The 57,671-nt window shown below is 59.5% G+C and carries 45 protein-coding genes and 1 pseudogene (1 of these 46 running past the window's edge); 22 read left to right on the forward strand and 24 right to left on the reverse strand.

Annotated elements, in window-relative coordinates:
* The 5 genes in view from NKI85_RS15405 to NKI85_RS15425 are tightly spaced (at most 56 nt apart) and all read left to right on the forward strand, a layout consistent with a single transcriptional unit that may run on beyond the window.
* Positions 1-354 carry the 3' end of an AMP-binding protein gene (locus NKI85_RS15405; protein ID WP_352524818.1) on the forward strand. It extends 2,385 nt beyond the left edge of the window, so the window shows 354 of its 2,739 coding nt (coding positions 2,386-2,739); its start codon lies beyond the left edge, outside the window; its stop codon occupies positions 352-354.
* The gene (gene nadE, locus NKI85_RS15410) at positions 351-1,334 is read left to right on the forward strand and encodes an NAD(+) synthase (protein WP_352524816.1); all 984 of its coding nucleotides are present in this window, start codon (positions 351-353) and stop codon (positions 1,332-1,334) included. The genes NKI85_RS15405 and nadE overlap by 4 nt, the downstream gene beginning before the upstream one ends.
* Positions 1,335-1,337: 3 nt before the next feature.
* Positions 1,338-3,359, forward strand: coding sequence for an asparagine synthase (glutamine-hydrolyzing) (asnB, locus tag NKI85_RS15415; protein WP_352524814.1), 2,022 nt, complete (start codon positions 1,338-1,340; stop codon positions 3,357-3,359).
* Positions 3,356-4,912 carry a class I adenylate-forming enzyme family protein gene (locus NKI85_RS15420; RefSeq protein ID WP_352524812.1) on the forward strand — a complete coding sequence of 519 codons (1,557 nt, stop codon included), beginning with the start codon at positions 3,356-3,358 and terminating at the stop codon, positions 4,910-4,912. Before asnB (NKI85_RS15415) ends, NKI85_RS15420 begins: the two co-directional genes overlap by 4 nt.
* A 56-nt stretch (positions 4,913-4,968) precedes the next feature.
* Positions 4,969-5,235 (forward strand): acyl carrier protein, encoded by a 267-nt coding sequence (locus NKI85_RS15425; protein ID WP_352524810.1) that lies wholly within the window; start codon positions 4,969-4,971, stop codon positions 5,233-5,235.
* 86 nt (positions 5,236-5,321) lie between these two features.
* Here the strand turns inward: NKI85_RS15425 and NKI85_RS15430 are convergent, their stop codons facing one another.
* Positions 5,322-6,014 (reverse strand): N5-glutamine methyltransferase family protein, encoded by a 693-nt coding sequence (locus tag NKI85_RS15430; RefSeq protein ID WP_352524808.1) that lies wholly within the window; start codon positions 6,012-6,014, stop codon positions 5,322-5,324.
* Positions 6,015-6,424: 410 nt separating this feature from the next.
* Here NKI85_RS15430 and NKI85_RS15435 point away from each other — a divergent pair, with 410 nt between their 5' ends.
* Complete coding sequence (locus NKI85_RS15435) at positions 6,425-8,176, forward strand: type I secretion system permease/ATPase (protein ID WP_352776923.1); 1,752 nt, start codon at positions 6,425-6,427, stop codon at positions 8,174-8,176.
* Between the two features lie 242 nt (positions 8,177-8,418).
* Positions 8,419-9,717: an HlyD family type I secretion periplasmic adaptor subunit gene (locus NKI85_RS15440; RefSeq protein WP_352524804.1), complete on the forward strand. Its 1,299-nt coding sequence runs from the start codon at positions 8,419-8,421 to the stop codon at positions 9,715-9,717.
* A gap of 33 nt (positions 9,718-9,750) precedes the next feature.
* Here the strand turns inward: NKI85_RS15440 and NKI85_RS15445 are convergent, their stop codons facing one another.
* From NKI85_RS15445 to NKI85_RS15470, 6 genes are all read right to left on the reverse strand, one after another.
* On the reverse strand, positions 9,751-11,013 hold the full coding sequence (locus NKI85_RS15445) for a polysaccharide biosynthesis/export family protein (RefSeq protein WP_352524802.1): 1,263 nt from the start codon (positions 11,011-11,013) through the stop codon (positions 9,751-9,753).
* Positions 11,000-12,274 carry a WD40 repeat domain-containing protein gene (locus tag NKI85_RS15450; RefSeq protein ID WP_352776924.1) on the reverse strand — a complete coding sequence of 425 codons (1,275 nt, stop codon included), beginning with the start codon at positions 12,272-12,274 and terminating at the stop codon, positions 11,000-11,002. The genes NKI85_RS15445 and NKI85_RS15450 overlap by 14 nt, the downstream gene beginning before the upstream one ends.
* Positions 12,271-13,275, reverse strand: coding sequence for an SDR family NAD(P)-dependent oxidoreductase (locus NKI85_RS15455; protein WP_352524798.1), 1,005 nt, complete (start codon positions 13,273-13,275; stop codon positions 12,271-12,273). The genes NKI85_RS15450 and NKI85_RS15455 overlap by 4 nt, the downstream gene beginning before the upstream one ends.
* Before the next feature lie 73 nt (positions 13,276-13,348).
* Positions 13,349-14,023: a sugar transferase gene (locus NKI85_RS15460; RefSeq protein WP_352524796.1), complete on the reverse strand. Its 675-nt coding sequence runs from the start codon at positions 14,021-14,023 to the stop codon at positions 13,349-13,351.
* Positions 14,020-15,156: a DegT/DnrJ/EryC1/StrS family aminotransferase gene (locus NKI85_RS15465; RefSeq protein WP_352524794.1), complete on the reverse strand. Its 1,137-nt coding sequence runs from the start codon at positions 15,154-15,156 to the stop codon at positions 14,020-14,022. Before NKI85_RS15465 ends, NKI85_RS15460 begins: the two co-directional genes overlap by 4 nt.
* Positions 15,157-15,202: 46 nt before the next feature.
* The gene (locus NKI85_RS15470; RefSeq protein WP_352524792.1) at positions 15,203-15,925 is read right to left on the reverse strand and encodes a nucleotidyltransferase family protein; all 723 of its coding nucleotides are present in this window, start codon (positions 15,923-15,925) and stop codon (positions 15,203-15,205) included.
* Between the two features lie 505 nt (positions 15,926-16,430).
* Here NKI85_RS15470 and NKI85_RS15475 point away from each other — a divergent pair.
* On the forward strand, positions 16,431-17,105 hold the full coding sequence (locus NKI85_RS15475; protein WP_352524790.1) for a LuxR C-terminal-related transcriptional regulator: 675 nt from the start codon (positions 16,431-16,433) through the stop codon (positions 17,103-17,105).
* Between the two features lie 187 nt (positions 17,106-17,292).
* Here NKI85_RS15475 and NKI85_RS15480 read toward each other — a convergent pair whose 3' ends face one another.
* Positions 17,293-19,032: a sensor histidine kinase gene (locus NKI85_RS15480; protein WP_352524788.1), complete on the reverse strand. Its 1,740-nt coding sequence runs from the start codon at positions 19,030-19,032 to the stop codon at positions 17,293-17,295.
* Between the two features lie 286 nt (positions 19,033-19,318).
* On the opposite strand from NKI85_RS15480, the gene NKI85_RS15485 reads away from it, so the two are divergent.
* From NKI85_RS15485 to NKI85_RS15505, 5 genes are all read left to right on the forward strand, one after another.
* Positions 19,319-20,029 carry a helix-turn-helix transcriptional regulator gene (locus tag NKI85_RS15485; protein WP_352524786.1) on the forward strand — a complete coding sequence of 237 codons (711 nt, stop codon included), beginning with the start codon at positions 19,319-19,321 and terminating at the stop codon, positions 20,027-20,029.
* A gap of 275 nt (positions 20,030-20,304) precedes the next feature.
* Positions 20,305-21,420, forward strand: coding sequence for an NAD-dependent epimerase (locus NKI85_RS15490; protein ID WP_352524961.1), 1,116 nt, complete (start codon positions 20,305-20,307; stop codon positions 21,418-21,420).
* Positions 21,421-21,867: 447 nt separating this feature from the next.
* Positions 21,868-23,118 carry a lipopolysaccharide biosynthesis protein gene (locus tag NKI85_RS15495; RefSeq protein ID WP_352524784.1) on the forward strand — a complete coding sequence of 417 codons (1,251 nt, stop codon included), beginning with the start codon at positions 21,868-21,870 and terminating at the stop codon, positions 23,116-23,118.
* Positions 23,115-24,164 carry a glycosyltransferase family 2 protein gene (locus NKI85_RS15500; protein WP_352524782.1) on the forward strand — a complete coding sequence of 350 codons (1,050 nt, stop codon included), beginning with the start codon at positions 23,115-23,117 and terminating at the stop codon, positions 24,162-24,164. Before NKI85_RS15495 ends, NKI85_RS15500 begins: the two co-directional genes overlap by 4 nt.
* Before the next feature lie 99 nt (positions 24,165-24,263).
* On the forward strand, positions 24,264-25,313 hold the full coding sequence (locus tag NKI85_RS15505) for a class I SAM-dependent methyltransferase (RefSeq protein WP_352524780.1): 1,050 nt from the start codon (positions 24,264-24,266) through the stop codon (positions 25,311-25,313).
* 314 nt (positions 25,314-25,627) lie between these two features.
* Here NKI85_RS15505 and NKI85_RS15510 read toward each other — a convergent pair whose 3' ends face one another.
* Genes NKI85_RS15510 through NKI85_RS15525 form a run of 4 tightly spaced genes read right to left on the reverse strand, consistent with a single transcriptional unit; the run spans position 25,628 to position 32,315 of the window.
* Entirely contained in the window at positions 25,628-27,838 is a 2,211-nt protein-coding gene (locus tag NKI85_RS15510; protein ID WP_352776925.1) for a GumC family protein, read from the reverse strand.
* Between the two features lies 1 nt (position 27,839).
* Positions 27,840-29,837 carry an asparagine synthase (glutamine-hydrolyzing) gene (gene asnB, locus NKI85_RS15515; RefSeq protein WP_352524776.1) on the reverse strand — a complete coding sequence of 666 codons (1,998 nt, stop codon included), beginning with the start codon at positions 29,835-29,837 and terminating at the stop codon, positions 27,840-27,842.
* 4 nt (positions 29,838-29,841) lie between these two features.
* A complete protein-coding gene (locus NKI85_RS15520; protein WP_352776926.1) occupies positions 29,842-31,098 on the reverse strand; it encodes an O-antigen ligase family protein in 1,257 nt (418 codons plus the stop codon).
* The gene (locus NKI85_RS15525) at positions 31,095-32,315 is read right to left on the reverse strand and encodes a glycosyltransferase (RefSeq protein WP_352776927.1); all 1,221 of its coding nucleotides are present in this window, start codon (positions 32,313-32,315) and stop codon (positions 31,095-31,097) included. Before NKI85_RS15525 ends, NKI85_RS15520 begins: the two co-directional genes overlap by 4 nt.
* A 938-nt stretch (positions 32,316-33,253) precedes the next feature.
* On the opposite strand from NKI85_RS15525, the gene NKI85_RS15530 reads away from it, so the two are divergent.
* The 3 genes and pseudogenes from NKI85_RS15530 to NKI85_RS15540 form a co-directional block, all read left to right on the forward strand.
* Positions 33,254-34,930: a calcium-binding protein gene (locus NKI85_RS15530; protein ID WP_352776928.1), complete on the forward strand. Its 1,677-nt coding sequence runs from the start codon at positions 33,254-33,256 to the stop codon at positions 34,928-34,930.
* A 1,101-nt stretch (positions 34,931-36,031) separates the two neighbouring features.
* Entirely contained in the window at positions 36,032-37,918 is a 1,887-nt protein-coding gene (locus NKI85_RS15535) for a calcium-binding protein (protein ID WP_352776929.1), read from the forward strand.
* Positions 37,919-38,226: 308 nt separating this feature from the next.
* Positions 38,227-38,425, forward strand: a pseudogene (locus NKI85_RS15540) (tyrosine-type recombinase/integrase); the annotation flags it as partial.
* Positions 38,426-38,612: 187 nt separating this feature from the next.
* Here the strand turns inward: NKI85_RS15540 and NKI85_RS15545 are convergent.
* The 6 genes from NKI85_RS15545 to NKI85_RS15570 form a co-directional block, all read right to left on the reverse strand.
* Positions 38,613-39,674, reverse strand: a complete 1,062-nt coding sequence (locus tag NKI85_RS15545) for an ABC transporter ATP-binding protein (protein ID WP_352776930.1) — start codon at positions 39,672-39,674, stop codon at positions 38,613-38,615.
* Between the two features lie 12 nt (positions 39,675-39,686).
* Positions 39,687-40,730 carry an NAD(P)-dependent alcohol dehydrogenase gene (locus NKI85_RS15550; protein ID WP_352776931.1) on the reverse strand — a complete coding sequence of 348 codons (1,044 nt, stop codon included), beginning with the start codon at positions 40,728-40,730 and terminating at the stop codon, positions 39,687-39,689.
* Between the two features lie 30 nt (positions 40,731-40,760).
* Entirely contained in the window at positions 40,761-41,000 is a 240-nt protein-coding gene (locus NKI85_RS15555) for a DUF2160 family membrane protein (protein WP_352776932.1), read from the reverse strand.
* 4 nt (positions 41,001-41,004) lie between these two features.
* Complete coding sequence (locus NKI85_RS15560; RefSeq protein ID WP_352524760.1) at positions 41,005-41,841, reverse strand: carbohydrate ABC transporter permease; 837 nt, start codon at positions 41,839-41,841, stop codon at positions 41,005-41,007.
* Positions 41,841-42,695 (reverse strand): carbohydrate ABC transporter permease, encoded by an 855-nt coding sequence (locus NKI85_RS15565; RefSeq protein WP_502896231.1) that lies wholly within the window; start codon positions 42,693-42,695, stop codon positions 41,841-41,843. Before NKI85_RS15565 ends, NKI85_RS15560 begins: the two co-directional genes overlap by 1 nt.
* Positions 42,696-42,857: 162 nt before the next feature.
* Positions 42,858-44,291 carry an extracellular solute-binding protein gene (locus NKI85_RS15570; protein WP_352776933.1) on the reverse strand — a complete coding sequence of 478 codons (1,434 nt, stop codon included), beginning with the start codon at positions 44,289-44,291 and terminating at the stop codon, positions 42,858-42,860.
* Between the two features lie 699 nt (positions 44,292-44,990).
* On the opposite strand from NKI85_RS15570, the gene NKI85_RS15575 reads away from it, so the two are divergent.
* The 6 genes from NKI85_RS15575 (at position 44,991) to NKI85_RS15600 (ending at position 51,476) form a co-directional block, all read left to right on the forward strand.
* Positions 44,991-45,875, forward strand: a complete 885-nt coding sequence (locus NKI85_RS15575) for a sugar phosphate isomerase/epimerase family protein (RefSeq protein WP_352524957.1) — start codon at positions 44,991-44,993, stop codon at positions 45,873-45,875.
* A 252-nt stretch (positions 45,876-46,127) separates the two neighbouring features.
* A complete protein-coding gene (locus NKI85_RS15580) occupies positions 46,128-47,360 on the forward strand; it encodes an ROK family transcriptional regulator (protein WP_352524756.1) in 1,233 nt (410 codons plus the stop codon).
* Positions 47,361-47,626: 266 nt separating this feature from the next.
* On the forward strand, positions 47,627-48,628 hold the full coding sequence (locus tag NKI85_RS15585; RefSeq protein WP_352524956.1) for a tagatose kinase: 1,002 nt from the start codon (positions 47,627-47,629) through the stop codon (positions 48,626-48,628).
* Complete coding sequence (locus NKI85_RS15590) at positions 48,625-49,938, forward strand: D-tagatose-bisphosphate aldolase, class II, non-catalytic subunit (RefSeq protein ID WP_352776934.1); 1,314 nt, start codon at positions 48,625-48,627, stop codon at positions 49,936-49,938. The genes NKI85_RS15585 and NKI85_RS15590 overlap by 4 nt, the downstream gene beginning before the upstream one ends.
* Positions 49,935-50,663, forward strand: a complete 729-nt coding sequence (locus NKI85_RS15595; RefSeq protein ID WP_352524752.1) for an SDR family oxidoreductase — start codon at positions 49,935-49,937, stop codon at positions 50,661-50,663. The genes NKI85_RS15590 and NKI85_RS15595 overlap by 4 nt, the downstream gene beginning before the upstream one ends.
* Positions 50,664-50,702: 39 nt before the next feature.
* Positions 50,703-51,476, forward strand: a complete 774-nt coding sequence (locus NKI85_RS15600; protein ID WP_352524750.1) for an SDR family NAD(P)-dependent oxidoreductase — start codon at positions 50,703-50,705, stop codon at positions 51,474-51,476.
* A 583-nt stretch (positions 51,477-52,059) separates the two neighbouring features.
* On the opposite strand, the gene NKI85_RS15605 is transcribed toward NKI85_RS15600, so the two are convergent.
* Genes NKI85_RS15605 through NKI85_RS15630 form a run of 6 tightly spaced genes read right to left on the reverse strand, consistent with a single transcriptional unit; the run spans position 52,060 to position 57,327 of the window.
* Positions 52,060-53,097, reverse strand: coding sequence for an ROK family protein (locus tag NKI85_RS15605; protein WP_352524748.1), 1,038 nt, complete (start codon positions 53,095-53,097; stop codon positions 52,060-52,062).
* Positions 53,097-53,819 carry a ribulose-phosphate 3-epimerase gene (locus NKI85_RS15610; RefSeq protein ID WP_352524746.1) on the reverse strand — a complete coding sequence of 241 codons (723 nt, stop codon included), beginning with the start codon at positions 53,817-53,819 and terminating at the stop codon, positions 53,097-53,099. The genes NKI85_RS15605 and NKI85_RS15610 overlap by 1 nt, the downstream gene beginning before the upstream one ends.
* Complete coding sequence (locus NKI85_RS15615; RefSeq protein ID WP_352524745.1) at positions 53,816-54,649, reverse strand: alpha/beta fold hydrolase; 834 nt, start codon at positions 54,647-54,649, stop codon at positions 53,816-53,818. Before NKI85_RS15615 ends, NKI85_RS15610 begins: the two co-directional genes overlap by 4 nt.
* The gene (locus NKI85_RS15620; RefSeq protein WP_352776935.1) at positions 54,649-55,467 is read right to left on the reverse strand and encodes a sugar phosphate isomerase/epimerase family protein; all 819 of its coding nucleotides are present in this window, start codon (positions 55,465-55,467) and stop codon (positions 54,649-54,651) included. Before NKI85_RS15620 ends, NKI85_RS15615 begins: the two co-directional genes overlap by 1 nt.
* Positions 55,467-56,543, reverse strand: a complete 1,077-nt coding sequence (locus NKI85_RS15625; RefSeq protein WP_352524741.1) for a Gfo/Idh/MocA family protein — start codon at positions 56,541-56,543, stop codon at positions 55,467-55,469. The genes NKI85_RS15620 and NKI85_RS15625 overlap by 1 nt, the downstream gene beginning before the upstream one ends.
* Positions 56,544-56,553: 10 nt before the next feature.
* Positions 56,554-57,327 (reverse strand): sugar phosphate isomerase/epimerase family protein, encoded by a 774-nt coding sequence (locus NKI85_RS15630; protein WP_352524954.1) that lies wholly within the window; start codon positions 57,325-57,327, stop codon positions 56,554-56,556.
* Positions 57,328-57,671 lie beyond the last annotated feature (344 nt).

The raw sequence follows: 57,671 nt of genomic DNA on the forward strand, positions 1-57,671 counted from the left end.
GTCCGGTTTCTCGATCGCTTCGCTCAGGGACAGTTTAACGCTACGAGTTTTAGAACCAAACTGGAACTGCAAGAGGTTTTGCGGGCGCGAGCTTTCTTCCAGTGGGTGGCAGAGCCAAAGCCGGCGCTGCCGATCACAGGCACCCTGTTCCGCTGTGCTCGACCCGGAATGCCTCTGGCCATCGGCTGGGATCGCGTCTTCGCCCATCTGGACGTGATGCCAATCGTCGGCACCCACATCGATATGGTCGTAGAGCCTCACCTCGCCACCAACCGCCCCCTTATCGAGAAAGCGGTGGCGCAAACCTATTCGCCAACCGAGTCTCGCAAACTGGAGTACAAGCCATCGACGTGATCTCAACATTCGGCAAGGATGCGCTGGTGCTCGACGCTGGCGCGGAGGTCGATGGCATCGTCCAGATCCTGCGCCAGCAGGTGTTTGGTACGCTGCGACGTCGAGGGGTGGTTGTCGGCCTCTCAGGCGGCATCGACAGCTCCGTCGTCGCGGCGTTGTGTGTTCGCGCCTTCGGGAAAGACAAGGTCCTCGGAATATTCATGCCGGAGCGCCATTCCTCCGGCGACTCGCTAAGGCTTGGCCGCACTGTCGCCGCACAGCTTGGCATCGATACGATCCTGGAGGACATAACACCGGCCCTCGAAGCGATCGGCGCCTATAGTCGGCAGACCGAGGCAATCCAGACTGTCGTTCCCGAATATGGGGACGGCTGGAAATGCAAGCTGGTGCTCGCGTCGGTTCTCGAGAGCAACGGTCTCAACATCACGCGCCTCACGGTTCAGGACCCTGAGGGCAGGACCGACACGGTGCGTCTGCCGTCGGCAGCCTATCTGCAGATCGTCGCTGCAACCAATTACAAGCAGCGCCTGCGCAAGATGACCGAGTACTACCATGCCGACCGCCTCAACTACGCGGTAGCGGGCACGCCGAACCGCCTGGAGTACGATCAAGGCTTCTTCGTCAAGCAGGGCGACGGAATTGCCGACCTGATGCCAATCGTTCACCTTTACAAGACCCAGGTCTATCAGTTGGCCGAATATCTTGGGGTGGAGGAAGAGGTCCGGCGCAGACCGCCCACCACCGACACCTTCTCGATGGCGCAGAGTCAGGAGGAGTTCTACTTCGCGCTGCCTTATTATCTGATGGATCTGTGCCTCTACGGCTTGAACCACGGGATCGCCAGCGAAGACGTCGCTGAGGCCACCGCCCTCACCGCGGCGCAGGTCCAGAAAGTCTTCAAGGATATCGACAGCAAACGGCGCGCCGCACGCTATCTTCACGCGCGGCCGTTGATGTCCTCTTCGATGGGCGAGGGCTAAGCGATGTGCGGCATCGCCGGAATTGTGTCACTGAGCGCCGCCGCGCCGCCCCCTTCCCGCGATGCGCTGATGCGTATGGCGGGCGCCCTGGCGCATCGCGGCCCGGACGAGCGCGGCCTCTACCGGGACAAACGTGCGGGATTGGCGCATGCCCGCCTGTCCGTCATCGATCTCGCGAGCGGCCAGCAGCCCCTCGCTGGCGCGGGCGACACAATGTGGATCGTCTTCAACGGCGAAATCTTCAATTACGTCGAGCTGCGACAAGATCTGGTCGCGCTCGGTTATCGCTTCCGCACACGCAGCGACACCGAGGTCATCGTCCATGCCTATCATGCCTGGGGCGAGGCCGCCTTCGAGCGGATGAATGGGCAATGGGCAGTCGCCATCTGGGACTCAGTGGCGGGTCGTCTCGTCTTGTCGCGGGATCGGTTCGGCATCTGCCCGCTGCATCTTTGCGAGCATGGCGGACGGCTTTACTTCGCCAGCGAAGTGAAGGCCATTTTCGCGGCCGATGCGGATATACCCCGCGCCTTCGATCCAGCCGGCATCGACCAGACTTTTACACTCTGGACTGTCGTGCCGCCGCAAGCCGTATTTCGAGGAGTAAGCGAACTCACGCCGGGGCATGTCCGCATTTATGACAGCGGCGTCGTTCGCGAGCGGGCTTTTTGGAAGCCTAGCTATCCAGAGGTTGACGGACTCGGCGGTGATGAATTCACCGGCTCGCTTGATGACGCGGTGGAGGAAGTGCGCAGCGCCCTGGAGGCCGCGACGGCGCTAAGGATAGTACGCGCCGACGTGCCGGTCGGCTGCTATTTGTCCGGCGGGCTCGACAGCTCGCTTGTCGCCGCGCTGGGGAGACGCTTCGCGGGCGAGCGCTTCCAGACTTTCTCCCTGCGTTTTGCCGACGCCGAGTATGACGAGACGCATTTCCAGCGCCTGGTTGCCGGCGTGGCCGGCAGTGACCATCATGAGGTGGTCGTTTCGCGCAGCGATATCGCTGGCATCTTTCCTGAGGTGATATATCACACCGAGCGGCCTATCCTTAGGACCGCGCCGGCGCCGCTGTTCCTGCTCTCGAGACTGGTGCGCCAGCATGGCATCAAGGTCGTGCTGACTGGCGAAGGGGCCGACGAAATGTTCGCGGGCTACGATTTGTTCCGCGAGGGCAAGGTTCGCCGCTTCTGGGGACACCAGCCCGCCTCGACGCGACGCCCGCGGCTGCTGGAGCGCCTCTATCCTTACCTCAGCCGCTCGCCGGTGCAACAGCAGGCGATGGCACGCCAGTTCTTCGGGCGCGACATCCACGCCCACGACGCGCCTGGTTTTGCGCATGACACGCGCTGGCGTACCACAAGCGCCATCAAGCGACTGTTTTCGGCAGACATGCGCGCCCAAACGGAGCGCCGCAACGCCGTGTCCGAGCTGCTTGCCCGCCTACCGGCGGAGTTTTCGCGATGGGGCTCTCTTGCGCAGGACCAGTATATCGAGATCCAGACGCTTATGTCGGGATACCTGCTTTCCTCGCAGGGGGACAGGATGCTCATGGCCCATTCCGTCGAGGGGCGATTCCCATTCCTCGATCATGAACTCGTGACGCTCGCGAATTCGCTTCCGGCCGCCTACAAGCTGCGCGTGCTCGACGAAAAGCACGTGCTGAAGCGTGTCGCGCAATCGATCGTGCCGTCGGAAATCGTCGCTCGCAAGAAGCAGCCGTACCGGGCCCCCAACGCGCTTTGCTTCGTCGCAGATGGCGCTCCGGCCTATATTCGCGAAGCACTTTCGGAGGCGGCGCTGCGCGAGGCAAACGTCTTCGATCCGAAGTCGGTTACCCGGCTGCTGAGCAAGTGCCAGGCCAGCGCCGGCGGCGGCGACCTGTCCAACTCCGACAATATGGCGCTGGTCGGGGTGCTGTCGACGCAGCTTCTTCATCAGCAATTTATCGCGAGCCGTCCCAGTGGGGCTCGCACGCTCAAGCTCAGCGTCGATATCGACCGCGAGCATCGCGAAGAGGTGCTCGCATGATACACGGCGCCGTACCGCTCCTGCACGACTATCTCACCCACTCTGCCAGCCGGCTCGGCGGGAAGGTTGCCCTGGTGTGCGGCAACCAACGTGTCACCTATGGCGATCTCGATATGCGCTCGAACGCCATAGCGCACCATTTGAGCGAGGCTGGAATTGCGCGTGGCGATCGGGTGGTGATCTTCGCCGACAACACTGTCGAGGCCGTCGTCGCTTTCTGGGCCGTGCTCAAGGCCAACGCCGTGGTGTGCATCGTCAACCCGCTCACCAAAAGCGACAAGCTTGATTATCTGCTCAACGATTGTCGCCCGACGGCACTGATCACCGACAAACACCTGCACTCGATTTTCAGGGAGCCGGCGCGGAATTGTCCATCCTTGCGCTGTGTGATCGTCTCCGGGCCGATCGAACGCGACGATCTGCAAGAACTGCCGCATGCTGTGGGCTGGGACACTACGGTAGCGGCAGCCCGCAGCACGCCGCCCGCACGTCGCTGCATCGATATCGATCTCGCTGCAATCATTTATACGTCCGGCTCGACTGGCGAGCCCAAGGGCGTGATGCTGACGCACCGCAACATGATTGCCGCGTGCGCCTCGATTTCCTCGTACCTGGCGCTTGCCGAAGACGAGGTGATCCTCAACGTCCTGCCCCTCGCCTTCGACTACGGTCTTTACCAGATGATCATGGCGTTCCGAGCGGGGTCTCGGCTGGTGCTTGAACGCTCGTTCGCCTTCCCGGCGCAGATCCTTGGGCTGATTAAGCAAGAAAGGGTGACGGGTTTTCCCGGCGTACCGACCATCTTCGCCGCACTCGGGGAGCTCAAGTCGCTCAGGGATCAGGATTTTTCGAGTATTCGCTACGTCACGAACACTGCGGCCGCCCTGCCGCTCAAGCACATTCTCCTGCTTCAGGAGCTATTTTCTGGTGCCCGTATCTATTCGATGTACGGCCTTACCGAATGCAAGCGCTGTACCTACCTGCCGCCGGAGGATCTGGAGCGAAAGCCGTTGAGCGTCGGGATCGCCATCCCCAATACGGAAATGTGGATTGTCGACGAGCATGACAGGCGGGTCGGCCCCGGTGTCGTTGGCCAACTCGTCATCCGCGGAGCGACGGTGATGAAGGGCTATTGGGGCAAGCCGGAGGCGACGGCCAGGAAGCTCAAGCCCGGACCGCTGCCCGGTGAGCAGGTCCTGCACACCGGCGACTACTGCCGGATGGACGCCGAGGGCTACCTCTACTTTGTCGGTCGCGGCGACGAGATCATAAAATCGCGAGGGGAGAAGATAGCGCCGAAGGAGGTAGAAAATGTATTGATGGACATTGCGGGCGTACGGCAAGCCGCGGTCATCGGCGTTCCGGACGAGTTGCTCGGGCAAGCAGTGAAGGCTTTTGTCGTGATGGAGCAAGGAAGCATCATCGGCGAAAAGCAGTTGCAGAAAGAATGCCAGAGACGGCTGGAAAACTTCATGGTTCCGAAATCCATCGTTATTGTACCCAGTCTGCCGATGACCGACACGGGCAAACTCAAAAAAACGTCCCTGTCATGAGTCGGTATCAGGGCGAAGTTGATCAGCATTCATCTTTTGTACCGGAGGCGAAATCAATGTTATCTACCAAGGATAGAACCGATACCTGCAGCGATCAAATTCGCGCTTTCCTGGCGTCGAATTTCTATATAGCCGATCCGGAGAGCCTGGAGAGCGACACCTCGCTTCTCGACCAAGGCATCGTGGACTCGACGGGGGTGCTCGAGGTTATTGGCTTCATCGAGGAGACCTTCGGCATCACAGTCGAAGACAGCGAGCTCCTGCCCGAGAACCTCGATTCCATCGAGGGAATTGCGCAATATGTCAGGCGCAAGAAAAACTGATTGCCGGTATCTCGCGCATCTCTGTTTCAAATTCCGGGTGGTTTCAAGCCCCGACCACGCGTCTGAACCTGCCACGACTGCGGTTCTTACGCCTGCGCCTTCGTATGTCCCACAACCACCCTGCCCTCGCCGGCTTGGTTGGTGACTGCCCGGATACTCTCATAAGCCTTGGAACGCTCGAGCAAACTCATGACCTGCCGGTCCTGGCCAAGGCCAACCTCAAAAAGCAGGATGCCTCCGCGCCGCAAATAACGCGGCGCGTCCTTGAGCACCCGCATATGGATGCTCAGGCCGTAGGGGCCGGCTGCAAACGCTTCACGCGGCTCAAGCTCGACCAAATGCGAACGGTCGCCCTCGAGCCGTTTTTCCGAAATGTAGGGCGGGTTGCAAACGATCACGTCGATCGTGCCGTCAAGCTCCAAGCCGGAGAAGGCGCTGAACAAGTCGCCCTGAAGGACCGTTACCCGGTCCTCCATATCAAGATGGGTGACGTTGCGGCGCGCGACCTCGACGCATCCATCGGTAAGATCGCTTGCCCAGACGCGCGCGGTGGGAGCGTGGTACGCGATGGCGCACGCCAGATTGCCCGCCCCACAGCACATGTCGACAACGCGAGGCACCGGCAAGTTCAGTTGGCTCAGAACATCGAGAGCGGCCTTGCCGAGCAGTTCCGTTTCCGGTCGAGGAACAAGCGCGCCGGGCGAGACGAGCAACTGCAATCCCATGAAGGTGCTGCGGCCCCTGCCGTAGGCATCCGCAACATTGATCTCTTCGCTCATGACACTCGCCTCCCCGATTTTAGCCGGTGTTGGTGGCCGACAATTGCGTACCGATGAAGTGTATCTCAAAACCGTTGAACTCTCGATCGACAAAATCAAAACCCATTGGCCCCCCAGAGGCTTTGAAGCCGTGATGCTACAAAGATGATCATAAGCTTCTGCTCTGTGTCATGATTAGGAATATCTCCTTACCCGACCCGGTTATCCCCAGCCTGGCAAGCCAGTTGCCGAATTCTCAGCCTGACGTCACGATTTTGCTACATTTTAATCAAAGAAGGCACGTATGTAAGCAATTCGTAATGTTCCAGCAGCGAAGGGCGGAGCTGCTGCTTCCCGGAAGGTTAAAGTTTGTCCCTCATCGACAGAACCGACGAGATTGCGCGGCAATTTCGCGTCAAAGAGCGCACATCATGAAGTCAATTAAAGGGCGCTCGCTCGATCTACGCTCCGCGATGTTCGGCTGTTTGCACGGCCTCGTTGGCGTAGGCGTTTTCTCCGCATTGATAAATATCCTCGCCTTGACCGGCTCCGTCTACATGCTCCAGGTCTACGATCGCGTGCTGCCTTCGCAGAGCGTGCCGACTCTTGTCGGATTTACAATCGGGATGCTGGGACTTTACGCGGCCTATGGGCTCCTCGATTTCGTGAGGCTTCGCCTGTTGGTCCGCATCGGCAGCCGCCTGCATAGAAATCTGCAGCAAAAGGCGTTCGCAGCCTCGCTTTCCCTGCCCCTCGTTGCCGGGCCGGATGCGAACCGGGTACACCCACTTCGTGATCTGGACCAGCTACGTGGCTTTCTTTCCGGACTGGGGCCGACAGTCTTATTCGACGCTCCCTGGATACCATTTTATATGGTGGTCATCTATCTGCTGCACCCCGCGCTTGGCGTGCTGGCAACGCTCGGCGCTTGCGCCGTTGTGCTTTTGACGGTGGTTGCGGAGATCATCGGCCGCAAACCTGCGGCTCGTGCATCTGAAACACTCGTTGCACAGCGGCTTCTGGCCGATTCCGGCCGCCGTAACGCAGAGGTTGTTCAGGCGATGGGCCTGTCCGCCCCGCTTAGCCGGCGCTGGAACGAGGTCAGTCATCTTTATCTGAAGAACCAGGAACGGCTCTCCGATGTCGTCGGCGCGGCGAGCTCACTGTCGAAGACGCTCCGAATGGCTTTGCAATCATGTGTACTGGGGCTTGGTGCCTACCTTGTGATCGGGGGCGAGGCCTCGCCGGGCGTGATCATCGCGTCGTCCATATTGCTGGGCCGCTCACTGGCGCCGGTCGATGTGGCGATCGCAAACTGGAGAGGGTTTCTGGCAACCCGCAAAAGCTATTCCGAGCTGGCGGCAGCGCTGGATGCTTTTGACAGCCAGCAAGAGCCAATGGAACTGCCAGGCCCAAAGGCAGAGCTTGCGGTCGAGGAATTAACCGTCGCGCCACCAAGCCTGCAGAAGCCAACAATCTTCAATGTAAGCTTCCGCTTGTCCAGAGGCGCAGGGTTGGCGGTCGTCGGCCCGAGCGGCTCCGGCAAGACCACGCTCGTGCGCGCTTTGGTCGGGGCATGGAAGCCGCTTCGTGGAACGGTAAGATTGGACGGCGCCGCGCTCGATCAGTGGAATTCAGAGCTGCTCGGCATTCATATTGGCTACCTGCCGCAGGATGTTGAGCTGTTCGACGGGACGATCGCGGACAACATTTCAAGGTTCGGCGGCAAAAGCGACGCAAAAGGCGTGCTGGCAGCTGCCAAAGCTGCGGGCGTGGACAAGATGATCATGCGTCTTCCGCAGGGTTTTCAAACACGCATCGGAGAAGGCGGCGCAGCCCTGTCGGCTGGGCAGAGGCAGCTCGTCGGGCTCGCCAGGGCACTTTATGGCGATCCATTCCTCGTCGTTCTTGACGAACCAAATTCCAATCTGGATGCAGACGGCGATGTTGCTTTGGCCGGCGCAATCCTGGCAGTGCGTCAGCGCGGCGGTATCGTGATCGTCGTTGCGCATCGTCCCTCCGCTCTCGTCAATATCGATCAGGTACTCGTCCTGTCGAACGGGATGCTCCATTCGTTCGGCTCGCGCGAAGACGTTCTGACAAATGTGATCCGGCCCTTCCCGCGTCCGGACAAGCCAAACACTGTCGTTCCGCTGCAGCACGGTGCAAGCGGGCATGCGTGAGGTATTGCTTAGTGTCTAACGTGACCATGTCGTCATATGCTGCGGTCGGGGGTGAAGGCCAACCGATCGGGGCGAAACCAGAGCCGGGTGGCATCCGGGCCAATCTACCCTGGGCCAATCTGCTCTGGAGCCTGGCAGCACATTGTCGTTCCGCCGCACAAACGTGCAGCCGGGCATATGTGAGGTATTGCTCTACCGTTACCGTGTCGTCATACGACGCGGCCGGTGGCAAAAGCCGATCGTTGGAGACGAAGCCAGAGCCGGATGGCATCCGGGCCAATCTGCTCTTGGGCCTGGCAACCAGCTTGCTTTTGATCTTTGGCGGAGGGCTCTGGCTGGGATTGACAACGATTGCCGGCGCGGTGATTGCACCTGCAACTGTGGTGGTCGAAAGCAACATAAAAAAAGTCCAGCATCAAACCGGCGGCACCATCGGCGGAATCTTCGCGCAGGACGGGGATCATGTGAAGGCCGGCGACGTGTTGGTCAGGCTGGACAACACATTGACCCGAGCAAACCTGCAGATAATCACCGAGGACCTCAATCGCGCCACCATTCGTCTGGCCCGACTGGAGGCCGAGCGCCAGGGTCTGCCGGAAATGCAGATCCCGCCCAGCCTTCGGGTTCAAATGGGTGACCCGCAAGTGGCGGCACTTGTCAGTGGCGAGCGTGCCTTGTTCGAAAGCCGTGCTGCGGCGCTGGCTGGCCAGAAGGCACAATTGCAAAGCCGTGCGAAGCAGCTGGAACGTCAGATCGATGGCCTCAAGGCACAGCAGTCTGCGACGGATGAGTCTCTGGATTTGCTGACCAAGAACCTTGCTGATGTCGAATCTCTCTACTCAAAGAAGTTGGTGTCCAAGGAGAGGTTGAGCAATGTCAGCCTGGAGAAGACCCGGACGCGCGGCGAATCGGGACGCCTTGTCGCTGCGATAGCGGAGGTACAAGCTCACATCAGTGAAACGGACCTGCAGGTGCTTCAGCTCGACGACCAAATGCGGAGCGACGTAACCAACGAACTTCGCGAAACGGAAGCCAAACAGACCGAACTCAGTGAGCGCAAGGTGGTGGCGGAAGACGAACTCGGAAGGACAGACATTCGCGCCCCGCAATCGGGCACAGTACAGGAATCTTCGGTCCACACCATCGGTGGCGTGATTGGCGCTGGGGAGGTGCTCATGATGATTGTGCCCGATTCCGACAACCTTGTCGTCGACGCTTCGATTCCTCCGTCGCGTATCGATGACGTCCATCCCGGACAGCAGGTGTCAATCCGCTTTCCGGCGTTCGACGCCGGCACCACACCTGCTTGCGAAGGCTCGATCAACCGCGTCTCTGCAGATCTGATCAAGGATCAGCAACGTCAGCTTTCTTATTTTTCGGCGCGCATCGACGTCGAGAATGAAGCGACCTGCCTGACAGGAGAGAAAATACTCAAACCGGGCATGCCCGCCGAAGTCCACATAAGAACCGACGAGCGCAGTGTCTGGTCCTACTTGATGAAACCCCTTACCGATCAATTTTCCAGAGCTTTCAGGCAGTAACCGGTTGGCAACCCAACCGACAGCGCAGCCGATCTATCGGGTCGCCGCGTTTTCGAGAGCGCTACTGAACCTTACCTCGATCGTGTCTCCCGGCATGACCTCGGTGTCTTCTTGGGCCGGCTGTTTCCGCCATGCTTCGCCGACCTTGCGAACGATCGTGACCTGAGCCTGGATCGTTTCGCCGGCAACCGGCAACGGCAGAGCGGCAGCTCCCGTGGGCTGCAACTTCTGGCTGGCTGCACGAAGTCTTGCGCTGATGTCGGCAAGACGCACGTTGGTATCCTTCAACTCAGTCAGCAGACCCATCCTTCTTTGGTTGACATTGCGTTCGTGCTGTCTGGCAAAATCGTCCTGCTGACGTCGTGCTCTCATAAGTTCAACCGACGTTTCGAGTGCCCGGCTGGAAGAAAGAACCAAAGCGCGCCGGACATCGGCGAGCCGGGTATTGGTGAGATTTCCGGACTCAAACGCTTTCCTTACGCGCGCCAGCTCGTCTTCGTCCGCCTTCACTCCATCCGCTTCGGCCTGCTCGCGCTTGAGCAGGGTCTCGGTTTGTGCAGCAGCATCCTTGCCACTTTTTTCGAGAAAGCCCTGCTCTTGCCGGAAGTTGTCCAACGAGAGCTTCAGCCCTTCTGCTTCGGCTTGGGCGATCGCCGGCGCAAAACCTGCCGGTAAGGGCGATCCTTGTGGTGGCTGCATATCGAAAGTCGACTTGTCCTGAAGTTCGGCGCGGATGCGGGCGCTGTGAAAATAGTCTCTCGTGTATTCCCCCCAAAGCGACTCATAATCGCGCCGCAGATCCACCGGATCGGGACCAACCTGGTTTGCCCGCGACCGCAAAAGGCTGAAACCACCTGACACGGCAATCGCCTGCCGCACGGTCATCAGCGGGCGGTAGGCCTGCTGTCCGGGAGTGAGCACGTCGCCGGTCACATAGATCGGCCTGTATTCTGCAACCACGGCGGTCACGTCTGTCGGCTTGATGACGATCATTTGCTCACGCCCGTCAGGCAGACGCTGGTGGAATATTTTGGTTGGCAAGATCGTCTGCATGCGTGTTTGCAGTTCAGCCGGAGTTAGGCCGCCCACCGAAACCATCCCGACTTCGGGAAGCGCGATCGTGCCGTCCATCTGGATCACCGCACGTTGCGTTCGCTCCGGGATGGCGGCAATTCCTATCTCGACGGTGTCGCCGGCGGAAAGTCGATAAGCGACCCGCGCTTCCGCTGCGCCGGCCGTATCCATGGCCGCCAGCATACCGAACACGACAAGAAGGATTCGATTAACGAGGACCATTGGCGGCAATCTCCTTCTGGTTCGACCGCGGCTCTTCCGGCCAATCGAGACGGGTGACGAATTCGTAGACCGGCCCGCCAGGCACGCCCCAGTTGCTCGACCAGATTACCTGTGAGCCGTCGGGGGATGGCGAGGCATGGGTCTCGCTCCAGTAATCGGACGGGACGTTGTGAGTTTGCGTGACGCGTCGAACCTCCCCGCTGCCGTCGAGGCGAAGCGCGATCACCTCTCGCGCATATGGCGCCCAGTCGGGATTGGCAGATATCTCTTCCGGCTTGCCGCCATAGCTCACGAACACCCAACCGCGCCTGTCCAGTGCCCGCAGGGATGCATGCTCGGCTTCGCCGAACTTCATAAGTGAGGTGACCTTTCCGTCGGCCAGCCTCCTTTTGATGACATGATATTTGTCAGGGTCGGATTTGCTGATGCCCACGAAAACTTCGCTGCCATCTTCATCGACCGTCATATCGCCATGGCCGGGGCGATGATGGTCCGTCCACCTCTGCCGCAACGTCCCGTCGACGGCGAAAATAGCTCGCTGTTCTGTGTCCTCTTTCACATTCTGAAAGCACAGGATGTTCGCTCCGAGCGGGGAGATCGAGCAGGCGCTGACGGTTCCGGCAAGCTGGGCAAGATCGATGTCCGGAAATTTCCGGCGCTGCTTGAGATCATAGGCAAATACAACTGTCGCGCCATCCCCACGGATTGCGCGCACTGCTATGCGATCGCCGTCACGGCTGGGATTGCCTTTGGACGGCCCGAACTGAAGACCATGATAATTCGATGAAACGAACAGGACGTCTTCGCGATTGGTCCGCGGCGCCCAGGTCGAAATTTTCCGGTCCTGAACGCAGATCATCAGATCGGCATTTTGCGGATGCCATTCGCATTCAGCCGATCGAGCACGACGGAAAAGCGGGACATAGGTCTGCCCGTCGAAAAAGCACATGCCATTGCAGCCGTTGGTGATGACGAGGAGACTCTGGTCCGAATTCCAGGCCTGGGCGCTGGAATAACGGTGGCTGCAAAATTTTTTCTCGCATACGACGCCATTCCCAAGAGCCCCAGGCTTGGTAATGCGCATGAAAATTGTCCCGAAGGCTGGATCGGTCGCGGGTTGGAGATAATCGGGCAAGTCCATCATCACTGGCGCAACAAATTGTCTCGACGCGCTGCTTTGCCGACTGCCTGCCACGGTCAAATCCAACGACAAGGCAGCCGCAATCAACAGCGGAGCCAATCCACGCGAGCGAAAGGTCATGTCATGTAGCCCATTTCGTGTCGCACCCGGCCTTCGCTGAGGCGCCCCTGCCACCATCCGATGGTCCGCTCCAACCCTTCGCGCAGGCTGGTCTGGGCGCGCCATCCAGTCTTGCTTTCGAGGAGCGAAGAATCGGCCAGCAAGGCACGCACCTCGGAATTCTGCGGCCGCAGACGGCGCTCGTCGCGGTGGATTGGTTTTTGGCAGCCACTCAACTCGATCACCAAATCCAATATGTCCGAGATCGTCACAGCGCGCTGGCTTCCGGCATTGTAGGCATTGCCAAATTCGAGCTCAGCCGAACCTGCGGTCAAAAACGCCGCCGCAGTGTCTTCCACGAAAGTAAGATCGCGGATCGGGCTTGTGTCTCCCACCATGATCGCCGGGCATTTTTTGTCGAGAGCCTGGCGTATGATGGTCGGTACGATGGCCCGCTCGCTCTGGCGTGGGCCATACGTATTGAAGGGGCGCATGATAACCACGGGGATGTCGAACGATCTGGCGTAGGACTCCGCCATCATGTCCGCACCGATCTTGGATGCCGAATAGGGTGACTGTCCCTGCAATGGGTGGGATTCGCTGATAGGCATTGTCAGCGCGGTGCCATAAACCTCGCTGGTCGAAGTGTGCACCACACGCTCCGTCTCCCATTGGCGCGCCGCTTCGAGGACATTGACCGTGCCCAGGATGTTGGTCTCTACATAGGACTGGGCCGCGGCATACGAATACGGGATGGCGATCAGTGCGGCGAGATGAAACACCACCGCCTGGCCGCGCACGATCCGGTTAAGGAACGCGCTGTCGCGAACGTCGCCGCGGACGAGGTTCAGCTGGCTTCGAATGGTGTCCGGTAAATCGTCCAGCCAGCCGTGGCTGTCGAAGGAATTGTAGAGAGCCAGCGCAGTGACGTCCGCGCCGCCACGGACGAGCGCTTCGGTGAGATGCGACCCGATGAATCCATCGGCACCCGTAACCAGAACTTTCCTGCCCTTGTATCCCATGACCCAAGCGTTCCCCTATGACGTGAGGCACTGACTTTGCAAATCCACGAGAGCGCGGGTACCCCACCTGCTCTCAAATTCCGATCCGCGGCGGCGAAACGACGCCAAGCACCGCCAGCAAGCCGCGCACCATCCAGATGACATCAGAGACGATCGTGCGCTGCGGATAATAGGAAAGGTCGAGCTTGGCTTTGGCAGGAAACAGAACCTCGCGGTAGAACAGCAGCGGGTCCACGGATCGGGGATAAAAATGAGCTTCATGCCGGAAGAGAACCTGGGCTGGACCAAACAAGCCTGGCTTGTATTGTAAAATACCCTCGAAGCCCCCGCGAAAACAATCGGCGAAAGCAAGGCTCTCCGGGCGTGGCCCGATGATTGCCATCTCGCCTCTGAAGACGTTCCAAAGCTGTGGCAGTTCGTCGAACTTGGTGGCGGCGAGGAACCGCCCTACCGGCGTCATGCGGCTGTCATCGGCCATGGTCAGCGCCAAGCCACCGGGATCGCATTGCACGCTGAATTTGCGGAACTTGTACATGCGGAATGGGCGAGCACCGGCCCCGACGCGGGTCTGCGCAAAGAAGATGGGCCGACCGCCTTCCAGCAGCAGCGCCACGGCAATCAGCAGCATCAGCGGAGCGAAGACGATCGCCGCGGCTGCAGCAATGACGAGATCAATTGCTCGTCTCGCAGACCCATGGGCGGCGCTTGAGACGTTAGGCCGGTGAATGGCTAGGTCCAGGGCATTCATGCGGCTGTTCCTGTCTGAGCACAGTTATTGACCGCCGCGGCAAGAGCGACCACTACCGTTTCGACCAAAGGTGCGGTGATCTGCGGATGCAGCGGTACCGTGAGTTCGCGCTGGGCGAAATCTTCCGTGCGCGGTAAACGAGTACCGGGAATAAGCTCACGATAGAGCGTCATCTGGTGCACCGGCGGGTAATGGATAGTGGTCTGGATCCCTTGCGCGCGCAGTGCGTCGATGACGTCTTGCCTGTCGGCGTAACGTGGCAAAAGGATAGGCATGATGTGGTAGGCCGACGTCCGCGGCTCGTGGAACGGGATGGTCACGGCCGGGCAATGCTTCGCGATGAGACGGCGATACAGCATGACCAGGATACGCCTGATCTCATTCCACTCCTGCAAATTTTGCAGCTGGACCAGTCCAATTGCAGCCCGCAATTCATCCATGCGATAATTGAATCCGAGCATGGTGACATCATACTGCGGGGTGCGGCTGTTCAGCCTTTGACGTGTCCCAGTGGTCATCCCATGTCCACGCGCCTGGCGGATTGTCTCGAGCAGACGGGCATCCCGGGCAATCACCGCCCCGCCTTCCGCCGTGGTCATATTCTTGTTGCCGTAGAAGCTGAAAGCTGCCGCAGCACCGAATGTTCCCACCTCTTTCAAGCCCGGCGCATGTGCAGCATCTTCGACGATATGCAGCCCCCGAGCACGGGCGAATTTCTGCCATTGTTCCCGATCGGCGAGGTAGCCGGCGAAATGGACAAGAATGATTGCCTTGGTACGGGCCGTGCATTTCGCTTCTGCTTCCACGATCGACATCAGCGGCACGTCGGCTGACTCGATGTCGACGAAGACCGGTGTCGCACCGACATAGAGGACCGCATTTGCGGTCGCCACGAAAGTCAAAGATGGGACCAGCACCTCGTCGCCCGGTCCGATACCAAGCGCGTGCAAAATGAGATGAAGCGCTGCGGTACAAGAACTGACCGCGACGCAATCCTCCGCACCATGCACGTCGGCAAAAGCTTGTTCGAAGGCTCGTACCTGCTCCCCCATGGTCAGCCAGCCGCTATCGATGACCTTGGTCAAAGCAGTCTTCTCCGGCACACCCAAGATTGGGGCACTGACCAAGAGCATCACAACCTCCTAGACTGATAATTGCGGGACCGGGCTCGTGATTTCATCATGCAGCCGTCGCAGTGACCTCGATCGAGGCCGACTGGTCTTCCCAGGAAATGGTCTGTGCGTTCTGAAAGTCGTCGACGCGCCCGATATCGAGCCAGAGACCCTCATGCTTGTACACGTGCACGGTTGTGCCGTTCTGCATCATCTGCAGCATCAGGTCGTCGAACCCAAACGGTATGCCGGATGGGATAAACTGCAGAACATCTGGGTTCATGCAGTAAATTCCCATGCTGACCAGATGCGAAAGCGTCGGTTTCTCGCGAAAGGTCTGCACGGTGTTATCGACTTCGTCGATGACGCCGAAATCCATCTTGATCAGGCGACAGGCTGTTGCGATCGTCACTGGATCGGTGTGCTTACGGTGCGCTGCTACAAATCGACTGAGGCTTAGATCCGTAAGGACATCGCCATTGAGAACGATGAATGGCTCCGTCAGTTCATCCCTGATCAAAGACAGTGGCCCGATGGTGCCAAGCGGCTCCATCTCCTGCGTATATCGAATTTTCAGGTTCCACTGCGAGCCATCTCCACACACGGTGCGGATCAAATGGCCGAGATACCCGGTTGTGATATAGACTTCCTGAATACCGTTGCGTCGCAACCATTTCAGAAGCATCTCCAGAACCGGCCGAGAGCCGATCGGCATGAGCGGCTTCGGCAAGATCGATGTGAAGGGGCGAAGGCGTGTTCCCATTCCACCACATTGAATCACCGCTTTCATCTGGTCCTCCCATGTTCATTCGGCCTGAACGCCATCGTCACGGGCCGGCTATTCCTACCCCGATCAGCACCCGGGAAACGCGTTCTTGCTCCCTCAGAAGAACCGGTGAGACTTCCCGTATAAAGACCGGTGAGATTTCCCGCCGACCCTGATCCGGACATTGCATCTGGATGGTATGTGGCCCTCGGGGTGGATGTCGTCGTGCATTCGAATGGCAACAATTCAGCCGTTCTGGTGTTCAATATCCGTGGCAGTGCTGAACGACCCAGGCGGTCTGTCAGCCTTCCAAGAGATCAGAACGTATGTTCAACAAGGGTCGGCGGGCCTCGTTCACAAGGGCTAAAAAAAGAGGAGCGTTTCCCGTTATTTAGGATTATATTAGAAACCTGACGTTTGCGGTGGTGGGGATGCCGCTGGCGTCGACTGGATGAATCGACGAGTGAATGGCCACGGCTTTCAAGCCCATCACCGTTCAATCCATTCAGATATGCGTTGGGGTAGATCAATGTATCGAATCGTCATCGCCGACGATCACGGCTTGTATCGTCGTGGCTTGCGATTGGCACTGACCGCAGGCATTCCAGGTGTGGAGATATTTGAAGCGTCTTGTTTCGACGCAGTGCTCAGTTTGCTGGCAGAGCAGTCGTTCGTTGATCTTGCGATCCTGGACCTGAATATGCCGGGCCTGTTCAATCAAGAAGTGCTCGGCGGGATCCTGGCCGCCTATCCGGACACGCGATTTGCTATCGTTTCCGGAAACGATTCACGCTCGGAAATACTCACGGCTCTTTCGATCGGGCTTCACGGCTACATCGTAAAATCGCAGACGGACGAAGAGGTCGTTCTGGCTGTCAATGAAATCCTCTCCGGCCGCATCTATGTTCCTGCACTTCTGTCACGCCCGGGTGCAACGCAAACAACTCACGCGCATACACACTCCGAGAAAGGCCCACACCGACATACCACTGGCGCCAACCTTGGCAGGCTGACCTCGAGGCAACAGGAAGTCCTCAAGCTGATGGCGGAAGGCTATTCAAACAAGGAAATTGCGCGCGATCTGGAAATCGCAGAGGCGACCACGAAAATCCACGCTGCTGCGGTTCTGCGTGAATTGGGGGTACGCAATCGGACAGAAGCTGCCGTTATGCTGAAGACTTGGCTTGCGAAACATGCCAGCTAAAGCGCCGCGCATCCTTTTGGACGTGCAAACGGCGCCCCAAGACTCCTCATGCATATTACTGCATATTGCCAAAACTGCGCTGCGGCTTTTGGGCCAACGACATCCTTAGAAAAGAACCTAAGCTCATCTCACAGGCCGTTCAGCGCGACGCGCCTTTAGGTTCCTGCTTTCCGAGTGGAGCAATGCATTAGGATCCGATTTCCTTGCGTGACAGTCGCAGCGAATACCGCAACCCGTGATCCGACATTTCCAGCTTGGGAGAGTGACCGACAAGCGGCGCTCCATCCACTCCGATTATCATGGAACCGAAGCCATGCCGGACCACACTTGAGGTCCGCCGCCGCCCCGATTCCACCCACTCGAACACGACCTCACTGCCTGTGTCTTCAGGTGCGAACGTCCAGCTTACGTCGATCCGGCCTTTTGGATCGCCAAGCGCTCCATATTTCATGGAATTGGTGGCAAGCTCGTGAACGATCATTGCAAAACTCTCGGCGGCGCCTCCCGACATCGCCACGGAAGGACCGCTGACCGATATGGCGCGCGTTCCCATATATGGTTGCAACTCTTGAGCAACGAGGTCGTTTAGCACCCCCGATACGCTGCCGTTGCGTGAAAGAAGCAGATGGGTTGCCTCGAGCGCGCGTATCCGGTCGATCAGCGTTTCCTTGTATTTGGCGACGTTGTTTCCGGGAACATCGACCATTTTCACGAGCGCCGTGATCACCGCGAAAACGTTGCCGAATCTGTGGCGTTGTTCGAGCATAATGCGCTCCCGCTTCTTTGCCGCGGCGCGCAGCAGCATGGTTTGCCGTCTCTCGCTCAGGTCGGCAGCCACTCCAAGCCGCTGTCCACCGTCATCATGTCTTTCCTCCCTTCCGCGCAGGGCAACCCAGCGGATATGTCCGTCCGGTCGGCGGACGCGTATCTCAACATCGTAATTCGTGACCGATGATGCGGACTTTCTCGATGCCGCCAGCTTTGGCCAGTCCGCCGGATGAACGACAGCTGATAGTTCCTCCAAACGGCGGCTATTGGCCTGGGCCAGGCCGAGAATGTCCCAGAACGTGTCCGAGCCTGTGACTGTCCCGTCTTTAAGGTCGATCCGCCACGTAGCCAAGCGTCCAGCAGACAGAGCGAGGTCTAGCCATTCCTTCTGAGCCCGAAGCGCTTCGTGAACAGCTCGTCGTTCCGAAATATCGTCGACCACCACGAAGATGCTCTCCGAGAGAACCCCCTCGGGCACGGACGAAGAAAGGGTTATCCGAGCCCAGAATGCCGTCCCGTCCTTTCTTGACAGACGCACCTCCGAAACGAACGAAGCAGTGTCATTACCCAGCCCCGCCAACAATTGCGCCAAGGTGTCCCGGTCGTTCGGATGGGCGAGCGTATCGAGCTGCAATTGGGCAAGCTCCTCCTCCTTGTACCCAGTCATCTCACAAAGGCGTCTGTTGGACTGCAGCAACTCACCTTTCTCGTTGGTGTTCGCGAATCCCATGGCAGCACGTTCGAAGGCCCAACGATAGCGGCTTTCGGTCGCTTCGACGGCAGCGAGCCTGGCCTCCGCGACTTCCAGCAACTCACGCAAGTCCTGCCGCAGGCGATGGAACGTCATGGCAATCACCCCACCCGAAACCAGAAGCAGGATTGCGCGTGCCCAATCTCCATTTGAAATCTGATCGTGTCCTCGGGCCCATAGGCCAACGGTCACCATCAGAATGGTCGCCGCGAGCGCAGGCACGCGATCTTCGAGATAGGCGATAATAATAATAGCCGGAACAAATTCCAGAAAACTGGCGCCTTGCCCAATATAGCCTGACGATTTTATTTCAAATATCAGTGTGGCAGCTAATACCGATGCAGAGGCAATATGAGTTAGCAATCTGCCCGACGGGTTCGAATTCGACCTGAGCGACTGCGAGTTCATGGACACAGACTACAACCTTCTGACTAGCCCGTCGAGACTAGAACAAAAAACGTACAGCTTAGTACCACTGCCGGATTGCCATACCGCTATCATAGCGCGCATTTTATCGGATGCAGCGGGGGCTAGGAGCTGCCTTAGAACTGTCAGATCCTATTGGGTTTTCAAGGTGGTGATGAACATATTATCCGTCAGCGCGTAGAAGACTAGAATCCAGCTACACATAAAAGACTATCTGAATCCCGAATACTTATTTCGGGCGTGTGAAACTTTGGGTTAGGGGTAGAAAATGAATCTGATCGATAGACATGTTGATGCTTCTTCGGGCAGTCGGTACATTGTCACGAGGAGCCAGTATGATTTTAAGGCGCGGAATACGCGGCCCTCTTCTGGTCACTTTCCCGATCGAGCATCAGATCCACCGGACGCAAGGCTCGGGGAACCAAAAGGCCGCAGTCTGGAATCCATAACCGGCGTGCTTGATCGCATCGGCTGTGGCTATCTCGTGCTGAATCGCGAAAGAAAAGTAGTCGAGTGGAACGCAGCCGCCCAAACCACGCTTGAGCGCCAAGGCGAAGCGGCTGACACGGCGAACGGACTTACGGCCGCCCTAAGGCGGTTGATCGCGAATGTTCCGGGCCAATTCCTGCCGGGCTCGTTGTCCTGGGTGGTGATCCGCAGCAGGGGCGACCGGCCGGTGATACTGAACGAGAACGGAGTTATCGCTCCCGATGGGACGAGCATCGTTGCGTTGCTGGACCGGGACAACAGGTCGGGGCCAAATCCTCGAACTCTGCAAAGAATGTTTGGCTTGACGAGCGCGGAAACGCACCTCGCCTTGCGCTTGGCTCAGGGCGACGCGCCTTTGGAGATCGCTCGCAGTTGGCGTCTCAGCCGCACCACGATCCGCTCCCAGCTTGCCTCGCTGTTCGCCAAGACCGAAACGAAGCGCCAGGCGGAACTGGTGGCCCTTCTTGGGCGCATTTCGGTCCTGCCATAAGGGCCGCGCAGTTGTTGGGTCTAGTTGGCGGCATCCACATGCGACGGGGCTCGGTCGACCGGTGCTGGAGGCCGTTTCAACCTAGCTTGGCAGGTCACGTTGCGCAGCGCGCCGGCGCCTGCTCACCTGTGCCGACGCCGACGCCCCGGCACATAACATCCCGGCACAATTGGCCGGGATCTCGGAATAGGCAATTCGACACTGTCGAATGACGTCGAAGGGGCAAAAAATTGGATCATGATTTAAACGGTGGGTCCGTTCTTTCTGCGGAAAATATGGAAACCGCCCGATCCCGGTCAGACCGCGCCGTGAAGGAACTCGCCCCGATAGGACCGATCGTCGTCACCGGTGCTGCAGGCTTCATTGGTTTTCACGTCGCCTTGCGGCTTTTGCGTCTGGGTGTCGAAGTCATCGGCGTCGACAATTTCACCCCCTACTACGATCCACGACTCAAGGAAGCGCGGTTTGCACGTCTCTGTGCCGAGCCGGGCTTCACTCCGATGCGAATTGATCTAGCGGATGCCGCCCGCGTTCAGTTGCTGTTTTCAGAATTTCGACCTTCACACTTTGTGCATCTCGCGGCCCAGGCCGGCGTGCGTCATTCACTTGTTGACCCGCATGCCTATTTGCAATCGAACATAGTGGCGTTTCTCAACGTCCTTGAGGGCTGCCGGCACTTCGGCGTCAGTCATCTCGTCTACGCTTCGTCGAGCTCCGTCTACGGCTCAAATCGAACCATACCGTTTTCCGAGCATCACGGCGCTGACCATCCTGTCAGTCTGTACGCCGCAACCAAGCGTTCAAACGAATTCATGGCGCATTCATACAGTCACTTGTTCGGCTTGCCCGTGACCGGACTGCGCTTCTTCACCGTTTATGGCCCCTGGGGCAGGCCCGACATGGCAGTCTACATGTTCACGCGTGCGATTATCGAGGGGAAACCAATCGAAGTAGCCAATGCCGGCAGCGTGTGGCGAGACTTCACCTATATCGACGACGTCGCTGAGGGGGTGGTTCGAGCACTCGCTGCACCGCCGCGACCCGATCCGGGTTGGGATTTTCTTACCGCAGATCCCGCGACAAGTTCTGCGCCGTATCGCGTCTATAATGTTGGCAACGACCGGCCGGAGGAGATTAACCGGCTGATTTCGCTCATCGAGACCGCCCTTAGCTGCCGGGCGATTCGCGTGGAAGTGCCTTTGCCACCCGGCGACGTTCTGGAGACTCGCGCCGACGTGAGCGATCTTCGCAACGCTGTCGGCTTCGCCCCGGCGACAACGCTCGAGGACGGAGTGCAACGCTTTGTCGAATGGTACCGGGACTTTCATGGAACGAATATCGCAGCCAGCACACAGCAACAAACGTTGATGCATGTAGAGGCCACCGTGTAATCCGCGCCTTGTCGGAGCGACGAATCCACGCGTCGGCCATCCTGGTCGCGGCTGCCGGTCTGGTCAAAAGATCCAGCTGGTACCGCATAACGTGACGACGACATTCCCGAGCATCGATGCCCGCGCGATCCCCGCAGAAATCAGTTCATCGCGGGCAAGTCCAACGAGCGGTCTCAATTTCAGAGCTGCAGTTATACCCGGCACGGAGCACAAAGAATTCGCCGCATCGCCGCTCTGCCGAACGATGTCATTCAGATGGATGATGGTGACGTTCAGGCCCCATCGTAAGCTCCGGTCAACCGCATTTTGCCTCCTCGGAATCGCGAGCTCATGTCCCAAAGCTACTTTCTGAGATCCAGGACGGTTCCTACGGTCGAGAAAATAATCACCCGTGTTCCTCCAAGCCCGATCGGCAGTATTCTGCGCGCGGCAGGAGGCGTTTCGGCCATGGCGATTGCCGGCCAGTTGATCCTCGTCGCCGCTATTCCCGTTTTGGCCCGGCTATATTCCCCGGCAGATTTCGGGATCTTCACGATTTATCTTTCGATCGTAAACATCCTCGGCGCGATCGCAGCACTGCGTTTCGAGGCCTCTCTTTATGGTGTCAAGGACAATGCGCGGGCGTATGTGACTGTTAAGCTCATTCTCCTGGCTGTCTCGGTGACGAGTGTCCTCGCCTTTGCGGCAGGACTGCTGTGGGCGAGCATCGCTCCGGCGCGCGTCGGCCACCTCGCCTGGCTTGTTCCGCTTGGGATGGGGGGCGCAGGTCTCGTCGAAGCTATGAACTGCTGGAGCCTGCGCGCAGGCCTTCTACGCGACTTCGCCCTCGGCCGCCTGGTCTTGCCGGCGACCATGGCCCTGCTGCAATTAATGTTTGGGCTCGCCCATTTCGGAGGCGAGTCGATGGTGCATGCTCATATCCTGAGCCAATTCGTCTTTATCGGACTCCTCGGCTCCCGGATTCTGAGCCGGGAAGACATACGCGGCGTCGCACGGGCGCCGTGGCGTACCGTCGTTGCCGTCGCCAGGCGAGAATACAAGTTTCCGTTGTTCGACATTCCCTCAGCTCTCGCGAGTTTCGCCATCATCAATCTTCCCGCGATACTTGTTGGTTCGCTGTTTGGCGCCGCTTTTGCGGGTTACCTGGGAGTGGCAGCGCGGCTGGTGACTGCACCGGTCACGCTGATCGCCACCCCGCTCAGCAATGTTTTTGTCTCCGAGGCGAACAAAAACAGCGATCGCCGACATCTGCTCGGCACCGCGCGCGGCCTCTTGATGCTTTCAGCCGGCCTCACTGCATTGCCAATACTGGCGCTTGGCCTGGCCGCGCCATATCTTGTCGTCCCCCTTCTGGGCCCGCCCTGGGTTCCTGCCGCAGACATTATGACCGCGCTGGCGTTCATGGGTGCTGCACAGGCGTTGGCGACGCCGCTTCAAGATGTCCCAGCTCTCCTGCGCCGGCAGGAGCTACGGCTTCTCGTCGACGGCGCGCGGACGGCGCTGGTGTTTGGTCCACTTCTTGCCGGTGCTGAGGCAGGTTGGGAACCACTCAACGTCATTTATCTGATGGCGGCCGGCGGCGCCGTCGGGTTTGCACTGAAAACGGCGGCATCTCTGTATATTTTGAGCCACGACGTCGAACCAGCAGGAGCTGCCATACCAAAGCATAGTCATAATCTCGAGGGAAAAGCACCATGAAGCCATCGCAGCTTGATCAGCTCCAAACGACCGATGTGGTTGACCAACATCACTACGCTGATGCTTCGCGACTGCGCCCTTTCATTTCAGTTGCCATTCCAACCTTTCGCCGTCCGGACACGATCCGCCGGGCGATGGATAGCATCCTGAGTCAGGATTTTTCCAGTTGGGAGCTGGTCGTCAGCGACGACGAGGGCCGAGAGGGACCGACCTGGGCAATTGTTGCCGAGTATGCACGGAGCGAGCCTCGCATCCGAATTGTCGAGAACTGCCGGGGCCGGGGTCAGGTGGAGAACACCAACAATGCCATGCTCGCTTGCGTCGGAAAATGGATCAAGCTGCTCCATGACGATGACTGGCTCGCCCCAGGTGCACTCAAGACCTTTGCCGAGGTTTCCACCAATCATCCCTCAGTGGCATTCATGACCTGTGCAGCGAATATAATTGAGGACGATCGGATGAAATTCCGATTGCCACCGCAAGGGCGAGAACGGATTTCCCTCTACTCGAGCCAGCAATGCCTGACGGACCTCTATCTCGTCCGCACGACGCGGAGCCTTGGGATCATCCCATCGACGCTGTTGATCAACCGCGACGTCATTCACGCGGGTTGCCTCATGCGCGCGCACAATTCAATTCCAGCCGGAGTCGACCAACTGTTCTTTGTCGATCTGGCCTGCCACGGAGACATGGTCGCGATAAAAGATGGCTTGATCTTCTACGACGCGACGAACCACCCGAGCATCACTACAACCAAGAGTTTCGATGAGGTCGATCAGGTAACGCTTGCCGTCAAAGAGCTTAACTGGAACCTCATCGAGGATCGTAAACATCTTCCCTGCCCTGAGACTCTGTTACGGGCGCTACGGGTTGCTCGTCTTCCCAGCCGATTCCACCAGCAACCCTGGCGAGCGACGATCCGAGATGCAATGCAAATTCTTCGTCCATCAGTTATGAAAATTGCGAGCCAGCACATTCTTACTTATGTGTTCGCGATCCGCCCGAGACTGGGTCGATTGCGTAGCCTGAGACGATTTAGCTTCTGAGCGTGGCGGCATCGTGGAGCGCGACGGCGGGCCGGCTGGTGCGCATCGTATACCGTCGAAGGCGGCTTTCCTTCGGTCTGGCCTTTAGGGGTAAGCGAGATGACCATTTGTCCGGCATGTGGCAGTGTACCAACCGCGAAATTGTTCGAAGTGACAGCAGATGAGGCCTCTCGACATTTCATCAATCCGCGTCAGGACCCCGATCGCTCTCGAAAATTAACAAGCCACCTGTCGGATCTCTGGGGCAGCAACACATGCGATATCCGCAAATGCGCAGATTGCGGATTCGGTTTTGCAGATCCCTTCGTCGCCGGCGGCGTTGAATTCTATAACTTAGCCTGGGCGTACCCTTCTTATCCGACCATGAAATGGGAATATGCAAGGACTATCGAAGAGCTCGCGGGTCTGAAGACTGGCGGAAAAACTGCCCTCGAAGTGGGGTCTGGGTTCGGGTATTTTCTCGATCGCATCAAGAATAAATTCTTCCATGTTTCCGACATCTCTGCGGTCGACTACAACGAAACGGCGCGATCTGTACTGGCGTCGAAAGGCTTCAAGACCTATTCAGGCGATTTTCGGACGGACAGCTTCGATTCTATGAAAGAGGCCTTCGACTTTATTTTCATGTTTCAAGTCTTCGAGCATATGGACCAAGTGGACGACGTTTTTGCTCGATTGAAATATCTTCTGAAGGCGCAAGGATCTGTCTTTATCGCCGTGCCAAATGAAAACAGAACTTACTACATGGAGTCCCATGGCTCGCTCATAGACATGCCACCAAACCACATCGGTCGGTGGACGAAAGAAGCCTTCGATGCCATATGTCAGCGGCACGGCTTGCAATTGAGCAAGTGCGAGCGGGAGCCGTTCAATCTCGCCAAATTCCTGAAACAAGACATCGTCCACAGCTTTTTCCGAAAGGGAGAGAAACCAGGTAGCGTGAGTGAGTTCGTGCGCGCCCTGCCGCGAAGCAAAGCGCAACGGATTGCGCAAGGTTTGACTGCCCTTGCGATTTCACCATCGCGGTTGCCGGCATGGGCATACGCGGTCAGGAACGCATCGACGATGGGCGGGAGCGCACTCTGGGCAAAGATCGACAAAGTCTCGTCACCTGCGCTACGGATTCATCGCCAAGCCAAGCAGCAATGAGCCGGTTCGCCATACCGCTTGCCGCGTGAAGGGTGAGTTCGACACCACTAGGCTGCGGGGGTGGATGCCAAGCAGACGAAGGACGGCGTCAGGCGCGTCGCCTCAGGTGTGGATTCCGGAATTCATGAATGCCCGTCCGGCGGCTCCTGGCCAGTAGGTTCCGTTGTGACACTTCGGACCCACGCTCCGGATGGACCTCTCCGCGACAACCCCAGCTACTGGCGGATGGCCCGCGCCCAGCAGCCGATCGGCGCAGCGCCTTGCGCGGTGATTTTCAACCAAGCGGGAAGCCCAACAACAAAAAGCCGCGCTCGTCATGTCCTCTCCAGCAAGAGATCAGCGCTGTCCCCGAACCGGTAACCAGCGTGCTTCCTGAGATTAACCTTCGTGAGAACGCTTGCGACGGGGACCGAAGCTGGTGCATCGCCCGCAAGCAGGTCTAGAACGCCTCGCGCGATGCTGCGTCCCGTTTTCGCCCAGCGAACGGCGAAAAGAACCACGTCACCCCAGCCTGTCAGGAGCCTGGCCTCTGGTCCCTCAAGCCCCAGCGGTCCATTTATGATGACGACCCGATAGATCGAGTGCAGTTCATCTTTGAAAGGGGAGCCGTCGACACTGGACAGCAAGGGCAGCAGATCCTCCGACGGTGCGAGCGCCATGAAGTCGATCCCGATTGCCGACATTCCTGCTATCGCATCGTGCAGTGCACAACGGTCACTCACATAGTCTCCGAAAAAATTGTGCGGCTTACGTGCGCTGAATTCCTTCACAAACTCGCCCGTAAGGCGGTGGTCCGTGCGGTCCAGATCAATGAAGAGTACTCGCCCTCCAAGTCTGGTGGCCGCCAAGGCCATGCTCCATGCGAGCTCGGTCTTGCCATCATCCTCACCGCAGGATGTTATCAAGATTATGTTCGAGCAATCCCTCGCCTGTTGGGGCGCCGCGGCGACAAGCAGGGACGTCACGGCGCGGCTGTATCTGCACCCCTGCTGGCCTGAAACCAGCTGCTGCAGTCGCTTCGCGTGCGTTGTGGGAGCCTGGGGTATTAGCCCGAGGCACGGAACCCTGAGCGCTGCTTCAGCTTCGGCCTCTCCGCGCAAAGTGCGATCGAAGCGTTGGCGGACAAGTATGAAAATCCCCCCAATCAGGCCAAACACGACCATGCCGGGCGGAATAAGAAAAATTGGCGAAAGAGTCGTTGGATTGGTAGGGGGCCACGCCGCTGAGAGAAGCCTGACTCCGGGGGATGGACTTGCAATACGCCGCATCAAGTCCTGTTGCCGGGTCAAAAGGTCGTTGTAGCGCTGCGTCAGGATGCTGACCTGCGGCTCGAGAGCGCGCAATCCGGAAAGCCGGCCGGCTGTATCGGCCACAACCGCATCCAGGACATCCTTACGCTTTTGCAGCGCCGCGATCTGGGAGCGATAGATGTTCGCCTCAGCAGCGACATGGGCGATTTCTTGTTCGATCTCACGATCGATCGCATTTGTGACATCCTCATCTGCCGTGCCGTTGGCCTGGCGTGCCAAGAGATCGGCCAGCAAGGGTGATCCGATGGCTTCGGCTACCGAGGCAACCGGCGCGCCCCCCTTTCGCAAGTCCTGAATGTGTTGGAGTCGGGATTCGGTTGCGGAGAGGTCCGCTTTCGACAAGGAAATTTGCTGGGTGAGTTCGGCTGTCTCCTTGGCAGCGTTGTCCGCCGCACCTTGATCGACCGCGCCATGGCTCAACCGATATCTCTCCAGACGATCAGTCGCTTCTGCCAGACTGCTTTGTATAGTCGGCAGCCCGGAGACTATCGATTCGAGTTCCAGCCTGTCCGACGCTTGGCTTTTCCTTGCCAGATCGCCAATATACACTTGGACGAACGTGTTGGCGATCAGAGCGGCTCGCGCCGGATCATGATCGGTGAAGCCGACGCTGATAACTCTCGATCGCAGCTCCTGGCCGATTCTTATACCTTCACGCAGCACCTTGAGTTCAGCCGCATCAGGCTCCGCCGGCGTGCTTCGCGGCCAAATTTTGGCCAGCAAATCGGCTGGAACCGAGCGCAAATTCAGCGGCTCGACGCCAACAGGCTTCGGAGGAGGGTTTCCGGTTCGAGCATCAGCCTGTTTAGCACCATTGTCCGTTTTGCGCAGCGCTGCCACTACGCTTCGCAGGTGGCTTTGCGATGAGAGCATGGTGATATGGTCGTCAATGCTGGAATCCAGCTGATCCTGAGCAGAGACCAAGCCGCCGGCAGGGGCCGCTCTACTAGGTGCGTCGACGATTACCTGTGTGGTGGCCTCGTATAGGGCAGGCCGTACAAGACCCCCAAGCGCGGCCAAGACACCGCCTGCGACGACCATGGCCAGGAGGAACCACTTTTTTCTTGAGAGGGTAATGAGGAGCTGATGGAGCGGGGTTTGCGTGTCCATCTGCTCACGCAACGGCCGTTTCATGCGCGGAGTGATTTCGCGCGCAGGCAAGTGCATTTCGGTAACGTGCGGAAGGTGGATGCGGCTAACTATGGACCCTTCCATCTTAATCTCCTGTAAGTTCGGGCACGCGAGAACCCGTTGCTGGCGGCGATGGCCGCCGCCTTGCCTCGTTGTGCCAGGCCTGGAACATCAAAGCCGGCCACAATTCGCGAGAATGGTCGTGCCTGCCATCGACGTGATCGCGCCAGCACGCATCCACCTTAACAAGGTCGAAAATTCCGTCTCCGGAGACGCGCATATCGGCGACAAGATCGTTTGCCCAACTGAGCAGCGGGCCTCTCAGCCAGACTGCTATAGGAACATCGAAACCTTGCTTTGGCCGCTCGATCAGTCGCTGCGGAACGTACCGGCGCAACAACTGACGAAGGATCCACTTACCTTTGCCATTACGAACCTTCGTATTCGTCGGCAGGCGCCAGGCGAATTCGACAACCCGATGATCGAGTAGCGGGCACCGCCCCTCGAGGCTGTTGGCCATGCTGGCGCGGTCCAGCTTCACCAATATATCGCCGGGCAGGTAGCCGGCCATATCGTCATACAAAAGACGGGACAGCAGCCCATCAAGCCGGTGCTCGACGTGGATTGATGAGGGGGGCTGGTGGAGGCTGAGGTTCTCGGTCGACGATCTCGTCAGTCGCCGAAACAACTCGTCCTCATCGGCTGCAGCGAGCAGCTGAGCGAGGCGATCCAGCCGGTCGCCCCGCAGCGCATGCCGTGCACCCTCCGAAAGCGGCAGCTTGCCGACGAGATCGTGACGGGCTGCACGGGCCAGTAACCCAGTGCCTGCCGCGAGCGCCCGACGCAGTGCTGACGGCAGAGTATGCTGTCGTCGCAGGCGGGCCGCCATGAAGTGGCGGGCGTAGCCGGCGAAGCATTCATCGCCACCGTCACCCGACAGAGCCACCGTAACGTGCCGGCGGGCGAGCCGCGCCACCAGCAGAGTTGGTATCTGCGATTCGTCAGCGAAGGGCTCGTCCCAGATCTGCGGCAATTCTGGAATGACTTCGCGCGCTACGGCAGCCGAAAGGTGGAGTTCGGTATGGTCGGTGCCCAGATGCCGCGCGACTTCCGCAGCGTGGGGAGCCTCATCGAACCCGCCCTCTCCGAAAGCGATCGTGAACGTGCGCACCGGCTTTTCCGATTGAGCCTGCATCAGGGCTACAACCGTCGAGCTGTCTATTCCGCCCGACAGGAAGGCCCCGAGCGGAACGTCAGCGATCATGCGCTCCCGAACGGCAAGTCGAAGCAGGCCATCCAGTTCATTGGTAAGTTCTTCGTCACTGCCGACGACCTGCTCCGCCCGCCCTTTGGTGGCGGTTTCGGCCAGCGACCACCAGTATCGAATACGATGCGCTAGCGAGGCGGCACTTCGCGACGCGGCGAAGTCAGCGGCTGTCACCGACAGGACCGAACCCGGCGGCAATTTGAATACGCCTCGCCAGATGCAGCTGTCATCCGGTACCCATCCCTTCGAAAGCATCGCCGCGGCCGCATTGATATCGAGCTCCTGACAAAAACCTGGAAAACGGGTGATCGCCTTCAACTCAGAGGCAAAAACAAGCGCATCACGTGTTGAGGCGACATAAAGCGGCTTTTTGCCCATTCGGTCGCGGGCGAGATGGAGCGTCCTCGTCTTCAGATCCCATAGTCCTAGCGCGAACATGCCGGCGAAGCGTGTGAGTGCTTTTTCGAGGCCCCAACTCTCGATGGCGCCAAGCATGACTTCGGTATCGCTGGTGCCCCTGAAATGACGACCTGTACTTTCCAGCTCGCGGCGCAGATCGCGGAAATTGTATATTTCGCCGTTGAACGTGACGACGTATCTGCCGCTTTCGGAATGCATCGGCTGACGGCCCGCCTCCGACAGATCAACAATGGCCAAACGCCTGTGACCGAAGGCAAGCCCCGCTTCGCTATGTATCCAGAATGCCTCGCCATCCGGTCCGCGGTGACGAAGCGCGGCCGTCATTTGCTCTATTGCCTTGAGCGGCTTCGTGTCGGCTGAATCGGGGGCAAGAAGAATTCCGGCAATACCACACATGCCATTAACCCGGATTGTTAGAGATTGCAGAAACTGCTTTCGGAGTACCGGCGACAAGGCAGATGGTCAGCGCAAACCACACGATCGGGTGACGGATGATTAGGTGCGGCATGCCGAAGATGACGATTGACACCACGAGCGCTAACAGCGCGTCGAGCTTCGCACGCCACACCGACATGATGGCGGCGCCGACGATCCAGACCAGCGCCAGAACCGCAATAAGACCACCTTGAGTGTACAGGTCGAGGATCGTGTTGTGAGCCTCGAAGGGTCGCTCCAGAAATTGCGATTCGAACACTGATGGGCGCTCGAGATGCGGACCTGGACCAAGGCCCAGCGACCCGGATTCCGCGCCCTTCTCCAACGCTTCGTCCCAGAGATGCACGCGGAGTGCGGCGGTTTCGGCAGTGGCCTCGCCGCCCTTGTCCTTGGTCAGGCCCTTGGCGAAGTTTTCGAGGACGCTCGCCTCCGTCACGGCGTAGGGGGTTATCGCGATCGCCAACGGAAGGATACCGACAAGCAACAGGAGGACGGCTTGCCGTGAAAAGCTGACGCTGTTGCCACCGGTCTTGAGCCATGTGCTGATCCGCAGCCCGAGGAACGTCAGGCAGGTCAGGATGCTGGTATACAAATAGGTATCGCTCTTTGTTAGCCTCCCGACATAGAAGGTTAGGAACAAGCTGGCGATCCCAAGAAACCTGCCCCATCGATTGCTGGTGGTGGTCGCAAGATGCAAGGCTAGCGGGCCGAAGATTGCGCAGTAGAGCGCGAGCTGGTTTGGATTATGCGACCAGCCGCGAAAGCGGTCCCAGTACCAGGGATCGACGTCAGCTCGGGGGATCCAGCCCCAGCCCTGTCCCAGCTGAATGGCAAGGGCCATATTCGCGATACCCACGACCCACCAACCAGTACGACGGAGATGGCGATCAGCCTCGGGTTCTGCAGCGGCAAGGCACGTGACGCTGACCAACAGCAGGTAGGCCATCGTATCGTGCATCAGACCCGTCGGATATAGAACTGTGGTCAGATAGCCGACAACGGTGCCGACCGCCAGAGCAAGCGCCATGATCGTCCAGTAGCTTGCAAGGAGTGTCAGCGCCGGCCTGGTCTCCAGGCGACCGCCGGCAAGCACACGCCCAATCGACAGCATGATCCAAAGCACGAGGAGCAGCTCGCCAATCCCCAAGGGCGACCCAGGAATGTCGAGTTGCACCGCATAGGTCATTGCGAGGCCACTGGCCAGGATCGCGTCCCGGATCATCGGCGCACATCCAATCTACTGCTGACAGCATCCTCTCCAATTAAGATCGGATACGCCGGTCGGGCGAGGCCACCGTGGGATTTGACGCTAAGGATATTTTCGTACAGATCGCAATACTGCGCGACCACCCGCGGCAGCGCGAACTGCTCACGGACGAGTTCGACAGAACGACCGCCCATGATTTTTCCGTGACTGCGATCGGACAGGATGTCGAGTATTCGAGATGCAAGGCCATCGGCGTCGTAAGGTTGGACTAGGTAGCCGTTCCATCCATCCTCGACCACCTCATTGCAGCCGGGCATCTTTGAGGCGACGATGGGCAATCCTGCCAGCCCTGCCTCTAGCAGGACGCGCGGGATTCCTTCTCGATATTGTGTGGGGAAGGCGAACACGTCGGCCATGCCAAGAAGGGCTGGAACATCGCGTCGTGGGCCTAGCGCGATGACATAAGGAGCGTGTCGATCGATTTCCGACTTGTCGACTGCAAATGGACCTTCGGACTCCCAAGGGCCGACAAGCACGAAACGCGCATTAGGCCTTTTAGAAAGGACGCGAGGGACTGCTTGGAGCAGCGTCGGGATGCCCTTCTGGCGGGTCAGCCGGCCCACAAAAATTACGATCTCTGCTGACTGGAGCCCGAGCTCCTGGCGCATTTTCGTCGCCGGCGGAGCAAGATGCCTCGCCATAGCGAACGCATCGACGTCGATGCCAGAACTGCGGATCACTCTTCCGCTGCCAGGTTCAATCAATCGAAAGCGCTTGAAGAAAGCCTCATCGTCCCGATTCTGAAATACCGTCGCTGCCGTCCAGAAGGAGGCAAGCCATTGCAGTCCGCAAAAGATTGGACGTAAGGCCAGAGCCCGCGGTTCCAGCGACGAGAATGTCCAGCCCAGGCCGTTGATCGTGCGCACGACCGGGACCGTTCCGCGCACCGAAAGGGGTGTCAGCAGGTTAGGCTTGGTATCGAAACTTTGGACGATGTCAGGCCGGAGTTGCGCAACCAATTTCCGAATCGCTCTTACAGCGGTCCACTCGCCACTGCCGCTGGCAAATCGGTCGAAACCGTAGCGGCGATGCGGAATGCCATGCCGCAAAAACGCAGCCTCATCGCCGGTTGAAACTGCCGTGACCCGGAAGCCGCTTTCACGCAGCGACATTAGGAACGGAATTCTCAGGGCGTGATCTTCGCCTCCCACACAAACGAGATGCGGATTCATCCCGAAGCTCCCGTCCGTGCGCCGTGTTCCGGTCGCGTGAAGTAATTGCCTTTCGCATCTGCTTTCATGGTTTTGCTTCGTTACTTCTGTGCGCGTGAAAGGATACGGTAGGGGGAGGCTTGCATACTGTCCTCGTCTGTTTGAATGAGGTAAACCGCATGGGGATCGCGGCCTTACGCGTATCGCGAACCACCTCGACGGCATCTAGTGGTGCATAGGAACGCGTACGCGGATGAATTGCGCCTCGAACTCCAGGGAGTTCGGCCAAGCCGGACTTGCAACTGATAAGGCAACCGAAGAAAGCGCTTCCGACAGTCGTGCGTTGTACGCTGCTCTACGCTGGGCGCGTCGGATTCCTAAGCTCCCGGTCCGGGTTTGCGCCTCAGCTTGTCCCGCTTGTGCTACCAGGCATGATAGTCGACCCCCTCAGCCACAACTCCTGGCGCAACCTGCCTCCTTGCGACCAGCGGATAAGCCGATTCGACCGTTCCGATGTCGGCAACCTGATCTGCCGACCGATATCACGCGACGAACGCGCAGACGCCTACGAATTATCCACAACTAATTGGTTGCGGGAGTGAGACTGTGGAGGGGTGCGGCTCTTAGGTTAACGTCTGTCTGATCTCTCAATGCTAGGATGAACAGTTAAATAGAACCTTAATTCACAAGTATATTTCAGCAATACGCAAGCTATATTTTAGACCATGAGACTACATGGCTTCCAATTAAATCAGATAATCCGGATGGAACTACGGCCTTAACGGGATAGTATTCTTGTTCTTTATTTAACACGTCTATTGGGATTCCTCCTTCCGTGCAGCATTCCTATTGGCGATCAACCATTCTATCAGAGCCTGCAGGTATGTGATTTGGCGCTAATATACATCCTCTAGTAGGCAAGCCTTGGGGCGCTATCGAATGAGACAAAGGAATATTGGATGGCAACTCTGCACTACGCATCGGGCGGATCCGCCACCGAAATTGCAACCGCCGGCTTCAATCTGGCTGACGTTCAGTATGTTTCGCTGGTCAACGCATTGCCGGATGGCATGAAAGGCCTGGTCTATCTCAATGAGCATGAGGGCGTAACCGCATCCTTCATCGAGAAAATGACCCCCTTCCTCGGCAATCCGAATGTGTTTGGGTTCTATCTTGTTGACGAGCCCGATCCCACGGGCAGGTGGGGCACCTACGCAACCGCTGAGAACCTGAAGGCGGAATCCGACTGGATCCATGAGCATTTTCCGGGCGCCAAGACCTTCATCACCATGATGAACATGGGATCCCCGACCAATCCGGATTTTACCAACACCTACAATCCGGCCAACACGCATATCGACTATTTTGGAATAGACCCCTATCCGGTGCGCACGGGAACGGACACGGTCGACTACGACATGATCGACCGAGCCGTGGCTGCAGCGGTGAAGTCGGGCATCCCGATCAGCAACATCATTCCGGTCTATCAGGCTTTTGGCGGCGGCAATTGGGAGACTTCCGACGGCGGCAGACAGGTCATGCCCACCCCCGAACAGATGCAAATCATGATGGATCATTGGGCCAAGCTGGTTCCGTCACCCGCCTTCGACTATACCTACAAGTGGGGAACGCAGAACGGCGACACCGCGCTTGAAAGCTCGCCGGAACTGCAAGCCTTTTTCCGGGAACACAACCTGATCGATACTGGGACTGCCCCTCCTCCCGCCGACACAAGCGACACCTTGTATGGCACCAGCGGCGACGACGTGTTCCACGGGGCCGGTGGTCATACGATGATCGGCTATGGCGGCAATGACACCTATTATGTCGAGGATGTCCGCGACAAGGAGATTGAGGCGGCGGGCGGCGGTACAGACAAAGCACTTGCCTCCGTAAATCATGCCCTTGCGGCCGGCTCCGAGATCGAGCTTCTCGCCACCAACAACCCGTCTGGGACGACGGCAATCAATCTCACCGGCAACGGCTTTGCCCAGACCATTCAGGGCAATGCCGGCGCCAATGTCATTAACGGCCTCGGCGGCGCTGACACGATGACCGGCTATGGTGGCAATGACACCTACTATGTCGACAATGCCGGTGACAAGGTCATCGAGGCGGTGGGCGGCGGCTCCGACCGGGTGATCACGTCGGTGAGCCATGCGCTTTCGACGGGCTCCCAGATCGAGCTTCTCGCCGCAAGGTATCCATCCGACACGACGGCAATGAACCTCAGCGGCAACGAGTTCAGCCAGACCATCCAAGGCAATGCCGGCGCGAACATCATCAACGGCGGCGGCGGTGCCGACATCTTGACCGGTAACGGAGGCAATGATGCATTCGTGTTCAACAGCGCTCTTGGAGCCGGCAATATCGACAAGGTCACCGACTTCGACAAGCTCCAGGACAAGATCCAGCTCGACGACGCCGTTTTTGCCGGGCCTAAGTTGGGTGGCCTTTCATCCGATGCTTTCTTTGCTGGCACGGCCGCGCATGATAGCTCCGACCATATCATCTACAACAGCTCAACGGGAGCGCTCTCTTTCGACAGCGACGGGATCGGCGGCGCAGCTCAAATACAGTTCGCCACTCTCTCTCCAGGTCTGTCGCTTGCAGCAGGTTCGTTCCTTGTGATCTGAACGACCCGGAACGGCGGACCTTCGAGCCGGTCCGCCGCTCCGTCTTTGTTCAAGCACCGGTTTTTTCCAAAGCAGGGTGCCCATTTCGGGCTGATGCTCACCTTTCGTCACCCAGCGGGTTCGGTAGCAAGGCATCATTGAAGGATGGCTTGAATCCGCCCGCCAACCGAGTTTACTCGGCGCGGTTCGCGACCCCGCTTCCGTGTCTTGAAAGAGCTAGGGCATCTGAGTGAAATAGAAGCTAATCGCACGTTGCATGATGACGAGGCAAAACGGCTTCGCAATTGATCCGGTATGCACTTTCTCGTCTCTTTATTCTTATTCGGCAAACGAACGGTCAGATCCCACCTGAACTTGGCATCGAGTACCAGACCCCCTAGGCCGCTATCAGATCCGTTGCGCAATAGCGGCCATAGCTTCACGAACGGCCCCTCGTCGCAGATCAGGGATAGATAAATCGGAATGCCAATTACTTGAGCGCGAGGGCAGGAACCAGGCAACGACGAACCCGGTTAGTCATTTGGCAGTTATCCGTCCCTAATAAACGTCCGCCGAACAGTTTTGACGTCCTTAAGTCTTCCTCATGGGCGAGTGCGGCAGGCGCTCCAGCTGGGAACCGTCCTACTCTCACCTTTTGTGCGGTTTCCTACATTGATTTGATCTCGATCACGGAGATCTGCCGACCGATATCAGATGATGAGCGCGTAGATGCCTACGAATTGTCCACAACTAATTGGTTGCGGCAGTGAGACTGTGGAGCGGCCCGGCGTCAGAGGTTAACGTCATTTTGATTTTCTGCGCGAAAGTTGATGTCTAAAGCAAACAAATCAATAGATGTATAGCCATTATAAAAACATCGAAAAACTTCAAGAACTACAACGCCTTCAAAATAAAGTCTCAATTCTGGCGTCATTCTGACATCAGAAGACAATAAGCGTCTTGTCCGAAGTCGCTGCTGTCAAAATAAGTCAACAATCCGTGCAGCATTCCTACAAACGGTCAATGATTCTATCAACGGGTGTCTGTATGTGATTTGGCGCTAATATACGCCGTCTGTAGGTAGACGCTGGGCGCTATCGAAATCAGAAAAAGGAATATTGGATGGCAACTCTGCATTATACGTCGGGTGGATCCGCCACCGAAATTGCAACCGCCGGCTTCAATCTGGCTGACGTTCAGTACGCTTCGCAGGTCGACGCGTTGCCGGAGGGCATGAAGGGTCTGGTGTACCTCAATGAGCACGAGGGCGTAACTTCATCCTTCATCGAGAAAATGACCCCCTTCCTCGGCAATCCGAATGTGTTCGGATTCTACCTTGTTGACGAGCCCGATCCCACGGGCAGGTGGGGCACCTACGCAACCGCCGAGAACCTGAAGGCGGAATCCGACTGGATCCATGAGCATTTTCCAGGCGCCAAGACCTTCGTCACCATGATGAACATGGGATCCCCCACCAATCCGGATTTTACCAACACCTACAATCCCGCCAACACGCATATCGACTATTTCGGAATAGACCCGTATCCGGTACGCACGGGAACGGACACGGTCGACTACGACATGATCGATCGAGCCGTGGCTGCAGCGGTGAAGTCGGGCATCCCGATTAACAACATCGTTCCGGTCTTCCAGGCCTTTGGCGGCGGCAATTGGGAGACTTCCGACGGCGGAAGACAGGTCATGCCCACCGCCGAACAGATGCAAACCATGATGGATCATTGGGCCAAGCTGGTTCCGTCACCCGCCTTCGACTATACCTACAAATGGGGAACGCAAAACGGCGATACCGCGCTTGAAAGCTCCTCGGAACTGCAAGCCTTTTTCCGGGAACACAACACCACTACCGCTGCGGCTTCAGACACCACCAGCAGCGACAGCAGTGCTGCTGCGCCCGCTTCCGACGCCGCCACCAGCGATAGCAGCTCGACTGTGACTGCGCCTTCTCACGTCACTACCGGCGACAGCACCTCGACTGCCACCGCCGCTTCCGGCGCTACCACCAGCGATAGCAGCTCGACTGCCACCGCCCCTTCCCACGCCACCACCGGCGACAGCACCTCGACTGCCACCGCCCCTTCCGGCGCCACAACCAGCGATGGCAGCTCGACTGCCACCGCCCCTTCCGGCGCCACAACCAGCGATGGCAGCTCGACCGCGACGGCGCCTTCGCACCTCATCGCAAGCGATGGCAGTTCGACTGCGACCGCCGCCGCCGGCGCCACCACCAGCGATGGCAGCTCGGCCGCGACGGCGCCTTCGCACCTCATCGCAAGCGATGGCAGTTCGACTGCGACCGCCGCCGCCGGCGCCACCACCAGCGATGGCAGCTCGGCCGCGACTACGCCTTCGCACCTCATCGCCAGCGATTCGACTGCGACCGCCGCTTCCGGCGCGACCACCAGCGATGGCAGCTCGACTGCGACCGCCGCTTCCCACTCCGACCGCGGCGGTTTTCACGCTTTGACCGATCTGTTCGGCAGCAACGACACCAGCCATGATACTGCCGGCGACAAGGCAAACGAAGGCAGCGGCGTTGACCGGGTATTGGCTGCGTTGAACCACTCGCTTTCGGCCGGCTCGGAGCTTGCCGCGACCAGCAGCCCGTCCGACACAACGGCAACCAGCCTGACCGGTCACGGGTCCGCCCAGATCCTCCAGGGCAACGAAAATGCCGGCGCCAGTGTCAGCAAGAGCGGCGCCGCCGAGTTTGTATCCGGTCACGGCGGCAACGATGCCTTCGACTTCAGCAAGCTTCAGGACAAAGTCCAACTCGACCACTCCGCTCTTGCCGAGCTCAGGTCGGGAGGGCTTTTATCCCACGCTTCCTCTACCGACACGACTGCGCACGATACGGCTGCCGATGATGGTTCCCATCATATCATCTTTGACAGTTCAACCGGGTCGCTCTCTCTCGACAGCGACGCGACGGCCGGCGCAGCACAAACGCACCTCGCCACCCATTTCCCGTGGCAGCATCAGTCTTTGTGATCTGAAAACCAGAGCGGCGGACCTTCAACTCGAGTCGTGTCCGCCGCTCGTCTTTGTTCAAGCACCCGACTTTCCAAAGCGGGTTGCCCATTTTCGGGCTGATGCTCGGCGCGGTTCACGACCCCGCTTCCGTGTCCTGAACGGTACATCACCAACCGTGGAATAGAAGCTCATCGCACACTGCGTGATGACCAAAACGGCTCCGTAAGCGAGCCGGCACGCACTTTCTCGTCTCTATTCAGCAACCGACGGGTCACCCCCGCCTGAACCTGGCATCGAGTACCAGATCCCTCGGCTAGGTCGCTATCAGATTGCCGAAGGGCCTGACGCTTCATGGATTGTGGAAGTCGCTTGGCGTCTATCTCGCTGAAGCGGAAGCGTCCACCAGGCCAGCATGGATGTCCTTGCCATGATGACATTGATCACGCCGAGCTTTATTCCCGTGAGGCGTTGCAGGTGCGTTTGGCCATGCAGGGCATGGACCGAGCCGTACGGCTGGTAAGGCACAAGCCGCTTCTTGGCGAACCGGCCTCTAAGCATTTGGCAGATAACGACAAGGGGGGCCCGGAGGGACGTCGTCTTCTCAACAAAAACAATCAGCGGGTGGTTCGCCCAGCCATATCCTTCGCATGTTTTCGTATTCGGTGGCGAACCCACTGGCGAGGACTGAGGCCCGCTCAATCGTAGCGAAGGCTCACAGGTGTGCGCCGCTTTGCCTGTCAAAGATATGGACCCGGCGCGGATCGATCCTCAATCTCACCTCTTCACCAGGCCGGACGGAAAGCCTGTCCTTGACAATGGCGTCAATAGCGTCCTCGCCAAACTTGGCGAAGATCTGTGTCTCGGAACCGGTCGGCTCGAGCACCGAAACCGTCGCCGGCAAGCCGTCCGGCGCGATGTCGATATGCTCGGGACGTATGCCGTAGATGACCGGCTGCCCGCCCTGCGCCCTGGCCCCCTCGGCTGGCAGCACGGATCCGGTGTCCGACACGAAGATCTGCCTGCCGTCCTTCGAATCGATCCTTCCCTTGATGAAGTTCATGGCCGGCGAGCCGATGAAGCCGGCGACGAAGACATTCCCCGGATTGTCGTAGAGAGCGAGGGGTGCGCCGATCTGTTCCACCTTGCCGTCCCTCATCACCACGATCTTGTCGGCCATGGTCATCGCCTCGATCTGATCATGGGTAACATAGACGATCGTTGTGCCCAGGCGTTGATGCAGTTCCTTGATCTCGACGCGCATCGCAACACGAAGTTTGGCGTCGAGATTCGACAGCGGCTCATCGAACAGGAAGACCTGCGGGTCGCGCACAATGGCGCGTCCCATGGCCACACGCTGGCGCTGTCCACCCGATAGCTGTTTCGGAAATCGGTCGAGCAACTTGCCTAGATCGAGAATTTCGGCCGCCTTCTTCACCTTGGCGTCGATCTCGGCCTTCGGCCTGCCCTTGATCTTGAGCGAGAAGCCCATGTTGTCGGCGACGTTCTTGTGCGGATAGAGCGCATAGTTCTGGAAGACCATCGCTATGTCGCGGTCTTTCGGCAGAACATCGTTCACCACCCGGCCACCTATGCTGATTTCACCGCCCGATATCGCTTCGAGACCGGCGATCATGCGCAACAGGGTGGATTTGCCACACCCCGATGGGCCGACGAGGATGACGAACTCGCCATCGGCGATGTCGACATTCACGCCGTGGATGACCTGGGCGTTTCCATAACGCTTGATGATGTTCTTGACGGTGACCTGAGCCAACTTGCATCCCTTCTATTGCGGTAGAGCAATCTGCATCTTCACTTCGCCCTTTGGGGCAGACGCGGCGATTTCAAACGCTCGAACGCTGTCTTCGAATTCCAACGTGCGCGTGATCAGCGGCTTCACATCGATCGCTCCGGAAGACAGCATGGCAACGCAGCGCGGAAAAACATGCGCATAGCGGAACACATGCTCGACGCGCGCCTCGCGCACCATCGCTTTGCCGAGGTCGTAGTTGATGCCATGCATCTGCACGCCGACGAAAACCACCCGGCCGGCCGGACAGAGCGGATCGAAGACCCCTTCCGCCGCGCGAGGGCTGCCGGAGCATTCGAATACGATCTCGACGCCCCAGCCTTCGGTGGCGGCGAGAATTTCATTGGCGAGGTCTTGCCTGGCGACATTGATCGGCGTGATCGGGCCGAGCTTTGTTGCGAGCTCGAGCTTGGTGTCATCGACGTCCGATACGAAGACCCGGGCGCAGCCCGCCGCCAGCGCAGACAGTGCCGTGACCAGGCCGATCGGGCCAGCGCCCATGACCAGAGCGATGTCGCCCGGCTTCACTTGGGCCTTGGTGGCGGCATGGACGCCGACGGCCAGTGGCTCCACCATGGCCGCCTTCGCGAAGGAAACATTGTCCGGAAGCCTGAAGGTGAAGTTCTCCGGATGAACAACGGTCGGGCGCAGAACGCCGTGGATAGGCGGCGTCGCCCAGAAACGAACCGCTGGATCGACATTGTAGAGGCCCATGCGCGTCGCGCGACTGTTCGGGTCCGGAATGCCCGGCTCCATGCACACCCGGTCGCCGACCTTCAGCGATGTCACCTCGGCTCCTGTCTCCACGACCGTGCCCGACGCCTCATGGCCGAGGATCATCGGCGCCTTCACCTGGAAAACGCCGGCGCCGCCGTGCGTATAGTAGTGCACATCCGAGCCGCAGATGCCGACGGTATGCAATTTAATGCGCACGTCGCGGACGCCGAGCACCTCCTCGCGCTCGATCGGGAAATCCCGCAGCGATAGTTTCATCTTCTCTTCAAGCACCAATGACTTCATGAGCCTGCGTCCTGTCCTTTTTCTCCCGCGCTAACCACGCCAAACGATCAGCACACCCAACACGATCGCCAGAGCATGGCAGACGGACAATGGGATCGACTGTTCGAGAAACCTCATCCAGAACAGTTCGAGCGCAACGAACAGATAGATGCCTACAAAAACCCGGTCGAACCAGTTGGTCACGATCGGCAGGAAACCGGTGCGTTGCGGGCTTGCGACAATGGTATTGGCTTCGTCATCCACCTCATCGAGATCGACGGTGTGCTCCATCGTACTACTCCTTGACCGCGCCGAAGGTCAGACCGGCCACGATGTGCCGCTGGACAACCGAGAAGATCAACAGCGCCGGGACAAGCGTGATGATCGCAATGGACGCCATCGTGCCCCATTCGGTTCCGGTCGTGGTCACGTATTCTGACAGGCCGGTGGTGATGGTGCGCGCGTTGAAGCTGGTGAGCGTTGCGGCGAGCAGGAATTCGTTCCAGGCGAACACCCAGGTCAGGATCAGGGTGACGGCGAGGCCGGGCCGCGCAAGCGGAAAGATGACTTCGCGGATCACCTGCCACGTCGTGGCACCGTCGACGGTTGCGGCCTCGTCCAACTCCTTTGGAATACCGTCGATCGTCGGCCTGAGCGTCCAGATGGCGAAAGGCAGGTTGAACGTGCAGTAGAGCAGGATCATGCCCGTCCGTGTGTCGTAGAGCTTCCACTCTCCTATGACGAAGATCTGCGTGAAGAGCAGGAAGAAGGGCAGCAGGAATACAGCGGCTGGCGCCATGCGGTTGGTGATCGTCCAGAAAAAGATGTTCTCCTTTCCTGCGAGATCGAAGCGCGACAGCGCGTAGCAGGCCATGAACGCCAGAACCGTCACCAGCGTCGCGTTGCCGGTCGAGATCACGATGGAGTTGAACATATAGCGGCGCAGCGTATCGTCGCCCAGGACCTTGACATAGTTCTTCCAGTAAACCGTCTCGAGCAGAACGCTCGGCGTGGTGAACAGTTCGACGGCCGGCTTTACGGAGATGACGAACAGCCAGTAGATCGGGAACAGCGTCAGCAGGCTGAGAAAGATCCACAGCAGAATGGAATAAACAGGGCGGTTGGCGCGCATCAGGGTGTTCTCTTCTGGCCGCGGCGGGCGACAAGGGCGACATAAAGCAGCCAGCACATCACCAGAGTGAGGTACAGGACGATGATCGAAGTGGCCGAGCCGTATCCGTAATCGGTCTTGGGAAATACGATCTTCCAGATGTGCAGGCCAAGGTACCGGGTCGCGGCGCCAGGGCCGCCACCGGTCAGCATCCACACTTCGTCGACGGTGCGCAGTGCATCCATGAGACGAATGAAGACCGTCGCCAGGATCGCCGGGCGGATCATCGGCAACGTGACGTGCCAAAAGATCTGCCACCTGTTGGCTCCGTCGATCTGGGCCTGCTCGAACGGCTCCTTAGGAAGCGAAACGAGTGCCGCAAGCAGCGTCAGCGTCACCAGTGGCGTCCAGTGCCAAATATCCATGATGACAGTCAGTGCAAAGGCCATGTTCGCATCACGACCGATATTGAGGTCGTAGCCGAACCAGGATTTCAACAAATACGGGATGATGCCGATGCTGGGTGTTGTCATCAGGCGCCAGACCGATCCGACGACGATCGGCGCCACGATCAGAGGCAGGGTGTGGATCGTGCGGAAGAAAGCCCGGCCGGGAAACTCCCGCATGAACAACTGAGCCAGAAGGTAGCCAAGGACCACTTCACTCAATACGGCGAAGAAGGCGAACTTCAGCGTGAACGCGATGGAGGTCAGGAACTCGCTGTCGAAGACGAGGCGGCGGAAATTGTCGGCGCCATTGTAGACCATATAGGGATTTGCGCCGAACGGGTTCCATTGATGGAAAGCCACATAGAGCACGTACAAAAATGGGACGATGCCGAAGATCCCGAGGATCGCAATCGTCGGGGCGAGCATCAGCCATCCAACTCTGTTTGATCGCACGCCAGCCCTGTTTGATCGCATGGAACCACTCCCTGGAAGGCGCATCCGCCGCGACATTCTATGAACCTCGCGAGGCGGCAAACTGCGTACCCGGGCCACCGCTTTCGCGGCGGTCCGGGCACTGCGTTCGCACTGCTACTTGCGGTAGCCTAGGTTCTTCAGTTCCGCCTCGGCAGCGGCAGCCATCTGGTCGAGCCCATCGTCGGACGACACCTCACCCAACAGAATCTTGTAGAAGATCGGCGCCGTTGCTTCGCGTACCTGTGCATGGAACGGATAAGGAGGGGCGCCGGCAAACAGCTTTCCGTCGTTCTTGAGCATGGTGTAATAGCCGTTGAGCTTCTTATCCATCTCTATGACTTTAGGATCGTCGTAGGTTGCCGTGTTGGTGATGCGCGGCGCGGCGACCGCCCAATCGCCCTGGACCGAATCCTGGCCGATATACTGGAGGAAGAGAAGCGCCGCTTCCTTGTTCTTCGAGGTGACTGGAAGGCCGAAGGCGCCGCCGTCGTAGTAGCCGATATAGCCTTTGCCGGACTCGGCATCCTCCATGACCCCCGGTTCGACCGGCGGAAGGGCGACGCCGACATTGCCAACCACCTTCGACTTCTCAGCGTCCGAGGCGATCCAGGCGGCGTTCTCGCCATAGACAAGGCCCTGTGCCACACGACCCGCCGCGAGGGTGGTGGCGACTTCGGTCCAGGTGCTGGCCTGAGATTCCGGTGGCGCGATGTCGCGCAGATGCAGCCAGTATTTGAGCGCCGCCTTTGCCTTGTCGCTGTTCATCGCTCCACCATTGGCGACGGACGCGGCATAATTCTTCGATGCGTCGATGCCCCAATTGTACACGCCGAACGTCGGCGCGACCGATTCGAAGAATTCGTACCAGGAAGCCGGGTGACCGGTGTGCGCCTGAGCGGTCGTGCCCCACAATTCCTTGCCGTTGTCCTTGCCCCATTTGGTAAAGAATTCCGCGATCTGCGTGTATTCCTCATGGGTTTTGGCAGGAACCAAGTCCTTGCCGGTTTCCTTCTTGAAGGCTTCCTTGACGGCAGGATCATTGAACAGATCCGTCCGGTAGAGATAGAGCTTGATGAAAGCTTCCATCGGAATGCCGAACAGATCGCCGTCGCCGTTCTTGAAATAGTTCGCGAACGTCGTGAAGTGCGTCTCGTCGTAACCCGGCGCTTTCAGCGACGGATCGTCCTTCAGAGATTTCGTGATGTCGACCAGGAAATCACGGGCGAGATAGGCATAGATGATGTCCTGCTCGATATAGACCATGTCATAGATGCCGGTCTTGGCTTCCATGTCCTTGATCGCCTTGTCATACATCTGGTCCCAGGATGTGGTTTCAATCTCCACCTTGATGCCCGTCGACTTCTCGAACGCAGGCGCAAGAACATCCTTGATATAGTTCGAAGGCGGGGTGCTTTCGGTCACCCCGTGCAACGTAACACCCTTGTACTTTGCGCCGGCGTCTGACCAGAAATCGGCCTTGGCAGGCATCACGCTGGTCATTAGCCCCACTGCCAATGCGGCAAGGCTTATTCCGAGTTCATGTCTCATTTTTCACTCCTCCAACAGAATCTTGAATGTCAGTCCGTCATTTCGCAGTCATGGCAACGTTCCTTCCCGCCAGACCGGAAACCTCCTGGCCATCAAAGGCCTTGTGGCGGCCCCGCCTCGGCGATTTCCTCCGATCAACCCGGTGGTGCCTCCCTGCTTGATCCAAATTTAAGACGCCAGCGCACGGGCACTGGCCCTATGAAGATTCATCGCTTTCCGTGTCCGCACCCGAGCAGAAAACTCCCCTCAGGTGCTGGCCTTGGGAGGCAACCTGTATTTTCTGCTGTTTCGAATTGCCGGCTTGGTCTCAACTCACGGACCGAGTTGGCCATATTCATGCAAACGAGCACAGAAGAGCGCTATCGGCCCATCTGTCGCGAAGAGCGGAGAAATTGGATCACAGGGGCAAGTTAATTTCCTCCTCCACGTTTCGCTGGTTGGCAGCGTTATATGTTGTTCTTGTCCACAAATTAGACGATACGCGAATTCTGTCAAGCCAAAAAACCCGCCGAGGCAGCGTCCCCCGGATTCCGCGTAATATCCGCGACATATTTGCGTGGATGATGCTCGATCCGGTTAGGAGTTGCCGCGTGCACCAGCATTTGTTGCGCCGTCGAGGACCTTGACATTTGTCACGATGGGCATTTTGTTGTCCTTGTCAACATTCACAGAGTCGCCAGTACCCAGAGGAAACAGCCGATGCGCAGATTGGGCATTCATTCGTTCGTATGGACCGGCGGTGGCACTCAGGCCATGCTTGAAGAAGCGATGGAGAATTCGGCTGCGTGCGGTTACCGGCTGATCGAGTTTGCGTATCTTCAACCCGAAAAGTTCGACATCCATCGCCTCGCCAAGAAGGCTCAGTCGTTAGATCTCGAAATCGCCGTCACCATGGGCCTGCCCTTGAGCGCCGATGTGTCGAGCGAGGACGGCGCTGTCGTGAAGGCAGGTGAGGAATTACTCGCGAATGCAGTCGCGGCGGTGCGGGACATCGGCGGCACCAAGCTCGGGGGCATTCTCTATTCCGCGCATACGAAATACTCGACAATGCCGAGTGATCGCGGCCGCAAGAACAGCGTCGCAGCCATTGCCAAGACGGCTGACGCAGCAAAGAAGGCCGGCGTCGATCTGGTCCTGGAGGTCGTCAACCGGTTCGAGACGAATCTCTTGAACACGGCGGCTCAGGGCCTCGACTTCATCAAGGCGACCGGCTCCGATCACGTCACGCTCCATCTCGACACGTTTCATATGAACATCGAAGAGGCCAATCCAGCGGCGGCCATTCGTCTGGCCGGCGACAAGATCGGCTATTTTCACATCGGCGAAAGCAATCGCGGCTACCTCGGCGATGGGGTGATCGATTTCGATCGCATCTTCGACGCGTTGCTAGACATCGGCTATAGCCGCGACATCACCTTTGAATCGTTCTCCAGCGCCGTGGTCGATGAGGGTCTTTCCCTCGCATGCGCCATATGGCGCGACACCTGGACCGAGAACATGCCGTTGGCAAAGCATGCCAAGGCCTTCATCGACCTGAAAAAGCAAGAGGCGGTTCGTCGGCGAACGACGAATGCCCGTCCATAAGTCGAGGACAATCTGATTATGCGGCAGTGCGGACCCTCTGCCTAAGACGCCCTGCTCCGCGGTCTTCAGCGCTGTAGTGCTGTGGTTTTTTCGCTGTTCATCGGCAGCCTCGGATCCGTGAGACAGAAGCTTCGGGGGGATGCGTGTTCAATAAGATCGCGCCAGTTGCTGCACGCCTGCGCGGCGTGTACCAAGTGAGCGCGTTGTGGTTGCGTTCGGCTTGCGGACCGCAGGTAACCTGGAGAGACCTAAGTGAATGACCCGGCGCTGACCGCCAGTTCAAATCGCAGGATTCGACAAAACAATGAAGTGGCGGCTCTAAGAGCCCTTCATCAATTTGGACGTCTCACTCGAGCCGAACTCGCGCGCAAGTTACGGCTTAACCGCTCTTCGTCGGGGCATATCATCGCGAGCCTGACGGCTGACGGTCTGGTGCGCGAAGCAATTGAGGATCTGCCTGAACAAGCGGGCTATGCCCGAGCCGGCCGTCCCGGCATCATGCTGGAGCTTGTGCCGGATGCTATTTTCTTCCTTGGGGTCGAGATCGGTGTCGAGCATATCAGTACGGTAGAGATCGATCTTGGAACCAATATCGTTTCGACGAATGTGGAACCGTTTGATGGTCCGTCGATCAACGTAGAGGCCGCGGTCGACCGCGCCGTGAGGCTGGCTCTCCAATCTATTCCTGTGTCAAAACTGGAGCGATGTGAAGGCGTTGGCGTATCAACCCCGGCGCAAATGGACAAGAATGGCTTCGTCCACTTTGCGCCGCTTCTCGGCTGGCGAAATGTTCACCTTGCAAAGCTGGTGAGAGACGCCCTGCCGATTCGTGTTCCGGTCCTTGCCGAGAACGATGCCAACGCATTCGCCATCGGCGCGACTTACGGGCGCAGCGAGGTGCATTCCGGCGTCACGCTTTTTCTCGTTATGGAGAGCGGTGTCGGCGGCGGCATTATCGTTGACGGCAGCCTTTTTCGCGGCGCCAACGGGCTGGCGGGGGAGATTGGGCACTTGATTGTCAGCGACGCGCCAAGCCCGCGCCGCAATCTCGAACAACTAATCGGCCTTGAAAACATCATGGCCGAGTATCGCAAGACCTCCGCCCTCAGTGATCCGACATTCGGCAACTTCCTTTCCGATGTCCAAAACCGGTTGCCTAGCGCTGTCTCAATAGCCGAGGACTGGGCAAGGGCTTTGGCAATAGGCCTGGTGCAGACTTGCCGAATCATCGACGCCGACAAGATCGTGCTGGGCGGTTCGGTCGCCGCACTCTATCCCTTGATGGCTGCCAGGGTCACTGCACACATCCATGCCATACAGGAATCCAGTTTCCCGTTCCCATCGATCACAATGAATGATGAAGGAACTGTCGGTTCCGCTTTCGGTGCGGCCTGCATGTTACATCAGCGATATTTGTCTCTGCAAAGTCAGCGTTTCGCCGATGGTACGGCGGAACTCGAAGGGGCAGAGGGAGACGAAGGCTAATATCAGGTTCGGCACTGCCGAACCGATGCTGCTGCTCGGGCCACCTGTTTGATCGCAATTTAGAATGCCATTGTGGCCTGTCCGTCTCGATTGATTAATATGTTGCATAAAGCTACAAACATAATTAGTGTAGTCCCTGGAGGAGCATCGCGCATTCCCATCGTGGCCGTCTCGGGTTGTCGTTCGCTGTGGAACAGGATCAGCGAGCGGCCGCAACCTCCAGGCGCATGCTCCAGCTAAAAGATGTGCGCTAGCCGAGTTGTATGATGCCCGCAGATGCGATTTTAAGTCAGACCAAGCTCGCACCCGACGCACTAGGGCCGACCGTCGTCATCGGCGAGATCCTGGTGGAGATCATGGCCAAAAGTCGCGGCGACGGCTTTCTCGAGCCGATAGAGCTTATCGGCCCCTACCCCAGCGGCGCGCCGGCGATTTTCATCGATCAATGCGCCAAGATCGGCGGGTCGGCGGCAATCGTTGCATCGGTCGGCGACGATGATTTCGGCCGCATCAATGTCGAACGGCTCCGGTCTGACGGCGTGGACGTATCGGCTGTTTCGGTCAGTCAGGATTATCCGACCGGAAGCGCGTTTGTTCGCTATCGCAACGACGGCTCGCGCGACTTTGTCTTCAACATCGGAAAATCGGCGGCGGCCCTGGTGAGCCTGACGGTTGAAGCGAAGGCGCTGTTCGAGCGGGCTGGACACCTCCACGTCATGGGTAGCGCTTTTGCCATCCCGGGTATCTGGGAGACGATGGATTATGCCATCGGCGTCATCAAGCGGCGCGGCGGCTCCGTTTCACTTGACCCGAACTTGCGCAAGGAATTGCTCGGGCTCGGGCAGACGCAGGAGCGCTTCGCCAAGCTCGTCGACATCGCGGACCTTATCCTGCCCTCCGGCGACGAATTGTTCATGGCAGCTGGAGTTGATGGTGAATCTGCCGCGGTCATCGCGCTCTTTGGGCGCAGTGTGACGGAGATAGCCCTTAAACGCGGCGAACACGGATCAACATTCTTCGGTGCTGACGGCTCGCGGATTGATTGCTCGGCGTTCAGGGTTGCGGAAATTGATCCGACGGGCGCTGGCGACTGTTTCGGCGGCGCTTACGTCGCTTGCCGCCGTCTCGGCATGCCTGTGTTCAAAGCCCTGGAGTATGCCAATGCCGCGGGCGCTCGCAACGTTACTATTCAAGGTCCGATGGAAGGTGTCGCCTCGCGTCGGCAGCTTGACGAATTCATCGCCGTGACCCCGAGAAACGCTCGATGACCGGTCTCCTCAAAAACCTGGCGGCGGCGCGGCGCAATGGTTCGCCGATAGGCGTCACGTCGGTCTGCTCAGCGCATCCATTGGTCATCCGGGCAGCAGCGCGCAACGCTGCACGCTTCTCCGGCACGCTTGTGATCGAAGCAACCTGCAACCAGGTCAACCAGTTCGGCGGCTACACCGGAATGCTGCCCAGCGATTTTGTTCGTCTCGTCCAGCACATATCGGCAGAAGAAAAGCTTCCGATGGAAAGGATCATCTTCGGTGGGGATCACCTTGGGCCAAATCCGTGGCGCGGGGAACATGCCGGCGCAGCGATGGCGAAGGCAGAAGAGATGGTCACGGCGTACGTGTCCGCCGGCTTCCGAAAGATCCACCTCGATGCTTCGATGGGATGCGCCGGCGAGCCTGCCGCGCTCGACGACGCCACAACGGCGGAGCGTACAGCGCGGCTGGCCATGGCGGCAGAGCGCGCGGCGCTCGCCGCAGGAGATGAGGCGCCGGTCTACATCATCGGCACCGAGGTGCCGACGCCCGGCGGCGCCAATCATGCAATCAGCGACATTGAGCCGACCAGCGTAGCGGCGGCGACGCACACGATCGATGTTCATCGCGATCTGTTCCTGAAGCAAGGCTTGGCCGATGCGTTCTCACGCGTCATCGCACTGGTGGTCCAGCCCGGTGTGGAGTTTGGCAATGAGAATGTGGTCCTTTACGATTCCGCCAGGGCACGCGGGCTGACGCGGCTGCTCGAGCAGGAACCTAGCCTGGTCTACGAGGCGCATTCAACCGACTACCAGGGACGAACATATTTGCGCCAATTGGTCGAGGACGGCTTCCCGATCCTGAAAGTGGGGCCGGAATTGACCTTCGTCCTGCGCGAGGCGCTCTACGCGCTGGACCTTATCGCGACCGATCTTTTGCCGGGCTACGGAGCCCGTCCACTCTATCAGGCCATGGAGCGATTGATGCTGGCCAAACCCGGCAATTGGCAGGGCCATTATCACGGCTCGGAAGCCGAACAGCGCATCCAGCGCCACTACTCGTTCTCGGACCGCATCCGGTATTACTGGAAGCAGCCGGAGGCGGAAGCAGCGGTCGCGAGGCTGACCGCAGCCCTGCACGGCAAGACGGTGCCGCTCACGCTGTTTCGCCAGCATCTGCCCGCATTCGATGCGTTTGCAGGCAAACCGCTCGAGCCGACCTCGTTACTGATCGCCTCGATCCAGCGCAGCCTGGACGAGTACCGCTTCGCCTGCACGGGCGAGGCACTCAACACCGAAAGTAACCCGACGGATGGAGGACGAAGATGAGCGAACAACTCTCTGGAAAGGTCATTGCAATCACAGGCGCGGCATCGGGTATCGGCCTTGCTTGTGTCCGTGGTTGTCTCGATGCTGGCGCGCGGGTGGTCCTGATCGACTATGCGGATGAGAAACTGCGCAGCCTGGCTGCTGATCTCGGCGAGAACGCGATTCCTTTGAGGGTGGATCTCACCAATCCGGAAAGCGTGGCAGGCATGATGCCCGGCATTCTGGACAGGGTCGGTCACCTCGACGCCTTCCATGCCAATGCCGGCGCCTATATCGGCGGTGATTTCATCGATGGTGATCCGGACGCCTTTGACCGGATGCTGAACCTGAACGTCAATGCCGTATTCCGAACTATTCATGCGGTCCTGCCGCACATGATCGAGCGGGGCACGGGAGATATCGTGGTCACCAGTTCCGTGGCCGGCCACACCGCGGTGCCGTGGGAGCCGATCTACACCGCTTCCAAGCACGCAGTTCAAGCGTTCGTCCATGCGCTGAGGCGACAGGTGGCGAAGCACGGCATCCGTGTCGGCGCGATCGCCCCCGGACCGGTAATGACGCCCCTCGTCGCCGACTGGCCGAAGGAGAACCTCGCCCGGGCGATGGCGGCCGGAAATCTGTTCGAACCGAAGGAAATTGCCGAAGTCCTGCTGTTCATGCTGACCCGGCCGAGAACGGTTACAATTCGCGATATCGTCATTCTGCCGACCAACTTCGACATTTGACAGGTAGCGTCTCGGCATCGAAATTCGAGGAGGTAGGCCATGTACCAAGCGCGCTTCAGGGTGGACAACGAGGTCGCCGTGGTGACCGGCGGAGGCAGAGGTATTGGCCTCGCATGCGCCGAAGCGTTGGGCGAGTCCGGAGCGCATGTGGTCATCATAGAGCCCGACGAGCAGATCGGCAGTGCTGGCAGGGATGCACTGACTGCGAAAGGCTACTCGGCCGAGCTGATGCTCGGTGACGTCACTTCGTCAACAAGGATGAGCGAGATTGCTGACACGCTCGCCGCTCGGGGGACGCCGGCTTCGATTCTCGTCAACAATGCCGGCGTCGGCAGCAGCGGCATTTCGTCGGAAGATATCAGTGATGAACTCTGGCTGTGGATGATGAACGTCAACATCAACGGCGTCTTCTGGTGCTCGCGCGCTTTCGGCCGCCACATGATCGCGGCCGGCCGCGGCTCAATCGTCAATCTGGGTTCCATGTCGGGCACGATCTGCAACCGGCCGCAGCCGCAAACACCTTACAATGTCTCCAAGGCGGCCGTGCATCACATGACCCGCTCGATCGCCGCCGAATGGGCGCCTCATGGCGTGCGGGTTAACGCGGTGGCGCCAACCTACATCGAAACGCCGATGGTCCTGGCGATTCCGGAAAACGCGCCGCGTATAGAAGCGTGGTTGCGAGACACGCCAATGGGCCGCATGGGCCAGGCGCACGAAGTCGCCAGCGCTGTCCTGTTCCTCGCTTCCGACGCGGCCAGTTTGATGACCGGAGCCGTCGTACCCGTCGATGGGGGATTTACGTGCTGGTAGGACGGTAGCAGCCAAGAGTTTCCTCGCGGTCACTTCTCTCACCGAAGCTCGAGCTCGAGAAGGTGGATGCGGCTTCGGCCGCCGGCACATCGCCTTAGGTAACCTCGGCGCCGATCGCAGCCAGCGCGAACCACGTCGAAATCCTTGTCCCCAACCAACAGTCGAGCCGCCCGCCAGGCACCGCCGACCAATGTAGATCGGCAATCTGTCAGCAAAATTAGTGACGCCTCCGCACGGGCGACGCTGGCCGAGCCCTGCTTCGAACGGTCATGCCGCCGCTGGGCGGTTCGCAGTCTCGCCGCGACTACCAGAAGGCTTGTATGCGCCCATTGCGATGGCGCGCACCTCCAGCGGTGTAGTCGAGCAGAGTCGCCTGCTTTCTAACTCATTCGAGGGAGACCGGGCGATCAGACGGCTCGCCGTCGGCTTAATGCCCATTGATATAGGTCATGGAATTTGTTTGTTGTTGCAGCCAACAAATTACAAGATCGGGAGGATAGGACGAAATGCTACCCCTTCATAATTTTCGTGGACTAATGACCTCGACGGATCTGTAGGATTTGCGCAGCCGCTCAGCTTGAGCTCAGCCATGGCTTGCCTCCCGGGCACCGGCACGTTTGGTCGTGTCGTTGTTGTTTTCGTCATCTTGCGCCATCGCCAGCGGCGCGCCTGGTTCGCCTTCCCACAGGATCAGGCTGGCGGCGCCGATCAGTCCGGCCTGATTGCCGAGTTGCGCCGGCACGATGGGTACGTCCCGGTAGGCGGGCATCGCCCGCTGCTCGACGACCGCCCTGATGCTTGGAGCCAAGAGGTCGAAACCGTTGGCGAGACCGCCACCCATTACGATCAGGTCCGGCGAATAGAGATGAAGCAGATTGGTGAAGCCGATGCCCAGCCAATTCGCCTCCGCCTCGATGAGTGTGCGCGCGCGCCCGTCGCCTGCACGCGCGGCCTCGACCACGTGCCTGGCCGAGACGTCGCCGTCGGCCGAAAGGCGCCGCAGCAGCGAGCCGTCGCCCGGCGCCGTCAGCGCCGTGGCGCGCCGCCCGAGCGCGGTTCCGGAGGCGACCGCCTCGAAGCAGCCGACGGCGCCGCAGAAGCAGCGGTCGCCTTCGCCGGTGATGGTCATGTGGCCGATCTCGGCCGCCAGCCCGCGCCGGCCATGATAGATGTGACCCTCGGCAACGACGCCACCGCCAATGCCAGTCGACACGGTGACGAACACCATCGACCCGGTGCCACGCCCGGCGCCGAAGCGCCATTCGCCGAGTGCTGCGGCATTGGCGTCGTTCTCCAGCCGCACCGGCAGACCGAAATACTTGCCGAGAATGTCGATCAAGGGCACGTCGTGCCAGCCAGCCAGTGTCGGCGGTGCGATCACGATCCCGGCCTTGGGGTCGAGCGGCCCCGGTGCGCCGACGCCGATGCCGGCAACCTTGGCCTGTGGGTGCTGTGTCAGAAGGTCCCCGGCCAGCGCGATGATCTGGCCGATCACCGCTTCCGATCCCGCGATCGCCATCGTCGGGGCCGAAACATGGGCGATCACGTGGCCGCCGCTCTCGACCAGCGCGCCGCGCAGCTCCGTTCCGCCGAGATCGAAGGCAAGCGCTACCTTTGTCATCAGGCGGCAATCTCCAGCCCATGCAGCCAGGCCATGCGCTGCGCAAGGTCGGGGTCGCCGAATGCCAGCGATCCGAGCACCACGGTTTCGGCGCCGGCGGCGCGCAGGCGGGGCACCGTTTCGTGGCGGATGCCGCCATCGGCAGCCAAGATGATTTCGTTCTCTCGACCTGCTTTTCGCATCAGCGCCCGTGCCTCGATCAGGCGCGGGCCGGCCTGGTCGGACAGGCTCTGGCCCTTGACGCCGATGGATGTGCCGAGAAGCGTCACGAAAGCCACTTGCGACAGGAAAGGTTTGACCGCGGCCACCGGTGTTTCCAGTCTCAGCACCACCCCGGCCTCGACGCCGAGCTCACGCGCCAACCGCACGGCGCGTAGGCCGGCCTCGCCGTTTTCCGCATGGACGCTGACAAGATCGGCGCCGGCCTCGATGAATTGGCGCGTCTGCTCCTCGACGATCTCCGCTTCAACCATCAAATGCACATGGATCGGCTTTGCCGTCAGCATGGCGATCCGCGCCACCAGGTCCGGAAAGAACAGGAAGCCGGGGGTGAAGCGGGCGTCCGCGACGTCGATGTGGTGGAGGTCGACAAAGGGATCTATGCGCTTCAGGTCGCGCTCCATATTGGCGAGGTCGGCCGACCACAGCGAAAACTCGCCGAGCAACCGGTTGCGCGGAAGGGCGGCGATGGCAGCGGGGCCGGACAGGGATTTGGTCGTCATAACGGGACAAGGCTCCGGATGTTGAAGTGAGCGTGAAGGAAGGTCGTGATCTCAGCCTGCAGCTCGGCGAAATGCCTGACGCTGTCGAGCGCCTTGGGAGAGATTTCCGCAAAGGTCGCGCCGGGGATCGCCGTGGCAAGCGTGCGCGCAGCCGGCAGCGGATGCACCGCATCCATGGCGTTGCCGATGACCAGCGTGGGGACGCCAAGGGCAGCGGCGTTGCTTTCAGAAACGCCCGGTCCGTCGGCGGCGATGTCGGCGAGGACCTGCGCGAATGGCGCGGCGTCCGGCCGGTCGAAATAGCCGAGTAATGAGGCGAGATTGTCGGGCGCGTGGCGCTGCAGGCGCTCGGCGGTTTCCGATTGCGCGAAGATCGTCCTGGCCTTGTCGGGGCCGTGGTCGAGGATGAGGCCGGCGACCTCGGCGATCGGCCGCAGGTTCACCGGCGCGCTGTCGAAAATCCAGGCCGGGCGTACAAGCAGCAGACCCGCGATGCGGTCCGGGTGGCGACAGGCAAGGCGCAAGGCAATGGCGGCGCCCATGGAAACGCCGCCGGCGACGAAACGGTCGAGACCGGCTTGATCGGCGGCGGCAACAACATCGTCCGCGAACATGCTCAGGGAAAACGGACGGCGGCTGCCCAGTCCGGAGGCGCCGTGCCCGCGGCATTCCAGCGTGATGCGCCGGAAGTCGGCACCGGCCGGGAAAGCCTGGGCGATTTGCGCCTCGCCGCCGCCCAGCCCATGCTGGAAGACGACGGCAAGCCCGTTGCCATTATCAGAAATCCGAAGCGTGGCGTCGTCGCGAAGCAGAGCGGCCAGGCGAGCCATCAGGTCAGCCCCATCAGGAAGCGAGCAACCCCTGGTGCCTCTTCGGCCGAGAGGCCATGCGTGACCAGCGGCCCGTCAAAGCCTGATGACTTCAGCCTGGCGACGAAATCCAGGAAATCGACGACGCCCCTGCCGGCGGTGGCAAAGCGGCCGTCGGCCAAGCGGTCCTTGGCATGCGCCATGGCGACGTGGCCGGCGGTGCGTTCGACGGCGGCGGCCACGATGGCGCTTGCTTCCTCGGGGCTCGCCTGCTCGAACAGGTTGGCCGGATCGAGCACGACGCGCAACCGCTTCGAGCCCATCTCGGCGATGAGGCGCATCGCGTTCTGCGCCGAGGTCACGATGTTGGCCTGTTCGGGCTCGATGCCGAGATCGACGCCGTGACGCTCGGCGAGTTGAAGCGCCTTTTCGATCTCGCCCGCCATATCGTCCCATGCCTCACGGTCGGCGTTGTTGGGGTGATACGCCCACTGATCGTCCGCGTTGCGCGTTCCCGTGCACAGGGTGACGAGCGGAACAGCAAGGGACGCCGCGGCCTTGATGACCACGCCAAGCCGGCGCATGCCGTCGTCGCGCACCGCGTTGTCCGAATGGGCCATGTTGTAGGTGCCCGACAGCGCCACCAGGGCGACGCCGGAGGCACCGGACGCCGCCGCGATGGCGCTGATGGCACCGTCAGGCACCGCATCCGGCATCGACGGCAGGCCGGCACAGGCAAGGTTGAACTGGGTGACGGCAAATCCCGCGTCGCGCACCGCCGCCAGCACGCCGGCCGGCTCGCTGCCCGGAAAGGTCCTGGCGAACACCCCGACCTGCATCAGACCGCTCCCGTGACGGCAGCGATCTCGACGCGCAGCCCGCTCTCCACCGAGCGGGCGATCGCCACCATGGCGCGGATCGAGGCGAGGCCGTCCTCGACATCGGCGCCGCGCAGCGGCGCGCCGTCGAGGACCGTGTTGGCGAGGCCTTCGAGTTGCCGCCTGAAGAAATGGCCGTCGGCGCCAAGCGGCTTTCGCGCCGTCGCATCCTTCTCGTGAAAGATGTCGACCTCGCTCGCTCGGAAATACCAGGGATTGAAGGTCTTTGCGATCACGGAGCCGTTCTCGCCATAGAGTTGAAAGCCTTCGTGCCAGTCCATGCGGACGGCGACGGTGAGGTCGAGATGGCCGAGCGCGCCATTGGCGAATTCAGTTTCGACGAACCAGCAATAGGCGCCGAAACGCTCATTGAGGCGGGCGCGCACCGCGACAATCTCGCCGCACAGGAAACGTGCGGTATCGACAAGGTGCGAGCCGTGCGCGAGCATGAAATACTGCCTGAGGTCGGCCTTCGGATTGCCGGCCGGCTTCTTTGCCAGCTTGCTGGTGACGGGCAGCGGCTGCACCGCATCGGTGTTGGTGTAGCGATGCGTGGAATCGCAATACCAGGCCTTCAGCGCCAGGATCTCGCCCATCTCGTCGCGGACGAAGTCGCGCGCCGCCTCCAGTGCCGGGTCGAAGCGCTTCATATGGCCGACTTGCAGCACCTTGCCGGAGCGCTTGACCGCATCGGCGAGCGTCTCGCCCTCTTCGACCGAGACGCCGATCGGCTTCTCGCACAGCACGTGCTTGCCGGCCCCGAGCGCCTTGATCGACATCGCAACGTGATAGGCGTCCGAGGTCGCAACGATCACCGCTTCCAGTTCAGGGTCGGCGAGCATCTCATCGTAGTCGCCATACATTTTTTCGGGCTCATAGGTCGCGCCCATGCGCGCCAGCAGGTCGGGAGCGGCATCGCAGATCGCATAGAGGTCGGCATTCCGGGCTTTCACGCAGGATTCCAGATGGGCAAATTGCGCGATCGGCCCGCAGCCGAGCACACCGACACGAAGGCGACGGTCTTGCTTGCGGATCATGGTCTCTTCCTCAGGCGCCGTAGCCGCGCATCGTCTGGCGGTTGGTCTTGACCGCGGCCGCCGGATCGGCGGCGGCGGTCTCGGATTCCTCTTCCAGCACCAGCCAGCCATTGAAGCGTGGCGCTGCACTGGCGATGTCGATCACCGCCGCGGTATCGCAGACGCCCTTGCCGAGCATCGCCCATGTGCCGCTGGCATCGACATCCTTCAGGTGCACGTAGCGGATGCGGTCGCGATAGGTGGTGAGCGTATCGGCCATGTCTTCATGGCCGCGCAAGATGTGGCCGGTATCCGGCACCCAGCCGACGAGCGACGGATCGACCAGCCCAAAGATCCGGTCGTAGTCGGCGCGATCGAAGAGCAGCGTGTTGTGGTGCGAACTCGGATGCACCGCGACCTGGACGCCCGCCTTGCGCCCTAGCTCCCCCGCCTTGTTGTAGACCTCCGCGGCGATGGCAAATTTGTCGTCGCGCGGGCCGTCGGAGACGACTGTCGCCGAGCCCATCGACACGAGCGTACCCGGAAAGGCGGCGGCGAAGTCGATCCATCGCTTCGCGGTCTCGAGGTCGTTGCCGATCTTCTCCTTGAGCGTAAAGCCGCTCTTGGAACCGAAGGCGAAGGAGACGAGCGTCAGGCCTGACGCCTTCAGCGCGGTCGCGAACTCCGCCGGCTTGTCGGCATATCGGCCGATCATCGCGTCGGTGATCTCGATGCCGGCATAGCCGCCATCGGCGATCGCCTTCAAGAGATCGTCCGGGCCGCCGGCAAAGCGCTCTCCGAGCATTTCCCAGGTAAAGGTCTGGCAACCGACTTTCAGGTCTTTCACGATCGTCCTTTCATTCCTTGATGCCGCCCTGCGCTAGCCTTGCGGTTCTGCCATTCGTTGAAGGCCTTGATCAGGTCGCCAAAGGTTTCCTTGCCGAAGAAGGCGGCGCTGGCAAGCTGATTTCGGAACGTGATTGCGCCCGCGCCGGTCGAATGCCGAGACCCGTGCCGAGCGCTGCGGCGCCCAGCATGCCGGCGCCGATGAGAAATTGCCGGCGATCGGCGATGGTGACTCGAGCCACAGGCTTCGTAGCGGCGGTCGGCCGTTTTTCATGTCAGTCATTTCCTCCTCCTGAAGGCTGG

This window comes from Mesorhizobium sp. M0571, from assembly GCF_040320985.1.
In the GTDB taxonomy this organism is placed as follows: Bacteria; Pseudomonadota; Alphaproteobacteria; order Rhizobiales; family Rhizobiaceae; genus Mesorhizobium.

Bases quoted from the DNA above. Each gene is read 5' to 3' on its own strand.
- asnB (WP_352524814.1), top strand. From the start codon at position 1,338: ATGTGCGGCATCGCCGGAATTGTGTCACTGAGCGCCGCCGCGCCGCCC.
- NKI85_RS15420 (WP_352524812.1), top strand. From the start codon at position 3,356: ATGATACACGGCGCCGTACCGCTCCTGCACGACTATCTCACCCACTCT.
- NKI85_RS15425 (WP_352524810.1), top strand. From the start codon at position 4,969: ATGTTATCTACCAAGGATAGAACCGATACCTGCAGCGATCAAATTCGC.
- NKI85_RS15430 (WP_352524808.1), bottom strand. From the start codon at position 6,014: ATGAGCGAAGAGATCAATGTTGCGGATGCCTACGGCAGGGGCCGCAGC.
- NKI85_RS15435 (WP_352776923.1), top strand. From the start codon at position 6,425: ATGAAGTCAATTAAAGGGCGCTCGCTCGATCTACGCTCCGCGATGTTC.
- NKI85_RS15445 (WP_352524802.1), bottom strand. From the start codon at position 11,013: ATGGTCCTCGTTAATCGAATCCTTCTTGTCGTGTTCGGTATGCTGGCG.
- NKI85_RS15450 (WP_352776924.1), bottom strand. From the start codon at position 12,274: ATGACCTTTCGCTCGCGTGGATTGGCTCCGCTGTTGATTGCGGCTGCC.
- NKI85_RS15455 (WP_352524798.1), bottom strand. From the start codon at position 13,275: ATGGGATACAAGGGCAGGAAAGTTCTGGTTACGGGTGCCGATGGATTC.
- NKI85_RS15460 (WP_352524796.1), bottom strand. From the start codon at position 14,023: ATGAATGCCCTGGACCTAGCCATTCACCGGCCTAACGTCTCAAGCGCC.
- NKI85_RS15465 (WP_352524794.1), bottom strand. From the start codon at position 15,156: ATGCTCTTGGTCAGTGCCCCAATCTTGGGTGTGCCGGAGAAGACTGCT.
- NKI85_RS15470 (WP_352524792.1), bottom strand. From the start codon at position 15,925: ATGAAAGCGGTGATTCAATGTGGTGGAATGGGAACACGCCTTCGCCCC.
- NKI85_RS15475 (WP_352524790.1), top strand. From the start codon at position 16,431: ATGTATCGAATCGTCATCGCCGACGATCACGGCTTGTATCGTCGTGGC.
- NKI85_RS15480 (WP_352524788.1), bottom strand. From the start codon at position 19,032: ATGAACTCGCAGTCGCTCAGGTCGAATTCGAACCCGTCGGGCAGATTG.
- NKI85_RS15485 (WP_352524786.1), top strand. From the start codon at position 19,319: ATGAATCTGATCGATAGACATGTTGATGCTTCTTCGGGCAGTCGGTAC.
- NKI85_RS15490 (WP_352524961.1), top strand. From the start codon at position 20,305: ATGGAAACCGCCCGATCCCGGTCAGACCGCGCCGTGAAGGAACTCGCC.
- NKI85_RS15495 (WP_352524784.1), top strand. From the start codon at position 21,868: ATGGCGATTGCCGGCCAGTTGATCCTCGTCGCCGCTATTCCCGTTTTG.
- NKI85_RS15500 (WP_352524782.1), top strand. From the start codon at position 23,115: ATGAAGCCATCGCAGCTTGATCAGCTCCAAACGACCGATGTGGTTGAC.
- NKI85_RS15505 (WP_352524780.1), top strand. From the start codon at position 24,264: ATGACCATTTGTCCGGCATGTGGCAGTGTACCAACCGCGAAATTGTTC.
- NKI85_RS15510 (WP_352776925.1), bottom strand. From the start codon at position 27,838: ATGGAAGGGTCCATAGTTAGCCGCATCCACCTTCCGCACGTTACCGAA.
- asnB (WP_352524776.1), bottom strand. From the start codon at position 29,837: ATGTGTGGTATTGCCGGAATTCTTCTTGCCCCCGATTCAGCCGACACG.
- NKI85_RS15520 (WP_352776926.1), bottom strand. From the start codon at position 31,098: ATGATCCGGGACGCGATCCTGGCCAGTGGCCTCGCAATGACCTATGCG.
- NKI85_RS15525 (WP_352776927.1), bottom strand. From the start codon at position 32,315: ATGAATCCGCATCTCGTTTGTGTGGGAGGCGAAGATCACGCCCTGAGA.
- NKI85_RS15530 (WP_352776928.1), top strand. From the start codon at position 33,254: ATGGCAACTCTGCACTACGCATCGGGCGGATCCGCCACCGAAATTGCA.
- NKI85_RS15535 (WP_352776929.1), top strand. From the start codon at position 36,032: ATGGCAACTCTGCATTATACGTCGGGTGGATCCGCCACCGAAATTGCA.
- NKI85_RS15550 (WP_352776931.1), bottom strand. From the start codon at position 40,730: ATGAAGTCATTGGTGCTTGAAGAGAAGATGAAACTATCGCTGCGGGAT.
- NKI85_RS15555 (WP_352776932.1), bottom strand. From the start codon at position 41,000: ATGGAGCACACCGTCGATCTCGATGAGGTGGATGACGAAGCCAATACC.
- NKI85_RS15560 (WP_352524760.1), bottom strand. From the start codon at position 41,841: ATGCGCGCCAACCGCCCTGTTTATTCCATTCTGCTGTGGATCTTTCTC.
- NKI85_RS15565 (WP_502896231.1), bottom strand. From the start codon at position 42,695: ATGCTCGCCCCGACGATTGCGATCCTCGGGATCTTCGGCATCGTCCCA.
- NKI85_RS15570 (WP_352776933.1), bottom strand. From the start codon at position 44,291: ATGAGACATGAACTCGGAATAAGCCTTGCCGCATTGGCAGTGGGGCTA.
- NKI85_RS15575 (WP_352524957.1), top strand. From the start codon at position 44,991: ATGCGCAGATTGGGCATTCATTCGTTCGTATGGACCGGCGGTGGCACT.
- NKI85_RS15585 (WP_352524956.1), top strand. From the start codon at position 47,627: ATGCCCGCAGATGCGATTTTAAGTCAGACCAAGCTCGCACCCGACGCA.
- NKI85_RS15590 (WP_352776934.1), top strand. From the start codon at position 48,625: ATGACCGGTCTCCTCAAAAACCTGGCGGCGGCGCGGCGCAATGGTTCG.
- NKI85_RS15595 (WP_352524752.1), top strand. From the start codon at position 49,935: ATGAGCGAACAACTCTCTGGAAAGGTCATTGCAATCACAGGCGCGGCA.
- NKI85_RS15600 (WP_352524750.1), top strand. From the start codon at position 50,703: ATGTACCAAGCGCGCTTCAGGGTGGACAACGAGGTCGCCGTGGTGACC.
- NKI85_RS15605 (WP_352524748.1), bottom strand. From the start codon at position 53,097: ATGACAAAGGTAGCGCTTGCCTTCGATCTCGGCGGAACGGAGCTGCGC.
- NKI85_RS15610 (WP_352524746.1), bottom strand. From the start codon at position 53,819: ATGACGACCAAATCCCTGTCCGGCCCCGCTGCCATCGCCGCCCTTCCG.
- NKI85_RS15615 (WP_352524745.1), bottom strand. From the start codon at position 54,649: ATGGCTCGCCTGGCCGCTCTGCTTCGCGACGACGCCACGCTTCGGATT.
- NKI85_RS15620 (WP_352776935.1), bottom strand. From the start codon at position 55,467: ATGCAGGTCGGGGTGTTCGCCAGGACCTTTCCGGGCAGCGAGCCGGCC.
- NKI85_RS15625 (WP_352524741.1), bottom strand. From the start codon at position 56,543: ATGATCCGCAAGCAAGACCGTCGCCTTCGTGTCGGTGTGCTCGGCTGC.
- NKI85_RS15630 (WP_352524954.1), bottom strand. From the start codon at position 57,327: ATGCTCGGAGAGCGCTTTGCCGGCGGCCCGGACGATCTCTTGAAGGCG.